The 55030-nt window shown below is 37.0% G+C and carries 75 protein-coding genes and 1 pseudogene; 17 read left to right on the top strand and 59 right to left on the bottom strand.

All coding sequences use genetic code 11. The features are described from left to right. Positions 1–154: 154 nt before the first annotated feature. From ACR65M_RS05650 to ACR65M_RS05630, 5 genes are all read right to left on the bottom strand, one after another. On the bottom strand, positions 155–421 hold the full coding sequence (locus tag ACR65M_RS05650) for a hypothetical protein (RefSeq protein WP_341330203.1): 267 nt from the start codon (positions 419–421) through the stop codon (positions 155–157). Between the two features lie 147 nt (positions 422–568). Beyond that, positions 569–853: a hypothetical protein gene (locus ACR65M_RS05645; RefSeq protein WP_440272794.1), complete on the bottom strand. Its 285-nt coding sequence runs from the start codon at positions 851–853 to the stop codon at positions 569–571. A gap of 99 nt (positions 854–952) precedes the next feature. Further along, the gene (locus ACR65M_RS05640; RefSeq protein WP_440272793.1) at positions 953–1408 is read right to left on the bottom strand and encodes a hypothetical protein; all 456 of its coding nucleotides are present in this window, start codon (positions 1406–1408) and stop codon (positions 953–955) included. A 272-nt stretch (positions 1409–1680) separates the two neighbouring features. Then, a complete protein-coding gene (locus ACR65M_RS05635; protein ID WP_440272792.1) occupies positions 1681–2037 on the bottom strand; it encodes a hypothetical protein in 357 nt (118 codons plus the stop codon). Between the two features lie 84 nt (positions 2038–2121). After that, entirely contained in the window at positions 2122–2622 is a 501-nt protein-coding gene (locus ACR65M_RS05630; protein WP_440272791.1) for a P-loop NTPase family protein, read from the bottom strand. Between the two features lie 89 nt (positions 2623–2711). Here ACR65M_RS05630 and ACR65M_RS05625 point away from each other — a divergent pair, with 89 nt between their 5' ends. Next, positions 2712–3311, top strand: coding sequence for a lysophospholipid acyltransferase family protein (locus ACR65M_RS05625; RefSeq protein WP_341330198.1), 600 nt, complete (start codon positions 2712–2714; stop codon positions 3309–3311). An 82-nt stretch (positions 3312–3393) separates the two neighbouring features. On the opposite strand, the gene ACR65M_RS05620 is transcribed toward ACR65M_RS05625, so the two are convergent. Further along, positions 3394–3954, bottom strand: a complete 561-nt coding sequence (locus ACR65M_RS05620; RefSeq protein ID WP_440272790.1) for an ATP-binding protein — start codon at positions 3952–3954, stop codon at positions 3394–3396. A gap of 117 nt (positions 3955–4071) precedes the next feature. Here ACR65M_RS05620 and ACR65M_RS05615 point away from each other — a divergent pair, with 117 nt between their 5' ends. After that, the gene (locus ACR65M_RS05615) at positions 4072–4428 is read left to right on the top strand and encodes a YobA family protein (RefSeq protein ID WP_440272789.1); all 357 of its coding nucleotides are present in this window, start codon (positions 4072–4074) and stop codon (positions 4426–4428) included. 57 nt (positions 4429–4485) lie between these two features. Here ACR65M_RS05615 and ACR65M_RS05610 read toward each other — a convergent pair whose 3' ends face one another. Continuing rightward, a complete protein-coding gene (locus ACR65M_RS05610; protein WP_440272788.1) occupies positions 4486–5712 on the bottom strand; it encodes an MFS transporter in 1227 nt (408 codons plus the stop codon). Between the two features lie 138 nt (positions 5713–5850). On the opposite strand from ACR65M_RS05610, the gene ACR65M_RS05605 reads away from it, so the two are divergent. Continuing rightward, positions 5851–6327 carry a glutathione peroxidase gene (locus ACR65M_RS05605; protein ID WP_440272787.1) on the top strand — a complete coding sequence of 159 codons (477 nt, stop codon included), beginning with the start codon at positions 5851–5853 and terminating at the stop codon, positions 6325–6327. Here ACR65M_RS05605 and ACR65M_RS05600 read toward each other — a convergent pair. Next, positions 6322–6822, bottom strand: a complete 501-nt coding sequence (locus ACR65M_RS05600; RefSeq protein ID WP_440272786.1) for a DNA-deoxyinosine glycosylase — start codon at positions 6820–6822, stop codon at positions 6322–6324. The genes ACR65M_RS05605 and ACR65M_RS05600 overlap by 6 nt on opposite strands. Positions 6823–6875: 53 nt before the next feature. On the opposite strand from ACR65M_RS05600, the gene ACR65M_RS05595 reads away from it, so the two are divergent. Beyond that, positions 6876–7319: an SRPBCC family protein gene (locus ACR65M_RS05595; RefSeq protein ID WP_440272785.1), complete on the top strand. Its 444-nt coding sequence runs from the start codon at positions 6876–6878 to the stop codon at positions 7317–7319. Positions 7320–7348: 29 nt separating this feature from the next. On the opposite strand, the gene ACR65M_RS05590 is transcribed toward ACR65M_RS05595, so the two are convergent. From ACR65M_RS05590 to ACR65M_RS05485, 22 genes are all read right to left on the bottom strand, one after another. After that, positions 7349–7954: a hypothetical protein gene (locus tag ACR65M_RS05590; protein WP_440272784.1), complete on the bottom strand. Its 606-nt coding sequence runs from the start codon at positions 7952–7954 to the stop codon at positions 7349–7351. Then, positions 7951–8226: an autorepressor SdpR family transcription factor gene (locus ACR65M_RS05585; protein ID WP_440272803.1), complete on the bottom strand. Its 276-nt coding sequence runs from the start codon at positions 8224–8226 to the stop codon at positions 7951–7953. The genes ACR65M_RS05590 and ACR65M_RS05585 overlap by 4 nt, the downstream gene beginning before the upstream one ends. A 132-nt stretch (positions 8227–8358) precedes the next feature. Further along, the gene (locus ACR65M_RS05580; protein ID WP_440272783.1) at positions 8359–9150 is read right to left on the bottom strand and encodes an MBL fold metallo-hydrolase; all 792 of its coding nucleotides are present in this window, start codon (positions 9148–9150) and stop codon (positions 8359–8361) included. Positions 9151–9194: 44 nt separating this feature from the next. Beyond that, complete coding sequence (locus ACR65M_RS05575; protein WP_440272782.1) at positions 9195–9383, bottom strand: PspC domain-containing protein; 189 nt, start codon at positions 9381–9383, stop codon at positions 9195–9197. Positions 9384–9436: 53 nt separating this feature from the next. Next, the gene (locus ACR65M_RS05570; protein WP_440272781.1) at positions 9437–9628 is read right to left on the bottom strand and encodes a hypothetical protein; all 192 of its coding nucleotides are present in this window, start codon (positions 9626–9628) and stop codon (positions 9437–9439) included. 33 nt (positions 9629–9661) lie between these two features. Next, positions 9662–10168 carry a hypothetical protein gene (locus ACR65M_RS05565; RefSeq protein ID WP_440272780.1) on the bottom strand — a complete coding sequence of 169 codons (507 nt, stop codon included), beginning with the start codon at positions 10166–10168 and terminating at the stop codon, positions 9662–9664. A gap of 21 nt (positions 10169–10189) precedes the next feature. Then, positions 10190–10630 (bottom strand): hypothetical protein, encoded by a 441-nt coding sequence (locus ACR65M_RS05560; RefSeq protein ID WP_440272779.1) that lies wholly within the window; start codon positions 10628–10630, stop codon positions 10190–10192. A 433-nt stretch (positions 10631–11063) separates the two neighbouring features. Then, entirely contained in the window at positions 11064–11291 is a 228-nt protein-coding gene (locus ACR65M_RS05555; protein WP_440272778.1) for a hypothetical protein, read from the bottom strand. A 54-nt stretch (positions 11292–11345) separates the two neighbouring features. Further along, a complete protein-coding gene (locus ACR65M_RS05550; RefSeq protein WP_440272777.1) occupies positions 11346–11882 on the bottom strand; it encodes a histidine phosphatase family protein in 537 nt (178 codons plus the stop codon). A 171-nt stretch (positions 11883–12053) separates the two neighbouring features. Continuing rightward, positions 12054–12551 carry a GNAT family N-acetyltransferase gene (locus tag ACR65M_RS05545; protein ID WP_440272776.1) on the bottom strand — a complete coding sequence of 166 codons (498 nt, stop codon included), beginning with the start codon at positions 12549–12551 and terminating at the stop codon, positions 12054–12056. Positions 12552–12590: 39 nt separating this feature from the next. After that, complete coding sequence (locus tag ACR65M_RS05540) at positions 12591–13001, bottom strand: GNAT family N-acetyltransferase (protein WP_440272775.1); 411 nt, start codon at positions 12999–13001, stop codon at positions 12591–12593. A gap of 29 nt (positions 13002–13030) precedes the next feature. Further along, the gene (locus ACR65M_RS05535; protein ID WP_440272774.1) at positions 13031–13456 is read right to left on the bottom strand and encodes a hypothetical protein; all 426 of its coding nucleotides are present in this window, start codon (positions 13454–13456) and stop codon (positions 13031–13033) included. After that, positions 13453–14262, bottom strand: coding sequence for a DUF817 domain-containing protein (locus ACR65M_RS05530; protein ID WP_440272773.1), 810 nt, complete (start codon positions 14260–14262; stop codon positions 13453–13455). Before ACR65M_RS05530 ends, ACR65M_RS05535 begins: the two co-directional genes overlap by 4 nt. 233 nt (positions 14263–14495) lie before the next feature. After that, complete coding sequence (locus ACR65M_RS05525) at positions 14496–15014, bottom strand: DUF4352 domain-containing protein (protein WP_440272772.1); 519 nt, start codon at positions 15012–15014, stop codon at positions 14496–14498. A gap of 176 nt (positions 15015–15190) precedes the next feature. Then, positions 15191–15406, bottom strand: coding sequence for a hypothetical protein (locus ACR65M_RS05520; RefSeq protein ID WP_440272771.1), 216 nt, complete (start codon positions 15404–15406; stop codon positions 15191–15193). A 2042-nt stretch (positions 15407–17448) separates the two neighbouring features. Next, positions 17449–17943, bottom strand: a complete 495-nt coding sequence (locus tag ACR65M_RS05515; RefSeq protein WP_440272770.1) for an NUDIX hydrolase — start codon at positions 17941–17943, stop codon at positions 17449–17451. A 574-nt stretch (positions 17944–18517) separates the two neighbouring features. Further along, positions 18518–19006, bottom strand: a complete 489-nt coding sequence (locus tag ACR65M_RS05510; RefSeq protein WP_440272769.1) for a hypothetical protein — start codon at positions 19004–19006, stop codon at positions 18518–18520. 2 nt (positions 19007–19008) lie between these two features. After that, on the bottom strand, positions 19009–19368 hold the full coding sequence (locus ACR65M_RS05505) for a hypothetical protein (protein ID WP_440272768.1): 360 nt from the start codon (positions 19366–19368) through the stop codon (positions 19009–19011). A gap of 165 nt (positions 19369–19533) precedes the next feature. Further along, positions 19534–19881: a rhodanese-like domain-containing protein gene (locus ACR65M_RS05500; RefSeq protein ID WP_440272767.1), complete on the bottom strand. Its 348-nt coding sequence runs from the start codon at positions 19879–19881 to the stop codon at positions 19534–19536. Positions 19882–19895: 14 nt separating this feature from the next. Beyond that, a complete protein-coding gene (locus ACR65M_RS05495; protein WP_440272766.1) occupies positions 19896–20162 on the bottom strand; it encodes an adhesin in 267 nt (88 codons plus the stop codon). A gap of 115 nt (positions 20163–20277) precedes the next feature. Then, the gene (locus ACR65M_RS05490) at positions 20278–20457 is read right to left on the bottom strand and encodes a hypothetical protein (RefSeq protein WP_440272765.1); all 180 of its coding nucleotides are present in this window, start codon (positions 20455–20457) and stop codon (positions 20278–20280) included. Positions 20458–20557: 100 nt separating this feature from the next. Then, positions 20558–21340, bottom strand: a complete 783-nt coding sequence (locus tag ACR65M_RS05485) for a class I SAM-dependent methyltransferase (protein ID WP_440272764.1) — start codon at positions 21338–21340, stop codon at positions 20558–20560. Positions 21341–21459: 119 nt separating this feature from the next. Here ACR65M_RS05485 and ACR65M_RS05480 point away from each other — a divergent pair, with 119 nt between their 5' ends. Beyond that, on the top strand, positions 21460–22191 hold the full coding sequence (locus tag ACR65M_RS05480; RefSeq protein WP_440272763.1) for a class I SAM-dependent methyltransferase: 732 nt from the start codon (positions 21460–21462) through the stop codon (positions 22189–22191). Between the two features lie 93 nt (positions 22192–22284). On the opposite strand, the gene ACR65M_RS05475 is transcribed toward ACR65M_RS05480, so the two are convergent. The 8 genes and pseudogenes from ACR65M_RS05475 to norA form a co-directional block, all read right to left on the bottom strand. Continuing rightward, on the bottom strand, positions 22285–22737 hold the full coding sequence (locus ACR65M_RS05475) for a GNAT family N-acetyltransferase (protein ID WP_440272762.1): 453 nt from the start codon (positions 22735–22737) through the stop codon (positions 22285–22287). A gap of 36 nt (positions 22738–22773) precedes the next feature. Continuing rightward, a pseudogene (locus tag ACR65M_RS05470) lies at positions 22774–23812 on the bottom strand (serine hydrolase domain-containing protein). Between the two features lie 21 nt (positions 23813–23833). Continuing rightward, entirely contained in the window at positions 23834–24010 is a 177-nt protein-coding gene (locus ACR65M_RS05465) for a hypothetical protein (RefSeq protein WP_341333604.1), read from the bottom strand. A 36-nt stretch (positions 24011–24046) separates the two neighbouring features. Beyond that, entirely contained in the window at positions 24047–24451 is a 405-nt protein-coding gene (locus ACR65M_RS05460; protein ID WP_440272761.1) for a group-specific protein, read from the bottom strand. A 111-nt stretch (positions 24452–24562) separates the two neighbouring features. Beyond that, positions 24563–25732 carry an MFS transporter gene (locus tag ACR65M_RS05455; protein WP_121446473.1) on the bottom strand — a complete coding sequence of 390 codons (1170 nt, stop codon included), beginning with the start codon at positions 25730–25732 and terminating at the stop codon, positions 24563–24565. Between the two features lie 1046 nt (positions 25733–26778). Next, entirely contained in the window at positions 26779–27264 is a 486-nt protein-coding gene (locus ACR65M_RS05450) for a nitroreductase family protein (protein WP_440272760.1), read from the bottom strand. Between the two features lie 30 nt (positions 27265–27294). Then, positions 27295–27699 carry a hypothetical protein gene (locus tag ACR65M_RS05445; RefSeq protein ID WP_440272759.1) on the bottom strand — a complete coding sequence of 135 codons (405 nt, stop codon included), beginning with the start codon at positions 27697–27699 and terminating at the stop codon, positions 27295–27297. Between the two features lie 281 nt (positions 27700–27980). Next, entirely contained in the window at positions 27981–29171 is a 1191-nt protein-coding gene (gene norA / locus ACR65M_RS05440; protein WP_440272758.1) for a multidrug efflux MFS transporter NorA, read from the bottom strand. 109 nt (positions 29172–29280) lie between these two features. Here norA and ACR65M_RS05435 point away from each other — a divergent pair, with 109 nt between their 5' ends. Together ACR65M_RS05435 and ACR65M_RS05430 are read left to right on the top strand one after the other, a co-directional pair. Continuing rightward, positions 29281–30114, top strand: a complete 834-nt coding sequence (locus ACR65M_RS05435) for a MerR family transcriptional regulator (protein ID WP_440272757.1) — start codon at positions 29281–29283, stop codon at positions 30112–30114. 41 nt (positions 30115–30155) lie between these two features. Beyond that, entirely contained in the window at positions 30156–30758 is a 603-nt protein-coding gene (locus ACR65M_RS05430) for a LysE/ArgO family amino acid transporter (RefSeq protein WP_440272756.1), read from the top strand. Positions 30759–30884: 126 nt separating this feature from the next. Here the strand turns inward: ACR65M_RS05430 and ACR65M_RS05425 are convergent, their stop codons facing one another. The 4 genes from ACR65M_RS05425 to ACR65M_RS05410 all read right to left on the bottom strand — a co-directional run bounded on the left by ACR65M_RS05425 (position 30885) and on the right by ACR65M_RS05410 (position 33514). Then, positions 30885–31682, bottom strand: a complete 798-nt coding sequence (locus tag ACR65M_RS05425; RefSeq protein WP_440272755.1) for an HAD family hydrolase — start codon at positions 31680–31682, stop codon at positions 30885–30887. Between the two features lie 126 nt (positions 31683–31808). Continuing rightward, positions 31809–32018, bottom strand: a complete 210-nt coding sequence (locus tag ACR65M_RS05420) for a hypothetical protein (RefSeq protein ID WP_133372307.1) — start codon at positions 32016–32018, stop codon at positions 31809–31811. 201 nt (positions 32019–32219) lie between these two features. Continuing rightward, positions 32220–32762 (bottom strand): signal peptidase I, encoded by a 543-nt coding sequence (gene lepB, locus ACR65M_RS05415; protein WP_121449013.1) that lies wholly within the window; start codon positions 32760–32762, stop codon positions 32220–32222. A 182-nt stretch (positions 32763–32944) separates the two neighbouring features. Then, positions 32945–33514: a hypothetical protein gene (locus tag ACR65M_RS05410; protein ID WP_341330160.1), complete on the bottom strand. Its 570-nt coding sequence runs from the start codon at positions 33512–33514 to the stop codon at positions 32945–32947. A 267-nt stretch (positions 33515–33781) separates the two neighbouring features. On the opposite strand from ACR65M_RS05410, the gene ACR65M_RS05405 reads away from it, so the two are divergent. After that, a complete protein-coding gene (locus tag ACR65M_RS05405) occupies positions 33782–35215 on the top strand; it encodes a PQQ-dependent sugar dehydrogenase (RefSeq protein ID WP_440272754.1) in 1434 nt (477 codons plus the stop codon). Between the two features lie 24 nt (positions 35216–35239). Beyond that, a complete protein-coding gene (locus ACR65M_RS05400) occupies positions 35240–35536 on the top strand; it encodes a 4a-hydroxytetrahydrobiopterin dehydratase (RefSeq protein ID WP_341330158.1) in 297 nt (98 codons plus the stop codon). 112 nt (positions 35537–35648) lie between these two features. Here the strand turns inward: ACR65M_RS05400 and ACR65M_RS05395 are convergent, their stop codons facing one another. The 12 genes from ACR65M_RS05395 to ACR65M_RS05340 form a co-directional block, all read right to left on the bottom strand. Next, positions 35649–36146 (bottom strand): DinB family protein, encoded by a 498-nt coding sequence (locus ACR65M_RS05395; RefSeq protein WP_341330157.1) that lies wholly within the window; start codon positions 36144–36146, stop codon positions 35649–35651. 395 nt (positions 36147–36541) lie between these two features. Continuing rightward, on the bottom strand, positions 36542–36892 hold the full coding sequence (locus tag ACR65M_RS05390) for a DUF2200 domain-containing protein (RefSeq protein ID WP_341330156.1): 351 nt from the start codon (positions 36890–36892) through the stop codon (positions 36542–36544). Between the two features lie 78 nt (positions 36893–36970). Next, complete coding sequence (locus tag ACR65M_RS05385; RefSeq protein ID WP_207900021.1) at positions 36971–37312, bottom strand: avidin-fold protein; 342 nt, start codon at positions 37310–37312, stop codon at positions 36971–36973. Continuing rightward, the gene (locus ACR65M_RS05380; protein ID WP_440272753.1) at positions 37309–37761 is read right to left on the bottom strand and encodes a GNAT family N-acetyltransferase; all 453 of its coding nucleotides are present in this window, start codon (positions 37759–37761) and stop codon (positions 37309–37311) included. The genes ACR65M_RS05385 and ACR65M_RS05380 overlap by 4 nt, the downstream gene beginning before the upstream one ends. A 664-nt stretch (positions 37762–38425) precedes the next feature. Then, entirely contained in the window at positions 38426–38881 is a 456-nt protein-coding gene (locus ACR65M_RS05375) for a hypothetical protein (RefSeq protein ID WP_440272752.1), read from the bottom strand. A 118-nt stretch (positions 38882–38999) separates the two neighbouring features. Then, positions 39000–39881: a PhzF family phenazine biosynthesis protein gene (locus ACR65M_RS05370; RefSeq protein ID WP_440272802.1), complete on the bottom strand. Its 882-nt coding sequence runs from the start codon at positions 39879–39881 to the stop codon at positions 39000–39002. Positions 39882–39920: 39 nt separating this feature from the next. After that, a complete protein-coding gene (locus tag ACR65M_RS05365) occupies positions 39921–40307 on the bottom strand; it encodes a hypothetical protein (RefSeq protein ID WP_121449022.1) in 387 nt (128 codons plus the stop codon). A 99-nt stretch (positions 40308–40406) separates the two neighbouring features. Continuing rightward, positions 40407–40799: a DUF2178 domain-containing protein gene (locus ACR65M_RS05360; RefSeq protein ID WP_341330153.1), complete on the bottom strand. Its 393-nt coding sequence runs from the start codon at positions 40797–40799 to the stop codon at positions 40407–40409. After that, positions 40792–41004: a helix-turn-helix domain-containing protein gene (locus tag ACR65M_RS05355; RefSeq protein ID WP_121449024.1), complete on the bottom strand. Its 213-nt coding sequence runs from the start codon at positions 41002–41004 to the stop codon at positions 40792–40794. The genes ACR65M_RS05360 and ACR65M_RS05355 overlap by 8 nt, the downstream gene beginning before the upstream one ends. A 126-nt stretch (positions 41005–41130) precedes the next feature. Then, the gene (locus ACR65M_RS05350; RefSeq protein ID WP_341330152.1) at positions 41131–41751 is read right to left on the bottom strand and encodes a glycerol-3-phosphate acyltransferase; all 621 of its coding nucleotides are present in this window, start codon (positions 41749–41751) and stop codon (positions 41131–41133) included. Positions 41752–41776: 25 nt separating this feature from the next. Then, positions 41777–43630 (bottom strand): LTA synthase family protein, encoded by a 1854-nt coding sequence (locus tag ACR65M_RS05345; RefSeq protein ID WP_341330151.1) that lies wholly within the window; start codon positions 43628–43630, stop codon positions 41777–41779. Between the two features lie 170 nt (positions 43631–43800). Next, positions 43801–44211, bottom strand: coding sequence for an Rrf2 family transcriptional regulator (locus ACR65M_RS05340; protein WP_121449027.1), 411 nt, complete (start codon positions 44209–44211; stop codon positions 43801–43803). Between the two features lie 177 nt (positions 44212–44388). On the opposite strand from ACR65M_RS05340, the gene ACR65M_RS05335 reads away from it, so the two are divergent. Then, entirely contained in the window at positions 44389–45276 is an 888-nt protein-coding gene (locus ACR65M_RS05335) for a TSUP family transporter (protein WP_121449028.1), read from the top strand. Between the two features lie 78 nt (positions 45277–45354). Here ACR65M_RS05335 and ACR65M_RS05330 read toward each other — a convergent pair whose 3' ends face one another. Both ACR65M_RS05330 and ACR65M_RS05325 read right to left on the bottom strand, forming a co-directional pair. Further along, a complete protein-coding gene (locus tag ACR65M_RS05330; protein WP_341330150.1) occupies positions 45355–45732 on the bottom strand; it encodes a VOC family protein in 378 nt (125 codons plus the stop codon). A gap of 118 nt (positions 45733–45850) precedes the next feature. Continuing rightward, complete coding sequence (locus tag ACR65M_RS05325) at positions 45851–46549, bottom strand: Type 1 glutamine amidotransferase-like domain-containing protein (RefSeq protein WP_341330149.1); 699 nt, start codon at positions 46547–46549, stop codon at positions 45851–45853. 211 nt (positions 46550–46760) lie between these two features. Between ACR65M_RS05325 and ACR65M_RS05320 the strand changes: the two genes are divergently transcribed. Continuing rightward, positions 46761–47426: a hypothetical protein gene (locus ACR65M_RS05320; RefSeq protein WP_440272801.1), complete on the top strand. Its 666-nt coding sequence runs from the start codon at positions 46761–46763 to the stop codon at positions 47424–47426. A 43-nt stretch (positions 47427–47469) separates the two neighbouring features. Here the strand turns inward: ACR65M_RS05320 and ACR65M_RS05315 are convergent, their stop codons facing one another. Next, positions 47470–47736, bottom strand: coding sequence for a DUF2277 family protein (locus ACR65M_RS05315; RefSeq protein WP_121449032.1), 267 nt, complete (start codon positions 47734–47736; stop codon positions 47470–47472). A gap of 184 nt (positions 47737–47920) precedes the next feature. Here ACR65M_RS05315 and ACR65M_RS05310 point away from each other — a divergent pair, with 184 nt between their 5' ends. The 6 genes from ACR65M_RS05310 (at position 47921) to ACR65M_RS05285 (ending at position 53109) form a co-directional block, all read left to right on the top strand. Further along, the gene (locus ACR65M_RS05310; RefSeq protein WP_121449033.1) at positions 47921–48112 is read left to right on the top strand and encodes a hypothetical protein; all 192 of its coding nucleotides are present in this window, start codon (positions 47921–47923) and stop codon (positions 48110–48112) included. 24 nt (positions 48113–48136) lie between these two features. Beyond that, positions 48137–48697 carry an SF0329 family protein gene (locus tag ACR65M_RS05305; protein ID WP_121449034.1) on the top strand — a complete coding sequence of 187 codons (561 nt, stop codon included), beginning with the start codon at positions 48137–48139 and terminating at the stop codon, positions 48695–48697. A gap of 407 nt (positions 48698–49104) precedes the next feature. Next, a complete protein-coding gene (locus tag ACR65M_RS05300; RefSeq protein WP_121449035.1) occupies positions 49105–50184 on the top strand; it encodes an endospore germination permease in 1080 nt (359 codons plus the stop codon). After that, positions 50184–51713: a spore germination protein gene (locus ACR65M_RS05295; protein WP_121449036.1), complete on the top strand. Its 1530-nt coding sequence runs from the start codon at positions 50184–50186 to the stop codon at positions 51711–51713. Before ACR65M_RS05300 ends, ACR65M_RS05295 begins: the two co-directional genes overlap by 1 nt. Beyond that, the gene (locus ACR65M_RS05290) at positions 51710–52861 is read left to right on the top strand and encodes a Ger(x)C family spore germination protein (RefSeq protein ID WP_207900023.1); all 1152 of its coding nucleotides are present in this window, start codon (positions 51710–51712) and stop codon (positions 52859–52861) included. The genes ACR65M_RS05295 and ACR65M_RS05290 overlap by 4 nt, the downstream gene beginning before the upstream one ends. Positions 52862–52971: 110 nt before the next feature. Then, a complete protein-coding gene (locus ACR65M_RS05285; protein WP_341330147.1) occupies positions 52972–53109 on the top strand; it encodes a hypothetical protein in 138 nt (45 codons plus the stop codon). 220 nt (positions 53110–53329) lie between these two features. Here the strand turns inward: ACR65M_RS05285 and ACR65M_RS05280 are convergent, their stop codons facing one another. Both ACR65M_RS05280 and ACR65M_RS05275 read right to left on the bottom strand, forming a co-directional pair. Continuing rightward, complete coding sequence (locus tag ACR65M_RS05280; protein WP_341330146.1) at positions 53330–53980, bottom strand: FusB/FusC family EF-G-binding protein; 651 nt, start codon at positions 53978–53980, stop codon at positions 53330–53332. Positions 53981–54124: 144 nt separating this feature from the next. Then, positions 54125–54394, bottom strand: coding sequence for a CD3324 family protein (locus tag ACR65M_RS05275; RefSeq protein ID WP_121449038.1), 270 nt, complete (start codon positions 54392–54394; stop codon positions 54125–54127). Positions 54395–55030: the final 636 nt, after the last annotated feature.

Raw genomic sequence — 55030 nt, 5'->3', positions numbered from 1 at the left:
TTGCAGTGTGTGCATCCAAAGTTTACCTTTTTCTATATTTTAGCATACACCCTATTAAAGCTTTCTCCCCTATAATAGGAGAGCAACTATCGTTAATTTACTTACTTTTAATTGAATACGAAAAGTGCACTCCTTTTTTAATAAACGCTACTCATTAGTACAGTAACTTTTTATATAAAAATATAAAAATTCCACAGATAACGGTTACACCGATAAATGTTAATAAGTAAATAAAAGGAGATATAGCCTTACCAAAAACAACATCATTTTGAAGTGTCTCACCTTTATCCCGAGCACTTACAATATCTAGTTTGTAGTTTCTTGTTTTTATATAACCGACTACCATTTGACCAACGATATAGACTAAGTGAATGATAACTGAACTCATAACTGCTTGAAGAACTGTTTTTATTTTGGTCATCCCTTCCACCATAATATCTAAAATCGTTATTCCATTAACCTATTCGTCAGCAAAGAAGGGCTGCTTATTACGCAATCGCTACCCGTTGCTCTACATAAAGACTTACAGATTAATTGCGTTTTATATAAATGATATGACAATCATTCTTTATTTCTTACCTTTTCGTTCTAAAAGTATAGGTGCTATATTTAGTATGATAGAAACAATTGTCAAAAACCATAATGCCCTTTCCATACTAGGTACTACATCCTCTAAAGCTGCCCAATCTTTCACTTCTACCCAATCCGAAACAAGACTGTATTCTGCACAAAGTGTTAATGCTGTAAATGATAAACCCATCGCCATAGCAAGCTTATAATCCTTTCCAGCTGTATACATATAAAGATTTATAAAAGTAACAATGATTGCAATAACCCCGAATATTATCCACATAACTATACCTCCATTGATTTCTTATTGAACAAATCTGCCTGTTAGTACTAAAAGAAAAAGCTGCCTACGAGACAGCTTTGATATTGACTCTTGCACCCTTTAGTTAAAAAACAGTAGACCAACTAATGTACCAAGTCCTGTTTCCCAAAAAAATAAAAATAGTAACATAATGAAAAACCAAGAAATTCGCCAAATCCGGTTGGGACGTGCAAATTGAACAAAATAAAAAATTCCCCAAAATACAAATGAAACTCCAGTTGCAAACAGCGTATAAGGTTCTGCTCCTCCGCTAAATTCAGCCCCAAATAAGGCTATCGTGTTAAAAGCCAGTAACATAAACAAAACGATAAAGTTATTTGTATGAAACGCCTTTTTACTCAAGTTTCTTAAAAACAAGATTGACGCCATTATTACTAATAAACCTATAAATATGAAAGGCATTGCAAGAGCAGTAAATGTTCCACCGTCATCTTTTATCATCAACACAATGCCAAATGCAATTACCCCGACACCAATAAAAGCCAGTAATTTTCCTATTTTAGACAATTTATTCATTTCAGACCACCTACCTTGTAATTATTACGTTCTAAAGGGTAAAGGTTTCTAAACTGAGTTGCTTTTAAGAATAGTGATTCTACATACAATGATTAAATCCTTCTTCACTAACCTGCCCTGGTAGTTAAAGATCCAACAAAGAAGGGCACTCTCCTTGAATCACCCACACCCGTTTAGGCACTGCTATTAAAAATGAGTTCGGTCACCAAGCAGTTGAAAAAATGCAAAATACGTACCACAAACACAAAAGCCAGGAAATTTGACCTGGCTTTTTATTTTGAACGTCCCATCAATTTCATTAGTAGTTTTTTAGGCAATTCATAATGAGCTATTAAGATAAGCAAATATAAATCGAATAACCAAATATTTGAGCTTATATCATAATCCTCGTTGTTTATTTTCTTTTCGAATTCATTCATCAAACCTATTAATAAAGCACAAACAAGAAAATATAGATATTGTGTTAACACATAAACCCAATCTTCTTGAGTTCCTCCTATTGCAGCAATCCCTGAAAATACAGTTACTACGAAGAACCATATACTTAATAAAATGGATATAATTAAAATAATAAATCGAACAAATCCAAAAATATATAAGGCGAGAGTTTTTATTTTTATCACCACCATTATGTAAATATCCTTTGGAAAAGGCCTACTGTTTCACCACTAAAACGAACTACTTACCTTTTTAGGGTGTTTTTTTATTACTCTCTACAATTTACGCATAAAATCATGAATTTCCTTTTCCCCTCGTAGGATGACCACAGTTTTATCCTTTGCTAATCGGTTAAGCCTTTCCTGCATTTTATGTATTCTTGGTTTATAGGTCGTCCAGATGAATTTGATAAACTTCCAATCTAACTTTTCAGTGCAGCCAAGGTCTGAGCGTTTTTTTCCAATGTGTGTTAAATAGCGTTTGAGGACACGGTATAAGCACATATATCTTGGTAGTTCGAGATAAATAATGGTATCGGCTTGCTCTGCACGAAGGTCGAAGGTTTTGCTATAATTGCCGTCGATAATCCAGGTATCTTTCGTTAGAATCTCCTCCTGAGATTGTCTGAATTCCTCAAGTGTAGCCTCCACCCATCCTGGTTTCCAAAAGTAGCTGTCTAAATGGAACACGTCAATTCCAGTTTTATTACCTAATTTTTGAGCAAATGTAGATTTTCCAACGCCAGCAGATATTCCGATTACCATGATTTTTTTCATGCAGATCCTCGCTTTTTTGGTATTTTCGACCCATTCTTTCATGCTATAATCTTACTAGTTTAGAAGTTTTTTATGAAGGGGTAAGTTACGTGTATCATTTTATTGCAAATTTAGTAAAAGGCATCCTTACAACTACAGGTGGAATTAAGGTTTTTAACAAGGAACAGTTGCCAAAGGACGGTGCTTATGTTGTTGCCTGTACGCATACAGGTTATATTGATATTTTGTGGCTTGGTGTTTCCCTACTCCCTCGACAAATACACTATATGGCAAAAAAGGAATTGTTCAAAAACAAATTTATTGGTGGCTTTTTAACAAAGTTAAACGCATTTCCAGTAGATCGTGATAACCCTGGTCCGAGTGTGTTAAAAATTCCATCTAGATTACTCTCAAAAGGGGAAATCGTGGGAATTTTTCCAAGTGGAACTCGTACGAATGAGCAGTCCGCGCTTAAACAAGGAGCGATTACGATTGCACAGCGCAGCAAGGTACCAGTCGTTCCCGCTGTGTATATTGGGCCAAATACGATTGGTGAATTAATCAAGTTTAAAAAGGCAAGGCTTATTTTTGGTGAACCCATGTATATTGCCTCTCCAGATATGGACGCAAAGCAAGCACGTGAGCATTTCACACATGAATTGGAAAGAAGATTGGAATTGCTTCGAGATGAATTAAATAAGAATAACTGATTTGGAAAACGCTTTGGCAAATGTGAACTGCACATTTTCCTATTGTAAGATCATACAGTTTCACACAAATGCCAAGCGTTTTTTATAATTGAAATCTTTCTTTGATCATTTTGGCTACTTCTACAGCGCTTAGGTGTGTATTGTCAATTTTGATGTAGTTATCGAATGTAATTTCACCATCAAATGAATTCAAGCGATGTTTTTCCATTGTCTTTTTAATGTCATTCTCAGACCATTCAATATCCCTTTTTTTAGGTTTATGTTCAAGACGATTTGGCGTTTTATTCCTTTTGAGTCTCTCTTCCAAGTCGGCTTCAAGTTCTACATAATAAACCGTTGCCCCTCTTGATTCAAAAAGCTCAGATAAATTTTTCACGTACTCCCAATCTGACTTCATATCAAACATCCAAACATACGTAAAAATCATGCCATCTAAATCGCTCTTTGATACTTCTTCAAAAATCTCCTGACGAAACAATTTAACTAATCGTTTCCCCTCTTTTGTACTATAATCAAAAAAATGACTGACTAAATCGATTGTCATGTGATTGTGAAACAGCTTTAAATCTGTTATTTTCGCTAGTTCCTGTCCTACCGTCATTTTCCCAACTGCTTGAGGTCCAAATAAATGAACAAATTTCATCTCCCTACCCCTTTGCTTTTCAAATATTTTAACATAATTTTACAAAAAATCACGTACTATTTTTCTAGTTCGTAACCTTTTCACATGAATTTTCGCCAAATAAGATGAGGTGAGAATATGAGACGAATTGTTTTACTTTTTAGCTTTTTCACTTTGTTGCTTGCAAGTTGTGGAACAGGCGGGCAATCGGGCAATAGTGCCGAAACAACCATTACTGGCTACATTCTTGGGATCGGGGAGCGAATCCTAGTCAATGAACACATTACTGGAGCCGAATTTGAGACAAAAACAGATCAAGAAATTTATGACGAGTACTATTATTCAAGTATTTTTTTCAACGTTAGTTCTATTGACAAGTCAGTTGTATCTAAGCTCGAGGTTGGGCAAAAAGTAAAAATTGTGGTGGATGGCGGGATTGCGGAGTCTGCCCCAGCTCAGGCAAAAGCTAGTAAAGTTGAGATTGTTGATGAGTGAATGCTGCGACTTTTAGGGTCGCAGCATTTTTCATGATTTGAGCTTATGTATACATATCTATCCTGCCTTATCCTCTGAAAAGTACACTTTTTTCGTCGGTTGAGAAACAAGGATGATCACAAAAACGGCAAGCACCACGCTAACAATAGACAATGTAACAATCGTGTAGCGTAACTGCAGGAGGTCGCCCATGATTCCAATAAATAATAGGAAAACAACAGAAACTGCACTTTGCAGCACACTTACAATACTTGTGACACGACCCATGATTTCCACTGGTACATTGTTTTGATAAAAGGTGGTAAAGCCTGTATTTGAAAAGGCAAAAAAGAAGCCTAATATAATAAAACCAGTGGCTGCCATCGTAAAGGATGTGGACAGGGAGTAGATGAAATAGCCTGCTGCAAGCATAAAGAGTCCTGTTCCGATCAGGGCGCGAATCGATAGAAATCGTGAAATAAAAATCACCAATAATCCTCCAGCCGCATAGCCAATCCCTGTTACACTCATTAGTAAGCTATACTCCACTTCAGTTAGACCAATTACCCGTTGTGTAAAAACAACTTCCTGCGAATCCATAGCCATCGTAAAAATATCAAATATAACAAAGCTGGAATAAATGATCATCACAAATAATGCCTCTTTTCCAAAGCGAATAACCACTTTCCAATCTTCTAGTAAGTTCTTCATTTGAAATTTTTCCGTTATGTCATTTTGATTCCTATCAATATTCGGTAAAAATGCGATGAGTATAGCAGAAATGACAAAGGAAATGGCATTACTATAGATGGCGATTTCAAGACTCCCCACGATGAGGAGCACACCTGCAATCGCAGGTCCTGTGATAAATGCACCTGAAGAAACCAAGCTTCTAATCGAATTAAACGTCTTCCGCTGTTCCTTCGGGATGAGGGCAGTCATATAAGTAGTTGATGTAGGATTAAAAAAAGATTTAGCAACACTGATTACAAATAATAAGGCATAAATCATCCAAATACTTGGAAGTAATGGGATGATGGCAACCGCAACAGCTCGGACGATATCTGTGATGATCATGATCTTCTTTTTATTGGAGCGGTCAATAATGCTTCCTGACCATCCATTTACGAGGATTGACGTAATTGGACCGACAACCCAAAGAGCAGCAACTGCTGCGGCTGATCCGGTCATTTTTAAAACAAGTAGATTAATAGCTACAAGATAAATAAAATCCCCCAAAGAGGATAATCCTAACCCAGTTAATAGCATCGCTGGGAACTTCCACTCTTTCAACGACTGGTTCATTCTACACCCTCATTTTTTCAAAAAATTCTCTCTCCACTGAATCTTACATGAAAATCTGTATGAAAAGAAGTCCAAACTTGAATCCAAATCTAACATCATTTACGATTGGGATAAGTCGTACTTTAGGGAGTGGTAATAATGGCAAGTGTGTATGATTTTGAAGTAACCATGCCAAATGGTGAAAGAAAAGCGCTGAAGGAATATGAAGGAAAACCACTAATTATCGTCAACACAGCAAGTAAATGTGGATTTACACCCCAGTTTAAGGGGTTGCAGGAGCTTTATGATAAATATCAAGAAGATGGTTTAGTTGTTCTCGGGTTCCCGTCTGCACAGTTTGGAAATCAAGAGTTTGAAAATGTTGATGAAACAACTTCATTTTGCGAAATAAATTATGGCGTAAAATTCCCGATGTTTGCAAAAATTGATGTAAATGGTGAGAAAGCCGACCCATTGTTTGAATACCTAAAAGAACAACAAAAAGGTGTTTTATCAAAAGCGATCAAATGGAATTTCACCAAGTTTTTAGTAGACCGTAATGGCCAAGTTGTGGGCCGCTATGCCCCACAAACTGAGCCTGAAAAAATGGAGGAAGACCTAAAAAAAGTGTTATAAATACTCTTTAATCTTTTTCCACTCTTGGAGCTTGCCTTCAAGAGTTTTATTGTATTTTCCGGGAACGGGGCTTGTGGAAGGTAGTTTAATCACCTCATGATTTGGAAAGCGATTAAGCCCAATGTATTTTTGATAGCTTTTATAGGCTTTTGTGCCATTACAAACGATTAGGCGAAGGGTTGGGTTACATTTAACAAAAGACTCAATTTCGTTCGGTTCTTCATTTTTAATATTTGAATCCAAACTTCCTTCACGTTGGCAGCTATATAGCACGTCCCAAAGGGCAATGTTTTTGTCTTTTATAAATGCAATCTTATCCTCGTATTCTTCCTGCTCGAGACTATCAAAAAGCTGGAACATGATTTTCCAAAAATGATTTCGTTTGTTCCCGTAATATTCTTGTTTCCGAAGTGACTCTACACTTGGCATCGAACCAAGGATTAATACTTTTGGGTCTTCTCCAACTACAGGATCTAGTCCAAAAATTCTCTCCACAAATATCACCTTTTCTGCTATGTTTAATCTAATAAAAATGACGAGGTATTCCTATGAAACAATCAATTGTTATCGAAGCACCCATTACAGACGTATTTGACTGTATTGCGAAGGCCCATTTGCGTGAAAAATGGTTTCCGAATGTGACGTCTATCCATTATTCTAACCTCAAGCACGAATCTCATCCTGGTGCGAGCTTTCAGCTTACAGCCGTGGAAGAAAAAGAACAGGTTACATTACAGGGGAGAAATAAGCAAGTTACCCGCCCATCGTTCTTCGCTTTTGAACTTGAATCACAAACCTATAAGATGACTTTTTCGTATCGTTTACAGCACCATGCCAATCATACCATTATCGAGCAAGAGTTTGAAACAACGTATTTCCGACCTGTTATGAATATGATTGATAAGCTATTTAAAAGTTCAGCCAAACAATCTGGTGAGTTTGTTCTTAACAGTTTAAAAGGTTTCTGTGAAGCTAGGGTAAGACCTGAATAGGTATTCCCTAGCTTTTATTCTTGCGAAGCTTAACATTTATTCAAATGAGTTTTATAGGCTCTAAATGAAAGTAAGATGGAAATCAATAATGTACAAAAAAGGACCGTTAGGAACCCACTTAGTATGAGGTGCTCTGGAAGTAATGCACAAAATAACATCACTAATCCTCCTATAATCAAAGGAATAGAAAAAGGACGTAAGACAATGTTCCAAACTTGGTGAGTTGATTTAGATAGCACTGAGGATGTTGGCATTTCTAGTTGAAATCTCGGAAGTGTATTTGCTGTGGTGATAAGGACAACCCCTACGCTTAAAGGGACTAATAGGATTAGATTAATGTCAAAACCGGATACAGATAATATTAAACCTATATGGAGAATGGTTAATAGTAGTGATAAGGCCAAAAATATATTTTCAAGTCCTTTTTTAAATCGTAGGTAGGAATCAGGTGATTTAATCAGTTTGGGAAGTATAAACAAGTTGCTGTTAACAATGACCATGGCTAATGGGATGCTAAACAATATGACTTCCTGAGGACCATATATTGTATTTTCTACGGAAGTGGTAGCCAATATAAAAATACTGATCCCAAATGAAAACAGGGTTAAAATACTTATAAAAACTTTATTGATCATATATTCTCCTCCTTTTTATTTGAATGGAACTGTATAATCCATTTCAATACTTCTTGAAAAACAGTTGAATTTAATGAATAGTAAACATACTGCCCCCTTTTTATCGCAAATACTAATTCAGCATTTTTCAATACAGATAAGTGCTGTGAAATACCTGCTTTACTCATTTCAAAATGTTCAGCAATCTCACCAGCCGTCAAATCTCCTTTTCTCAAAAGGTCTAAGATCTTTCTTCTATTCTCATCAGATAAAGCTTTAAATAAATCATTGATGGCCACTTATACGACCTCCATCATCGGTATTTAAGTAATTACTTAATTACTTAAATTATATCCAAAAGGAATTAATTGTCAATAGAAACAATACTCCCTTAACAATTAAATTTTTTTATGTAGAATATCTGCCTAAGATTTTTTATTACCACCGATAATTGAAGTAATAATATGCAAAGTATCCCACTCACCCTCTGATACAAACGTAATTGGGTATCTTCTTTGGAAAATCTTTTGATTAATTTCTTCTATGGAAAGCCCAATTTCATATAGATTTTTTACTTCGCCGCAAAGATTTTCAAGGTAGTCAAGCTTTTGTTGCATCCGTTTTTGTCCATCTTGTATGTAGCCGGCATGACAGCAAAACATTGGACCGAAGTCATGGGTAAGAACCTTCCGAATTGAGTCCAAGATTTGAGGGATAGATTCAGACCTCATTATTACCTTTGTTTTTGGTGATACAAACAAATCGCCTGTGAACAAAATTCCAGTTTCTTTATTCAATAAAGCAATATGGTCCTCAGCATGGCCTGGTGTATGTAATACTTTCCACTCTTTTTTCCGAGACTGTATTGTATCTGATATCGGAAGTGGTCTGAATGGCTTTCGTTTGCCCCAAATAATTTGGCGATATTGTGGATATGGGGCAAATTGCAAGCAAGTGTCGACACCGAGAGGCGATATATAAATCGGAACATTAAGGTTTTCCTGTATCCACGGAGCTGTACCTGTGTGATCTTCATGACTATGTGTTAATGCAACAAGATCAAATGATGCTTCTTTTAAAAAAGGAATAATTTGAGTTTCATAGCTTTTAGCTCCAGTATCAACTAACATTCCATCCGTTACGAATAAAAAGAGGTTTGGCATATTCGGAACCTCTAATTCAACACAAGTAACATTTTCTCTATCGTATACTTCCATTTGGTTCACACTCCCTATTTAATCACCTCTAACGTATTTCTTTATTAATAAAGAGACCGTGGACTATCAGACATCGTATTTGCAAGAATGATATAGATTAGTATGTTCGCAGGTGGTAAAAGAATAAAGATTAGTCTAACAGCAAAAGAGGATATGCCAAAAAATTCAGCAATACCTCCACAAACACCAGTTATAGACCTATCTTTTGCAGATTTTCTTAGTTTCTGGTTCAAGTAAACTCCCCCTATTAGAAGAATGGCACCTCATCTTACTTTAGATCCGCCAATTAGTGTAAATATTTGAAACTTAAACCTATGTAAATTAATATCGAGAAGACCGCAAATCCTAAAAAAAATAACCCTTTACTGAGTTTTGACCAATCTTTCATCCAACCCCATCTCTTCTTATCCGTATCAAACCAAAAGTAATCTGCCACAATGGCAAATAAAATAATAAAAAGTGCAATAAAAGGACTCATTATGAAACCTCCATTTACCCACATATTTTACTACTAATAAACGATGTGATCTCCACCATCCCTAATGAAATCCATAATCCATATGATTCCCATGAAAAGGATCCAGATTAGAAATGGAATGATTAGGCTTTTTAAACCATGGCTCCAAGTGTATCTGTTCTTCTTTTTGCCTAAAATACGGTCTGTTACAAAAAACAAGATGGCAGCAACTAGACTTATCCATTGGAGAACGAAACCAAATAAGAAATGAAATACTGCTGACAGATATGGTTCCATTCGTTTTAACCTATTTTTCGTAATGAGTCCTGAAAGGAAGTCGCTAATGACAGAAGTTACCGTTCCGTAAACGAGGATGACTGGAAAGCTGTACATGAGGTAGAATGGTACTGTTGCTGAAAAACTCCACATATATTCTTTTATCGAGTTGATTTCACTCCCAAATGAACCTGGAAAAAATAAGCCAAACAAGATTGCGAAAAGGGAACTTGAGATAGATGCGGTTAGTAGCTTTCTAGGTAATACAGTTTTGATATAAGTCAAAATTGGAACACTCCTAGTAAATCAGCTTTGTTTTGATTTTAACACATTAATCCCCACCAATAGAACCATCCCTATTCCTAAGATAACCCAAAAATAGGAGCTTGTGAGGAGATTCTTGATATGAGGTGCAGCATCGTGGACATAGACCGCTATTACATACAGCCCTTCTTCAGTTTCAACTGCAATTGCTTCGGTGATTGGGACACCTTGTATCTTATAATAGCGTGTACCGATTTCATAATAGTTTGATGCATTTCCATAATAGTCCCCACTATACCCATCAGCCTCGGTTTCCACTTTACCTATCGCTTTTCCAAGTTCAGTTTGTTTGAGTAGCAACTCTTCTTTTACCTCGTATACTTTTCCATCATGAACGACAAAGAAATACGCCCAGCTAAGAGCGTGAGCAGAGATTGAATGCATCAATAAAACTAGGATTGTTATACAAAGGGCTTTTTTCATTTATTTTCTCCTCATGTCAAAATCCCTAAATAATACAAAACAAAATACATTCCAAAACACAAGATCGAGCCAACTAGAAATGGACTAATTTTTAATGTCATTTTCTCGTGCTGTGGTTTGTAGCTTCCCAAAAACATATCGAAAATGGCCTTTTGACTATTTTTCGAAAAGATATCACCCGTGGAACTCATTAAAAATGCAAAAATGATGAAAATGCAGGAACCAATAAACATTGTGTTTACGAGGTTTATATCCAAAAACAGAGATATACCGAAAAGCAGGATTAATTCCAGCACCGATACCAATAACACAAAAATCATATATCTCTTCAAGAAACCCACTCCCTTCTCTATATCTTACGTTTTATATTTACAGAAGTTTCAGTTTATTTACACAAAAATAAACGCTGACCTGCCATTGGGTCAACGCTCAATTAGTGCTTAGCCTTTGCTTTTTTTAGTTCTTCTACAATATATCTTGTGCCAAGGAGGGTACAAAGAATAACCGTAAAAATCAGGGTTATTAATAATGCGTGTGTTTGTAGATGATAGGACGATTCAACAGATGAATAGCCAATATTGGACATGACCGGAGCTATAATAAACATGCTGATAAAGAACAGGGCAATCGTTACCGAAAGCGCGAGTCCAAGTGTTTTCATGGGAATTCCCCTTTCACTTTTACTCTATAACTTTTTGAGAAATAACGTTACAGTTTATTCCCAAAGTCGCTTGAAAGTGATTTGATTTTCTCCAGTTAAGAGATATACATCCGGATTGCTAAGTGCTGCCCATTGCTCGAATCCAAAGTTTTTATTGTAATGATTTAATAGCAGTGACAATAGACCACCATGTGTCACTATAATTGTATTCTCAGCATCACTTTTCAAAACTTCATCAACAACCTCAATGATTCGGCTTACTGCTTCTCGACTCGATTCGCCACCTTCATATTTCAGATCAAAGTTCACATATGTATCTCTTAATTTATCATACCAATCTGGCATATTCCTTGCGCTTAAAACACGTTCTGATAATTGATGATTCATTTCGATAACAAGATCACGTTCACCTGCCAGTGCTTGAATTGTTTGGATGGCACGTTTGAACGGACTCGAAATGATTCGATCTACTTTTCGTTTTTCAAAAAAAGCAGCTAAATTAATGGCTTGTTGTTTGCCCTTTTCTGTTAGAGGCGCTTCAGGTTCCTGGCCCTCAGCCTCACAATGCCTGATCATATATATGTTTTTCATATGGTCCTCCTTTTAGAAACCGGATCTTTTTCTCCCCTGAGCGCATTCACTTACCATCTGTATGTTGCCAAGTCTCAATCGTGAAAGATTTTATTAGCATTTTTCCTTTTTATGTTAAGTTCCACAAAAAAGATGTGATTCCTGCTTGGATTATCACACCTTCTCTTCCTTCTATAAAAGCTTAGACATATAGTATTCATCCACAAACTCACCATCAATAAAAAGGGAATGTCTCTTCGTTCCTTCGATTTCAAAACCCATTTTTTGATATAATGCTAATCCCGCTACATTTCGAGTCACAACGGTTAATTCCAAACGATGGATTTGGTGCGCTAATGCCCACTTTTCAAGTTCTTCAAACAGGTTTGTGCCTACACCTTTACCTCTAGAATCCTTCAAGATACCGACAACAATATACACGGAATGCTTGTTTCTCCTGGCATTACCACCAATCGCCATTAGAAAACCGATTAATTGGCTTTTTTCTTCGGCAACAAGAATTGTAGAATTACCATTGGCACCAATTCTCTCAATCATTTTTCGTTGCTGGTCGGGATTTGCCTTCCTTTCCCCCGCCTCCCAAAGCATAAATTCAGAAGTCATTTCAACTTGTTGTGTAAGATACCCAAAATTCTCTGCATCTGAAGGTATAATTTCTCTTACAAGCATCTGCTCTCCTCCCCCGTACTTCAACGTTTCTATATTGAATTACCAATATTTCTCCATAATCACATAGGCTTTGCCACCTTTTTCAAAGCTAACATTGTTTTCTTGCAAACCAAATTTTTTATAAAAATCCATTTTGTTTTTTCTGGCATTACACCATATTCTTTTCAGCTCATGATTCTTTGCTTCCTTTAACACGTAGTCCAACAACGTACTTCCGTAGCCCTTGCCTTGTTCCTTTTGAAGTGTAGCAAACTTTCGAAATTGGGCTTCCTCATTCTTTATAAAAAGAGAAACAACTGATTTCAGCGTGTTACCTTCAAAAAGTCCAAAATGAATTCCTGCATCATCATCTTCTAATTTTATATAGTCAAAGTCTTTATCTGGCCACATCACTTTGTGCCGTACTTCCCAAGCTTGTTCTTTATTGATCCTTGTAATAGTTGTTGCCATATCCTCACCCTCATCAATTATCCTTACACTTATTTTAACCTTTTTAGTTCAGCGTCGCTTATTGATCCACCTGTTAATTCAAATATGATTTCCTTATTACTCTCCAAGTCTAATGTTACTTTTTTGTTTATCGGTATTCTATCACCATTATCCTCTATGTGGTTGTCCGTTAAAATAAAAACGTCCATTTCACCTTCACCCTCTAAAGTAAAATCTTCTTCTAGGAATTCAAACAAAAGTTCATCTCCTTTTTTTATTTTGGATCCGTCCGCATACACCGCCCCTTGTGTATGGTTACGTATATCTATTTCCAGACCATACATTTCAAAATCTGCATTGTTTTTTACTTTAATAATCATATTACTTTCATTTGGCACAATTGGAGTACCAGAATTTTCTGCACAGGCTGATAATAAAATAAGAAGAAAAAACAGTATCGACACTCGCATTTTCATTTTACCATCTCCTTTTTATAAAAATGACTAGTAGTAATCCTAGTGGAATTTTTCCCTTTAACCTGCTTCAACGTTGCTACGATAAGAAAGCTCACTATGACTAATAGAACCCATGAACTCACCTTACCTAAGTGAACGAGACTCCAGGCTTTGGTTTGGTTGGGATATTCCCAAGCTCCAAAGAATGTTGCAATATTTTCAGCTATCCAAATAAAAAATCCGATTAACATAAAAGAAAGGGCAATTGGCATCCGGTAATGTGTTCCATTAATCTCATATGTGACCCAGGATTTCCAAAAAACAACCATAACAAGCACCGCTAAGTACCAACGGACGTCAATCCAAAAATGATGTGTGAAAAAGTTCAAATAAATCGCAGCTGCAAGGGCGACCACTAACCAAAATGGTGGCCACTTTACAAGGTCCACATTAAGCCTGCGCCATGCCTGACAAAGATAACTCGCCACACTTGCATACATGAATCCGCTATATAATGGCACACCGAAAATTTTGAAATACCCTTCCTCTGGATAGGACCATGAGCCCATATGTGTCTTGAAAAGTTCAAGAGCCAGCCCGATAAGGTGAAACAATGTGATCACCTTTAGTTCATCCCGTGTTTCTAGGCCTGAGCGTACCATCCACCACTGCATCACAACACAGATGATTAGCAGCCAATCATACCGTGGCAAAAAAGGAAGATGTATGATTTTTGTAAGAGCCAAAGAGGCAAAAATAACCACAGGAAACAAACAGGAAAGGGCCTGCTCCCAACCAAAATGAAAAAGCTGTTTCAACGCTCTCATGATCCTAACCTCCAATTTGGGACCAGGAGACTGCCCCTGTGTCCCACCCGACATTGAATTATTCCTTAGTTGATTATATGTTATTATTTATTGTTTTTCAATAAAATATTATTGAAATTTAGATTTAATTTATTGTTTAAGATGATAGTATTAAAAAGTTTTCCTAGTTCACAAAAGAAAAAAGTGGCACCGGAATCTTATTCCAGTACCACTTCAAAAATTTATTGATATTTTTACTGAAAATCCTCTGCTGCTAGGCTCCATTCAAGTTTATTTGGTTCTGCTTTTCCACCCAGCAGAATTTTATATGTTTCCGATTCCCGAGCATCAAATATAATTTCACCAGTTATGGAATCACCTCCAGCAATTTCCCCTGAAATTTGTTTTCCAAAACTGAACTCTTTGCCAGCTGTTACGCTGTTCCAGTTAACGATGTCGTCCACAAAGATTTTAAATGGCAATACTTTTTCTAAATTTGTAGACTCCGATGCTCTACTCGTTATCGTTACATTTGCAACGACATATGTACCCCTTAAAGCCGTCTCACCATCCCCACCTGCTTCTTTCTTGACACTATTTATCGTTACTTCAAAATCCCCACCTTTGGTTGAATAAAGACCAGTTTCACCAATTGTTAAGATACCATCCTCGCTTATCCCGTCCCCACCTGTTTCTGAACTTCCACCCCCACCACAAGCGCTGACAAACAATACCAATACCAGCAGTACCGACCAAAGACTAAATTTTTTCATTGTTATTAACCCCCTTTTTCTGTATTTTAAAATTTACCAATTTTCAGAATTATTATACCAAAAGTCTTGTATAAATTAAAGAGTTTACAGGACAATATTATAAAAATTACGATTGGGCTTGCATTCATATAAGCGAATAAGTATGTTACTAAACTTGTTTTTTTATTTTGGTTGCACTAAAATAATTTTCTCACAAATACGGCTATTAGTACGATGATCCCCGCTCCCAAGACAGGGACAGAAAACAAAAGGAATGTATGCCAAGGACTCTTTGGATATTTCCATTCCTTTTCAAATGAGGACCATCCACCTGTAAGAAAAAGGTCCCAAAATAAATCACTCTTTCTTTTTGAATGATTTGTGGTGGATTGAGAGTCATTGTCTTTATTCATATAATTAACCTCCTAGGCATTTTGGGGCATATTTTGTTGCTCAGGCGGCTACTTCCTACAACCCTATATTTCTTAGTTATTCTTTACTCTCAATCTCCTATTTGATAGATTTTGGGTTCGGGTTCGGGTTCGGACACTAACTTGCTTTTTTGCTCCACCCTTGTCCGAAGTTCACACAGCTTCAGACACCAACTTACTTTTTCCACTTGCCCTTGTCCGAAGTTCACACAACTTCGGACACAATCTTGCTATTTCGATCTACCCTTGTCCGAAGTTCACACAACTTCGGACACAATCTCGCCTATTCGACTCGACCTTGTCCGAAGTTCACGCAGCTTCAGACACAATCTTGCTATTTCGAATTGCCCTTGTCTGAAGTTCACACAGCTTCGTACACTAATTCGTTTTTTCGACCCACCCTTGTCCGAAGTTCACACAGCTTCAGACACTAGACCACTTTTTCAAGTCGGACTTGTACAAAGTTAGCAAAGCTTCGGACATTAACTTGCTTTTTCGACTTGACCTTGTCCGAAGTTCACACTACTACGGACACTAACTCGCCTATTCGATTGGACCTTGTCCGAAGTTCACACAGCTTCGGACACTACGTGGCTATTCCGGCTCGACCTTGTCCGAAGTTCACACAACTTCAGACACTATCTTGCTTTTTCGACTCGCCCTTGTCTGAAGTTCACACAGCTTCGTACACCAACTTACTTTTTCCACTTGCCCTTGTCCGAAGTTCACGTAGCTTCGGACAGGATCTCGCTTTTTCTACTTGCCCTTGTCCGAAGTTCACACAACTTCGGACACACACTCATTTTTTCGACTCGACCTTGCCCGAAGTTCACACAGCTTCAGACACCAACTTACTTTTTCCACTTGCCCTTGTCCGAAGTTCACACAACTTCGGACACAATCTTGCTATTTCGATCTACCCTTGTCCGAAGTTCACACAACTTCGGACACAATCTCGCCTATTCGACTCGACCTTGTCCGAAGTTCACGCAGCTTCAGACACAATCTTGCTATTTCGAATTGCCCTTGTCTGAAGTTCACACAGCTTCGTACACTAATTCGTTTTTTCGACCCACCCTTGTCCGAAGTTCACACAGCTTCAGACACTAGACCACTTTTTCAAGTCGGACTTGTACAAAGTTAGCAAAGCTTCGGACATTAACTTGCTTTTTCGACTTGACCTTGTCCGAAGTTCACACTACTACGGACACTAACTCGCCTATTCGATTGGACCTTGTCCGAAGTTCACACAGCTTCGGACACTACCTGGCTATTCCGGTTCGACCTTGTCCGAAGTTCACGCAGCTTCGGACACACACTCGCTTTTTCGACTCGCCCTTGTCCGAAGTTCACACATCTTCGGACACAAGCTTGCTTTTTCGATCCGACCTTGTCCGAAGTTTACACATCTTCGGACACAATCTTGCTTTTTCAATTCGACCTTGTCCGAAGTTCACGCAGCTTCGGACACAATCTTGCTATTTCGATCCACCCTTGTCCGAAGTTCATACAACTTCGGACACAACCTTGCTTTTTCGACTCGCCCTTGTCCGAAGTTCACACAGCTTCAGACACAAACTCGCCTATTCGATTCGACCTTGTCCGAAGATTACACATCTTCGGACACAATCTTGCTTTTTCGACCCACCCTTGTCCGAAGTTCACACATCTTCGGACACCAACTTGCTTTTTCGACTCGACCTTGTCCGAAGTTCACACCACTTCGGACACTAACTCGCCTATTCGATTCGACCTTGTCCGAAGTTAACACAGCTTCGGACACACACTCGCTTTTCCGACTCGACCTTGTCTGAAGTTCATACAACTTCGGACACTATCTTGCTTTTCCGCCCCGTCCTTGTCCGAAGTTCATACAACTTCGGACACTATCTTGCTTTTCCGCCCCGTCCCTGCCCGAAGTTCATACAGCTTCGGACACACTCTTGCTTTTTCGACTCGATCTTGTCCGAAGTTCACACAGCTTCAGACAAATGAGTTTGGAAAAAACAATGCACCTACCACTATTATTTTAGAACTGGCTCAACCATGGGCACTCTGTTGAAATCCACGACATCGTCCCCGTCATAGATGAATCGATGTTCATAGTTCGTCTCGTCTTGTAAAATTTCTCGTAAATAATATTTCAAATTTGCTAAGCCTACGTTCTTCGGATGCATGATCCAGGATAGGTCTTTCCAATCCAAAATACCTTCATCGGTTTTGAGTGGAGTAGGGTAATGATAGGATTCAGGCAGCTCAGCAACATAAACATACATTCCATCAAAATAAGAATGAGATGGGTTTGTCCATGTAATATTACCTTTATGCCGTACGTTTTGAGGTTCCATCTCAATCCCCGTTTCTTCTCGTATCTCTCGAATGATACATTCAAAGGGGTTTTCGCCTTCCTCTAATTTGCCGCCAACACCATTCCAAATTCCCATCCACTCAGGGGATTCTCGATTAAGAAGTAGTATATTATTTCCTTGCTTAATAAAACAAATTGTATATGAAAACATTTTAATTCCTCCGTTAAATAATACTTGTATTATAAATTCAACAAAAATTATCATTAATCCTTTTATAACTAGTTCATTAAACCAATCTTAAGGAATTTGTGGAAAAAACTTACTGTTTTTATGTTAAACTGTTAATAGTGAATTGGTTTGTGGAGGTAAAATAATGAAAGAAACAATCGGAATATTTCTTATTCTACAATCTATACTAACTTATTTAACTATCGATATACTTTATGACCCTTTCCCTTACCAGTTAGAAATAACAGAATGGAATTCGGGAACTACTACTACTACAACAACGTATAATCATCCTTTTTGGTATTACATAATCCATATCATTTTAATTATTACTTTTATACTGGGGCTATACTTAGTTTTAAAAAAAGTAATAGTAGAGTGTACATTTCATCTTAAACGGGTGCTTTGGTATTACAAAAATAGATAATACATACACAAAAACCACCTTACTAATGTCGGTGGTTTGTCGTGTGAAGTTTATGTACTTTCATTTAGTTCATCCTACACTAGCTTTCTTGATTCAGCACTCATTCCCGATATATCCTTTCCATCTTCCCTATAGCTTTGTGTATGTATGGCCATCATCTTTCACACATGAAAAGCCTGTCTCGTCCAATGCGTTGAAGATGCAAAAATAGCTTGCGCCTATTTGGAACCCAATTCCGTGTAAAATGCCTGGGGATGCCTCAATGATCTCGACTTTTTCAATCTTCTTTCCAATCATTGAAGTCACATTTTCAACCATGTTTTCTTGCCACCCAAGCTGTAAATTCTGACTTCCGTACCAGTCTAAACCTTCATTCACATCTATTTCATCCCAGGTAACAGAAACACAATTTTTAAAGGAACAAAACTCTACTTGTTTTCCTCCGTTAACTAAAATAACTGGACAGTCCGACCAAAACTCACCATCTTTTGCGTGATGTACAGTTATAATTGCTTCAAGTTGCGAACCTTTTAATCTCCTTAACCCTTCTCCATGTTCTTTCATAAACTCATAAGTATCCGAAAAGAAAATTGGTTCATACTCTTTAATCCCGAACATAATCAAACTTCACCCTTTTTAAGTGACGTACAAAAACTCCTTAATGTGTGAAGTCTGCCCGTTAAAATAAATAACTCGTCGTAGTTTCTCACGACGTATTCCTCAATCACATCCAAGCCCTTTTGAACATCATCAACTAATAAAATTGTGTACTTTTCGTTCCAAGAAAATCGGTTAATTCTCCTAAGTTCGGATGCGTTTAGATGAAACTTAAATTCTTCAATTAGTAGCTTCACTTGGTACCATTTATCCGGATTTTCTATGTAGGTTTTATGTTTACTTTCATAGTTTTCTTGAACGAGTTGAATAAAACCATCAATTTGATCAGCCAGCATCGTCGCGATTCTCATCTTGTAACTCATTTTGCCATCTCCCCTCAGATACCTGACTTAGAAACAGGAGGACTACACACCTAAATATATGTTTCTATTATACATTCATGAAGGGTAAACAATAAATCAAATCCAGACATTAAAATTAAGTAACAAAAAGCGATTGCCTACTTTCGCAATCGCTGTCGTTTTTGATTATTCTGCTCTGTTTTCTAAAAATTCCTTCCAAGCCGTAATTCCACCATCTAATACTGCAACATTGTATTCTTGATTTGAAAGGATGTTTGCACATTTTGTGGCGGAGTTTCCAGTTGTGCATGTTACGACTATTTCTTTATCTTTTGGAAAGGATGCAACTGCATTACTCTTGTTTTCTTCTGATTTAAAAATTTCATCTTTATGAATGTTTTGACTCTCAACATTTTGGCCTTCAATATGAAAATCATTGTATTTCTCTTCTGCTCTTACGTCTAAAAGGACAATCTTTTCCTGAGTATTCATTTTCTGAAATAACTCCTCAGGTGTAATCTTTTTAAGGGGCATTTTTATTCCTCCTTTTACGAATAGTTTCCTGGTCCTGTTAAAACCAATCCTACTCCATTTTCAGTTTCCTCTTTGTCTAATGTTAAGACTTCCGTTCCAGTTACACTTGGATCAAAGGCTACTTTAATTCCTTTAATCGTTTGAACACGGTCAAACTCATGTGGTTCATCTAGCGCTAAAGCAATTTGCGGACCATGTTCCTGACTAGGAACTGTGAAAAGACGAATTCCCACAGCACCTGACTTTTTCAATAATTGTTTCGCCTCGTCTGTTATGTACATCATTTTCTCCTCCTATCCATCAACACATTCATTATAAACCTTATCTTTAGTAGACCCAACCCTATTGGGACGATGGACCTGTCCCTGTGTCCCTTACTATTGCCAATCTTTTATATTACTTGAATAGAAGAATGGATCCAATGATGGCTGCGGCACCAATGATACCAAGTAAGATGTCATATATACTGTCTGAATTCATGAAATACCTTAGATTTCCTATTCCAGATACGATAGATACTAAGCCTAAAATCAAAAAATAGAGTGGATGCTTTTTTTCTTCTCTATTCTGTTTCATTAACTCACTCTCCCATAATAACTAAAAATATGTAAAACTTAATGCGTCATTATGTGAATTTTAACATGAACCTTCAAAAACAGGTTGTTTTAAATCCAAATCATCTTTTTCGAAACCGCAAAATAAGGACAGGTGGAATCTCGAGCCAATCAAATTTATCGGTCACATTTTGGAAACTCGGCTCTTCCATACCGTCCAATACAAAATTAGCCTCGAAAAATAGATTGTGATAGTACGATAACGGACGATGGAACATGAGATGTGGGCTGGACTGACCTTTTATGCCAATGGCTTGGTAGGGTTCTGGGTTGAGATATTTTAATAGTTGAATACTATTTGTAGTGATCACATTTCCATCCCTTTCTTCTGTCTCCGTAACTTTACGGACACCAGGGGGTTGAAAACATGGATGCGTGATAGAAAAGACGAAAACTCCATTTGGCTTTAACATCTTATGTAAGGATTGGACCAAGGGCGTAATATCCGCAATATCCATTAAAGCCATATTGGCTACTGCACTATCAAATTGTTCAGTTCCCAGTTCAGACAATTCCTCGTAACTGGTTGCGTCCACAACTTTATAATCGATTTGATTTATGTATTCCTTCGTTCTCATTTTTGCCCGCTCTATCATTTTTTCAGAGTAATCAAAGGCAATAACATCTGCTCCCAATTCTGCAAGTCTCCTTGAAAAGTTTCCGTTACCGCAAGCAATGTCTAATATGGTCTGGCCTTCTTTTATGTTTAATAATTTTTCAGTATAAGGGCGAATCAGTTCACGGTGATATCGATTACTCTCATACCCCATATAATCATCCCAAAGTTCCGCATTCTCTTCCCATCTTGCGTGTGAATCTTTGATTAGATCCTTCCATTCACTCAATCGGCATTCCCCTTTCGACCCTTTCTATAAAACGATGAGTTCACCCCATATTTTTACAATACATGTTAAAATAACCATTAGCAATGAGTAATTAATGTGGGGAAGGGGTTATGACGTGTATGGAATTTCGAGGAGCAAGTGCATACGATCACGAGGACTTTTTTTCAAATTATATGAAGCGGAGAGGCAGAAAGGATAGTCCAAATAATGCAATCGAAGCCCCGATTATTTATGAGCTAATCGGTGATTTTCAAAATAAAAGTATTCTAGATTTAGGTTGTGGTGATGCATCCTTTGGCAAAGACCTACTGAGTCAAGGTGCATCCTATTACACGGGTGTAGAAGGTTCCGAGCAGATGGTTTCAGCTGCAAAACTTAATCTTAACAGTGAGTCTGGAACCATTTATCATGAAAACTTAGAAACATACAGCTTTCCTTCAAATCACTTTGATATCGTCACCTCACGCTTCGCGATACACTATATTTCAGACATTCGGTCTCTTTTTCAAAACGCGTATCATGCATTAAAAACGAATGGAAAATTCGTGTTCAGTGTCCAGCATCCCCTCACAACTTCCTCTTTTATAAGCAAACAAGCAGGAGATAAGCGTGGGAACTGGGTAATTGATGATTATTTTCTTGAAGGTGAAAGAAAAGAACCTTGGATAGATCAAATCGTTGTAAAATATCACAGGACGATTGAGCAATACTTCCGGGGTCTTACTGAGACTGGTTTTAGAATCGATGATTTACGTGAAGGGTCTCCCCAGCGAGAACGTTTTTCAAGTGATGCTGAGTATAAAAGAAGACAACGAATTCCAGTCGTATTGATATTTTCTTGTAGGAAGTGACCGCCACTTTTACTAAGAAAACAAACTAAGGGACAGTGGCCCTGTCCCACTTTATTGGCAAACTCCTAATGGATTCGGTTACGTTTAGATCTCTTACAAAGCTACTGCGTAAATACGCGAACTCGTTCCCCACGGATGATAGCCTGTACCAATATGGTTGAACCCGTATTTTTCATATAAACCAATGTGATCTGTGCAAAGATATAAGTTTGAAAAACCTCCAGCTTTTGCATCATTTTTAGCTCGTTCTAACAGGAGTGACCCATAATTATTACCTCTGTACTCTTCTTCAATGTATATAGCACACACCCAAGGATACAGGTCCATCCGGCTTATAAAATCATTTGTAATCAGGCCAGCACAGCCAATTACTTTTTCTTCATCCATCAAAAGATACCATTGTGGCAATGGGTTCGTGTTCGAAATGCAATGTTCGATACAATCTTCATATACCTTCAAGCTTTGTTCACTAGCCCATTTGCTTTGAATATAGGTTATCGCACTTTTCATATGTTCTGGATTTTCTTTAATAGAGATTATTTTCATTTTCCGCATCCTCCGGTTATAGAATAACTAAATTTGTTATATTTCAAGGGAGTTGTATATTTCACCAATAATACCCTCCATTTGGTGAATACCTAATTCAGCGTTTGTCATGATCACCGCACCGGACTCCCTTTGCGGAAATGCCACCATCATACATTGAAACCCTATTCCCCAACCAAGTGAGGAAATTTCAAGCTCTGTTTCTTGCCCGTTTAAAAACACTCCCAATCCGCACCACTTCTTATCTCTTTGAGGGCTTATCATTTCCTTTGCTTTACTCGCAGAAATGCCAATTTTACTTTCACCTTTTAAAGCATTCATTAATTCCAGAGTTAAACGACTTAAATCTGCAGTGGTTGTCCATAAACCTGAAGCCGCGGGGTATGGATATATTGGATATTTTTCATGAACGATTTCGCCATTTTTATTATGTCCACTAGAAATGTTTGCTTTTCTTATATCCGTGGTTTGCATAACAAATAAGCTATTCTCCATTCTAAATGGTTTAAATAATAGTTCGTTCACAACCTGGTCAAATGGCAATTTAGTAATGTCTTCTGTTAGCTGCTGAATAATACAAAAACCTGCATCTGAATAATGAAATTCACGCTCAGGTTCATATTTCACTTCAATCGATTCGTTGCAATAAGGTGTTCTTCCCTCTAATAGGTCAACCATTGAAGGTAGACCTATGTCCACTGTTAACTCTGTGAAGCTATATTTAGGGTCGACAAGTCCCGATTGATGACTTAGTCAGTTTCGTAATGTAACCTTTTTATTTTTCGTATATTCATTTTCAGGTACATTCCATGATTCAAGTTTTATGTTAACATCCTTCATCTAAAACAAGGAGTCCCTGTTCGGTTAGAGTTATAACGAGCATTCCTGTTAGAAACTTACTAATCGAACAAGAATTAAAAATCGAGTTTTCGGCTACTTTTTTAGTAGTCCCTGCTTGTAAGACACCACAGTTCTCTATTTTACTGATTTGACCTTTTTCAATTATTGCAATGCTCAAACCAGGTACATGATATTGTTCCATAAGCTCTAGAATATCACGATTTTTTAATTTCATAAGATAGCTCCGTTTCTATTGCTAATCCTGTTTTTCACCATTATTTTGTTTGTATATTTTCTTAAGCGTGGAGTTTATATTATTCAAAGCTAGTAATATAAACCCTAACATGATAAAAGTTACGATTTCACCGGTAAAAAAGGATACCACCCCTAAAACTAAAAAGTAAAAGCCATACCACCAATTATTCATTTTCATACTCTCTCTCCTGTAAAAAAGCTTTTTAAAATATAATTAATTGATTACATTCGAATTCCCTTCAACAACTGTCTCTATTAATTCATCAATAGTCCCAATACACTTTTCAACTTCAGGTAAATGATAAAACGTACTTGTTGTTTCAAAATGATTTATTTCATCATCCGGGGAATAAAGATAGATTTTCTTACCTTGCCCAAGTGCTATTCCAAGTTCAATGTGACTGCCTTTTCCTGCAGGGAATAGGACTATTAGTAAATCCGATTCTAATACTGCATTTTTTTCTTCCGTCCCAATAACTTTTAAATCCTCGAATGTTGAAGCTCTTTCATTTTTTGTCCAGTCATATGTATATATAAAACCTTTTTTTACTAATTGTCGTGCAACATAACGAACTGATTCTAGGTTCTTAAAACTTGATGCAACATAAAACTTTTTCATATTTCCCCCTATTTTTTTGGTTTTATTACCTATTCTCCTATTCGATTAGAGAATCCTTCTGAGTCTTGCACTTTTTCCAAAGAATAAAAAAAAGCACAACTTGAAAGAAAATCAAATTGCGCTCCTGGTTTTATACGTATCCTTTTCCTTGCTCCTTACAGAAATAACTACTGTAATGAGTGATAAGATAATAAATATTCCACCTGCAAACGGGTTTACTGTAACCGAAAGTGTATCTACGATTCCAGCTCCAATCACGGACCCGACAGCCACACCTAAGTGAAGGGCTGAGTTATTCAGGCTTTGTTGAATTTCCGACGATTCAGGGGCTATTTCAATCAGATAAGATTGCATGGCTGGTGAAATCGCCCAACTGAGAATTCCCCAAACAATTAGGACAATGAAAAACACGAGATACAAATCTGCCGAGTATGGAAATACAAAGAATAATGCACTAAAAATTACTAGTGAAATAACCATTGTTTTTCTTGAGCCCAATAAATCTGCCAAGACACCGCCAAGACCCCCACCACTTACTGCTGCAAAACCAAAAATGAAATAGATAACACTAATCCACGTCGCGTTAAAATCAGTGGTAACTTCTAGATATGGCTTAAAATAGGCATACATGATCGTATGACCTGTCATATACAGAAAAGTCGTTGTTAGCCCTAGAGTAATTTTGTGATTTTTCAATGTCGCAAGCTGTTTCCTTAATGGAATTTGAGGCTTTGGTTGTACTCTACTCATTAATAGATGAACGCCAATGATAGATAATCCCGTCAAAACCGTAATAAGTACGAAAGGTGCTCTCCAGCCAAAACTATTACCCATAATAAGACCGATTGGTACCCCTAAAACTAAAGAAGCACTTACTCCCATGGACACAATCCCAATGGCTCTGCCTTTATACTTTTCCCCTACTAAGCTAGGCGCCATAACCAAACACAAGATAATCAATAAAGCTCCACTCAATGCCAAAATAATTCTACCTATAAACAAAATAGAAAAAGTCGGTGCGAGCACGGTTACGATACAACCGATGAAAAAGATGTATAAGCATATTAAGGTAAGCCGTTTTCTTTCTATTTTTGCAGTCATAACAAGTAAAATTGGTGATGCCACTGCAAAAATGACAGCAAATACAGTAATCAGCAAGCCAACTTGTCCGATGCTTACCTCTAAATCCTCTGCAATTAAATCTAAGATGCCGCTAATGATAAGTTCAACTAACCCAATGATAAAGGATATGATCATTAAAAAATAAATACGTTTATCCATGTTGTCTTCCTTCCTAATAATGTTCCAAACTCTATAGTATCTGTTGATGAAAACTTACTCAAGAAAAATAATCTCATCTTTATTATTTGATTTCGTCCAATTCACAATTAGCTTAAAATTTTCCTGAAAGTATGAGGTGTTGACCTGTAGGGATGTTTCGACTATAGGCATACTGATTTCAAGGAGGGATGTCGGAATGAAAGGGGAATTCTGACAAATTTCTGGATGAAAGGGGCTTACGTGCCCGAATATGTGATGGATTCGGACTGCTTCCAATATTCCAAGGGCGGGTGCGTCCGAATGCATGCTGGATTGGGACAGCTTTTATGGTCATATAGGCAGCTGGGTCCGAATGCACTCTGGATTCGGAGTGCTTTCTGGATCCAAGGAGCAGCCGTGTCCGAATACACTCTGGATTCGGACTGCTTTCATGAGCACAGGAGCAGCATTGTCCGAATGCACTCTGGATTCGGACAGTTTTCATGGGCACAGGAGCAGCCGTGTCCGAATACACTATGGATTTTGACAACATTCATGGGCATAAGAGCGACTGTGTCCAAATGCCCGCTAGATTTGGACAGTTTTCATGGGCACAGGAGCAGCCGTGTCCGAATACACTCTGGATTCGGACTGCTTTCATGAGCACAGGAGCAGCATTGTCCGAATGCACTATGGATTCGGACAGTTTTCATGGGCACAGTAGCAGCTGTGTCCCAATGCATGCTGAATTCAGACAACTTTCATGACCACTGGAGCAGCATTGTCCGAATGCCCGCTTGATTCGGACTACTTTCATGGGCATAGGAGCAGCTGGGTCCGAATGCATGCTGGTTTCGGAAAGTTTTCATGGAAACAGGAGCTTCCGTGTCCGAAATGAACGTATTTGAATGATAGCTCAAAGTGTTATGAACGACAACCAAGTTCATATCACCCCTGGCCATCAGTGTTGTACAAAGTATATACAAAGCTTACTAAATAAAACAAAAAAGTGTGTTAATCCCGCTAAGGATCAACACACCATGATAGCTGTAACAATATGAGGTTTTTTAAGAAAGGTACTTTATTTTTTCTTGAATAGATGTTCGTTCTTTTGCATCTTTAATTTCAGCAGGATATCCGACACCAAATACTCCAATGACATCATAACCGTCTGGAACTCCTAAGATATCACGAATTTTTTGGGCATTAGCGATTGATGACCAGAAAGCACCTACACCATCTGCCCAAGCAGCAAGGAGAAAGTTTTGCACAAAACAAGAGGTTGCAATTGCATTTTCGTACGTCTCTGCTTCTGATGCACCATGTCTCGATAATACAGCAAGTACTAATGGTGCATTACCGAAGTTCGTTTTATGATTTACTTTTTTCCTTGTCTCCGGACCGACAACATACACTTCCCAAGGTTCCGTCATTCGATGGTTCGGGGCCATCGAACCTGCTTGTAACCATTTATATATCTGCTCCATTTCAATTTGATCCTGTTTAAAACTCTTTATATTACGACGTGCCTTAATTACCTCTATTATACTCAAGTCAATACCTCCTTGTGTGATCATATACACTTATACTTCATAATGTATGCTCATGCTTCGAATAATCTTCTCCCTAAGTTCGTTCAAATCCATGAGTTCATTTGATAATAGGTGAAAAGCCTCTTCATTTCTTTCATCTAGAGATTCATTTAGCTTGTATTCTAGATAGTTTAATTTTAGATCTAAATCTATAAACGAACAGAACATATTTTCAAAATAATATTTTTCAAAGTCATGGATGTTTATGTATACTTGGAATTTATCATCAAAATCAATTAACACATACCAGCCAAGGTTATCAACATATTTCCTATCTGGAGTTATGGTTAATATAGTCCCTTTTTTTACTTCTATTTTTTTCATACCCTCGCATTTGGTGCAAGGACATTCTACTTCTATTACACTGGTTCTTAATAAAACAAAGCGATGCTTCATGACATTCACCTTCCCTAAGCCAATCTTTATCCCTTCATCAGCAGGGTGGAGGAACTAGCGCTTATTTATGGTTTAATTATGGAGACTATAATTAAAAGGGGATATCACTTATGTTCCTCCGATTTCAAATGAGAATACCTCTCAATTAATACTATAAATGAAAATGATTCTCATTGTCAAACGATGTTTAGAGATAAATGGATGATGATACTTTATTCCTGTAAAAAAGCACAAAGAGGTTCCCCCTTTGTGCTTGCTTACCTACATTATTTTTATCTACCTTAATTAGCTACACTGGGCTTCACTTGTTTTACCGTTTTTTCTTGTTTCCGCCAGAATAGGGTTAAAATAATCCCGAAAGCAAGTATCACTGTTGCAAAGTAGTAAGGATAATTGATGTCGATATCGAATAGCATACCGCCTAAAATTGGGCCACTAACGTTTGCTAAACTTGTGAACATTGAGTTCATTCCACCAGCCCATCCCTGTTCATTCCCTGCGTTATTCGAAAGATATGAAGTAACAGCTGGTCGGAATAAATCAAACCCGACAAACAGAATAAATGTAACGAGCAAAATTGCGAAATAGGAATGAACGGCGGTCATTAGGAAGACAAGTAAGGCTGACAAGATTAAACTATAACGAATGAGTTTAATTTCACCCCAAATCCGCGTTAACCGATCAAACAAAAGAACTTGAGACACTGCGCCAAAAATGGCACCACCGGTAATTACAATGGCTATATCAGCTGGTGTAAATTGAAATTTGTGGTCCACAAATAAACTAAAAAATGATTCAAAAGCTGCTAAACCAAACGAAGCAATAAAAATTAAGATAAACGCAATGAAATATTTTGGAGCAAACATCCGTTTAAACCCAACTTGGTCTTCCGATGGTTGTTCGTGATTTTCTGTCTGACGTTCGGGTTCAGATAATAAAATGATCGAAAGAATCGCTGCGATCGTACCAAGTCCCGCTGCAAAAAAGAATGGAATTCGCGTCCCCAATTCAGCAAGAAATCCACCTATACCTGGACCAATAATAAACCCTGTGCTTATGGCCGCAGACATATAACCGAGTGCTTTCGGACGAGTCTCCAAAGTCGTAATATCCGCAATAAAGGCTGTAACTGCTGGCATGATGAATGCGGCACTAATTCCGCCAAAAATACGCGAAATAAATAATATCTCAATTCCTTTCCCTATCCCAAATAAGAATTCTGAGAAGCCGAATATAAATAAGCCTATGACAATCATTATTTTTCTTCCATACTTATCTACAGCCTTACCTGCAAATGGTGAGGCAATCAATTGAGCAATCGCGAACACAGCAGTTAAATAGCCAACTGTTGTACCGGTTAAACCTAATTCATTCATTAACGTTGGTAATACAGGAATGACAAGGCCAATTCCCAAAAATGCAATGAATAAATTCATTAATAATAACCATAAAGTGACTTTATATGTCTTCATCAATTTCACACTCCTTAAACAAAACAAATACCATTAGACTTTTCATTTGTTTACAGATTTTATCGTAGTGTATATAGTTACTATATAGTCAAGAATGGAGTTGTAAAAAATGAATGAAAAAAATGTAAAGTATTTAACGACTGGTGAATTCGCAAAGCTTTGCAAGGTTAACAAACAAACTCTCTTTTACTATGATCAAATCGGACTTTTGTCTCCAGTATATAAAAATGAAAAAGGATACCGATTTTATTCCATTAATCAAATGGAGTTATTTTATGTAATTGATTTATTAAAAGATCTCGATATGTCACTACACGACATTCAACAATACACACAAAATAAATCCCCTGAAAGCTTTTTACGTTTAATGTATCAAAAACGGGAAGAAATCGTGAAAAAGCGCCAAGAAATTGAAATGAAGGAAAAGCTAATTGAGGCTAAAATAGGATTAATGGAAGAGGCCGCACAAATTAACTTTGACCAAATTACCCTTGAACACTTACCTGAAGCCACACTTTATTTAAGTAGAAATATCGAAAATATTTCGGATGAAGAATTTGTAGAAGTCATTTCTGAATTTATTGACGAATTAAATGAATCACAACTTGACACTGGCCACCCTATAGGTGGTATAACCAAACGGGAGCAAGTATTAAATGGAGAATTCTCTAAATATAGCTACTTATATATGGAACAACCTAATCCCAAAGAGGGTTATCCTTATTTCCAAGCTGTAAAAGGTGATTTCCTTATCGGATACCATGTCGGTGATGATAAAACAATACATAAAACATATAAACGACTTCTTTCGGAAATGGAACGATTAAATCTAACCTTAGGAAATTATGTGTTTGAAGAGTATGTTTACGATACGGTTGTAACGAATCAAAAAGAAGAATATATAACAAAGATTATGGTAGAAGTATTTAAACCTGATAAATAAGTTTGAACCAAACTATTTGTTTAAACAATGGAGTTGAGTATATGGAAGCCATTTTACATGGGATTATCTTAGCATTTGGTCTAATTTTACCTTTAGGTGTACAAAATGTATTTGTATTTTCGCAAGGGGCAACACAGCCAAAACTACTGCGGGCGTTTCCTGCAACTATTACAGCTGGTTTGTGCGATACACTGTTAATCCTTTTAGCTGTGTTTGGTTTGTCAGCAATCGTTCTACAATTTGAATGGTTGCGGATTAGTCTGATGAGTGCGGGGATTTTGTTTTTACTATATATGGGATACGCAATTTGGCGGTCTTCACCGACAACAAATGAAACGAACAAAGCTTTGCCTATCCGGCAACAAATCATCTTTGCTTTATCCGTTTCCTTGCTAAATCCGCATGCCATCCTAGATATTGTCGGGGTGATTGGAACAAGTGCATTAAAATATGTCGGAACAGAACAAATACTATATACCGTTTCTTGTATTTTTGTATCTTGGATATGGTTCTTTGGATTAATGCTGGCTGGTGCGGTTATGAAAAGATTAGATGGTACTGGAGTTTTAATGAAGGTATTCAATAAATGCTCTGCGATCTTTATATGGGGAACAGCTATTTATCTTTTGGTTGGGTTAATTTGAGTTTAATAGAGATGAAAAAGCCATATAATAATTTCACTTATATGGCCGAATGTATTGTGTATTTAGTTTTTCTTTAAATCTACGAAAAAAAGCAAAACATTTTAATCACTAACCATTCAGCTTACTTTACAGGGCATACGTCTCATATGGTTTACATAGATAGCGTTCAATGAACTCAGCTAATCCATCATTTTGGTGGTGCCCTGTAACAAAATCAGCTACTGCTTTTACATCATTATCTGCATTCCCCATAGCCACACCAGTACCTACATGACGAAGCATTTGGATATCATTTGGTCCGTCACCAATGGCGACAACTTCTTTTGGGTTAATGCGATAGGCATGAATTAAGCTTTTGATAGCAGACCATTTCGAAACTTTTGGTGCAACTAATTCAAACCCATCATTCCAGTCAATGACTTCTGCTTCCTTTTTAAATATAGAAGACAACTCTGGACTTGCTTTTCCTGTTCGAACACTATATTTAAGGACACCTTGGTATTGAGCCTGTCTTAAATCTCCAATATATGTTGGTGGAGTTTGCCCAACTTTTGTCCAATAATCGATTTCTTCATCTGTTTCCTTACAATAGAGCCCATCTGCTGTGTGAACGATAACATTACAAGGTCTATCAGCAGTCAGAAGGTGAAATCGCTCCTCATTTATGTTGACGGTTCTCTTTTGTAACGCTTTTCCCGTCCATGCATCATGAATAGAGGCGCCATTCAAACAAATCATGGGTGTTCGTAATCCGATTTCTTTATGGTAGGGCGCCGTTACTTCGTAGTGTCGGCCAGTTGCTAGAAAAACCTTTACTCCCTGATTAATCAGTCTATAAATGGCTTCTAAATTCCGTTGGGAAATATTGTTTGAAGCTGTTAGTAATGTACCATCCATATCAATAAATAGTGCACGTACATTCATTTATAATGCCTCCTCATTCGTTGATAAATCAATCATATCATCTGAATATTAAAGCCAAGTAAATGTTGTGTACAGATAATATAAAGTTTATCGGGAAACTTAAGGCAAATCTAAATCCTTTTCTACTTACTTCACTCGTGAATGCCTTTTATCAGCAGCACTTAAAACAAATAAGGTGGCAATACCCCAGACAATACCTTGGATAATCATTGTCATCCAATTATCTATAGGGAATAATAGCGAAAATAGAAATAATAATAATGGACTGATTATAATAATTGACATGCCGATCATGAATGCTTTTTTCTCGGGTAGTGCTTTAATCTTAGCTAACATTATTTCACCCCGTTCCTTTTTTACCTTTTTTCCTATTGTCCAAAACATGAGCAATGGCACCAAATATATTCTCAAGAATTGTATAAATCGCTTCCATCAAGACCATCCCTTTAGTTCGTCTTACATGTGTATACGAAAATAAAAAGAGAAAGTTTCTAATACATTAAAAAAAGGTGCTATTGGAGAGCACCTTTTATATACTTAATCAAGTATTTTGATCTCTTTGATTGGCCAGACTACAAGATTTGTCGTTCCAACCACACTATCTATTGGAATCGCCCCAATGTGACGACTGTCCATACTATTTCGACGGTTATCTCCCATTACAAACAAATGTCCTTCTGGAACTACATCACTACCCACAGGAGTTTCCCGTAATGTGAATGAATTTGTTAATGGGCCATTGATTAGCTCTTGTTTACTTTTGTCTAAATAAGGCTCATCGTATGGTTTTCCATTAATGTACAATGTATCATCTTTATACTCGATGCGATCTCCCGGCAAACCAATCACTCTTTTAATATAGTCTTTTTCCTTAGTTGCGTGAAAAACGACAACATCAAATCTTTTCGGTTCACCAACTTTTGTAACAATCATTCGATTTTGGTCTTGCAAAGTAGGCTGCATCGAGGCACCTTCAACAATAGCAGGTGTAAAGAAAAATACACGAATAATAAAAGCTATTAAGAGTGCAATAAAAAGGGCTTTAATCCATTCCCAAAACTCACTTCTAGTATCAACCACATTTTCACCTTCCTACATACTCTCCATCGTATATCGCCTTTATTCTCTGGAATTAAGAATACTTTGGAAATCTATTTTAATAAATATATTCCACAAAAACAGCTCAAATTCCTTCTTGGACCAACAAGCTATAACCAATCTTCACAAACATGGGACACAGGGACAGGTCCCATGTCCCACTCTCATCGTAAAACAATTTTTTGGAGAACTTTAAAAGCAGAAATACTTACTTTCATCCAAATCCAGCTATACAATAAGCAAAAAGCAAATATCCCTAATAGAACCACACTATCAAAACGTAGTGATACGGATGGCCCTAGTATAGGAAACTTAATTACATATAATAAAAGACTTATACCTAACGTCAAATTTAATGCTGCAAACGCAACTGTTAATACGCTCTTCTTTAAATACTTAAGCCCAATGCCTAAACTGAGCCCTAATAATCCTGTGGTAAAGAGAAATACCAATAGTTCACTTGGCTGGAGCATAACCAATAGAAATGCGGATACGAAATATGTCATCACACCAATTTTAAGTGACACTAGGCTTGCAAGTACAAGAGGGCCCGTACTCATCATACTTAGGATGAAACCGATCCCCGTAAAAACCCCTGCAGACTGAAAAATGACGGCCGCCGAACCTAATAATCCACCAACTACTAGCCTCATTGTCTTTGGATAACCGTCATTTGATAGGTTTGTCTTATCTACCCAAAAACTAGAAGTTACTTTCTTAATAAATGACCGCATGTGACACCCCCATAATAGGTAGATGCAGTAAGAAAGAAGTTTATGCTAGAAATTGTTGTTCAAGACCAGCAGTCATTTTTATTTGGTACTATTAGAAATCTTCGACTCATATTCTAAAGTGATACTTCAATAAGGTGGCCATCTTACCTCACAGATTGTTAGTTGAACAAATCGGGTTTTTATGGGGAATTGCCACCTCTGAAAGAGGGGCTTTAAGCCCGATAATGCGGGGCTAAAAGAAAGCAATGAAAAGGGGTGTAAAGTTTGTTGGGAAAAGTGAAGGTTCGTTTACGTCCCATTGTACAACGGATTAATTTACCCACTGTTTTGAAGACTGCTTTTTTACCAGGTGACTCAATTGAACGATTATTTATTGCAACCCAAGTTGGAGAAATCTTTTACATAGGAAACGGTGAGGTTCGTACTTTTTTAGATATTCGATCTCGAATCCTTAAACTAGGTACTAACGGTGGATATGATGAGAGAGGTTTGCTAGGACTAGCGTTTCATCCCAGATTTAATTATAACGGCTTATTTTATCTTCATTATTCAGTAGCTGGAACACAAGGTCCAGGTGCTCTTCCAGAACCTTATGCTCCGAACCCGTGTGATACCAACACATTAAACCTTAAATGGACAAATCGAGATACTCTCTTTGACCATATTGATACTGTAGAAGAATGGATATTTCAACCGAATGGCCAGCCCCAAAAGAGGCGAACTTTACTTAATCTAAGAAGGCCATTTTCAAATCATAATGGTGTTAACAGCTTAAACTTTTCACCCGAAACAGGAAAACTTGTTTTAACAACCGGGGATGGTGGATCAGGGTATGACCCGTTTAATTTAAGCCAAAATGATATGGAAATCGCGGGGAAAATCATTGAAATCGATGTTGGTAGAAATACGTCAATCCATAATCCGTCCGTCGTCACTCGTTTTAGTGAACTATCTGTACCTATTCAGGAAACGCTCACGGTTATAGCCAAAGGCGTTCGTAATATACCAGGCATTTCCTATCAACGGTATAATAATCAGTTTATCAAATACGTGGGAAATGTCGGTCAGGATTTAGTTGAGTCCATTTTTTCATTCGTTCAAATTAAACCAATTCCTGTTACGCAGCTTACGGGGCAGAGTTCCTCTTTCCAATTGGAGGCAGGAAATCCTCGTCCTCTCGAACAAGAAGGTTTTATTAATTTTGGTTGGCGTGGGTGGGAAGGTGATTTGCCTACTTCGATTATAAGAAACTGTACATCTAACCAAGATGTAAATGAGAAAATTTTTGCCTATTACAATGAGGTAATTGAAACATCAGTGAGTCGGATTCATCCTTTAACTAGTTATTATCATCAAGATCACCGACCTGATAAGTTTAGTGGGACGGCGCTCACAGGAGTTCAAGCCTATATGGGGAATGGCATTCCTGACTTAACAGGAAGTGTCGTTTTTATTGATTTCGCCCGAAAGGACGAATCACAAACTCCAGTTAGAGGGGCCTTAGCTTATACGAGGGCACGAATAGATGGTAAACCAAATGATTATAGCATTATTGAAACCAATTATAACTCTGGCACTCAATCAGCATATTACGTTAGCCTAGGAACAAATCTAAATCAAACCAGATTATACCTAGGAGCTTATGGCTCTACGAAAGTGACTGACTATAACCAAGGAACAGTCTTTGAAATTGTTCAATAAGTGGGACACGAAGGGGAAATGAACATGGATAAACTTAGCGAGGCAGTCATCCAAGAAAAACTAGCAGAACATCCAGACTGGAAGCTAGTCGATGGAAAATGGATTCAACGGAAATATCGATTTAAGGACTATCTAAACGGGATAGAATTTGTTCAGAATGTCGCCCAGCTGTCAGAAAAAATGAATCACCATCCCTTTATCTCCATTGACTATAAACTGATTTCGATTAAGATTACATCGTGGAGAGCAAGGGGACTAACAGCTTTGGATTTTAGATTAGCAGAAAAATATGATGAGTTGTATTTACAAATAAAAAAATAGGTGATCAATAAATAATCACCTTTTAATCTTGCCCTCTATCATTGTTTGAAGTTCAATCCTAATCACCTATTTTAATTCTTAACTCTAACACCATTTGTAAAACCAAGTTGATTTAGGACCAATCAACGCCATCCCAAGTGGATTGCAACTTCCGTAACAGAACAATTTGGCCAAGGTGATACGTATCGTGCATCATGATATGGCTTAGTAAACGCTCAATAGAGTATCTGTCAGCTGCATAAGGAGCTTTTAACTTTTCATCGTCAAGGTCAGCAATAACCGTTTTTAAATGATTCATGACTTCATTAAGGCGCTGCATTGTCTGAGCCCACCCATTTACGTCTTCTGGATCCCCTGGGTTTCCAAAGGTCTCTTCATTGTCTTCTGCCTTATGCGGATTTTCTGTCCCCTTAATTCGATGGATTACATCTTCATTCCAAAAGATCAAATGGTTAACAATCTGCCAAATTGAATTGCTGTTTCCCGAACTTGTCCATGCTGCCTCAGCCGCGGTGACTCCATGAAGCGCCTGATCCATGGATGCAAACCAATCATTCTCATGATAATTCATCTCAAGTTGTTCTAAAAACATGTTAGTTACAACTTTCATTCCACCAATCTCCTTACTGTTTAGAATATCTTTCAATGTTAAAGGCTCTTTTCAAAAAGATTGCTGCTTTTTGTTAAACCAAGTTGAGTGGAGCGTAAGGTGGCGACTCCTGACTTTGAAAATACAACAAAACCTTAAACACTATGATTTATTCGGCTCATCCAGCTTTTATTCCTTCTTCATGAAATATAAATTACCCTATCGGACCAGACATTTTTTTAATAACTACGAGGCTACCTACCTTACAAAGGAAAGAAGCACCTTTTAAACTACTGCATTTTTCATTAACGTGGCATGTGTTTCCCCGTCCGATGTAAAAGCGTGGGTGAACATCAAAAAAGAAACACTGTTCCTTTTACATTTACATGGAATCAGTGTTTCTTCGTGTATAATTATTATTTCCGCAAAATTTTCTCCATTGCTTTTCCTTTTGCTAACTCATCGATAAGCTTATCCATATAGCGAACTTCCTTCATCAACGGGTCTTCAATTTCTTCTATGCGGACTCCGCAGATCACACCTTTGATCAAAGCGCGTGAAGGGTTTAATTTTGGTGCTTCCGCAAAAAGATCTTCAAAGTTTGTCTTATTTTCTAAATGCGCTTCTAACTCTTCCTGACTATACCCTGTTAACCAACAAATGATTTCATCGACTTCTTGTTTCGTACGCCCTTTTTTCTCGGCCTTCGTAATATAGTGAGGATAGACACCTGCAAAACTCATTGTATAAATCCGATGTTTAGTCATAATACTTCCTTCCTTCTATGTTTTCTTTATTATAGTTGGAAAAAAAGTTGGGTTCAAACAAAGTAACCGACTAGTGTTCTAGTTTACCTCTTCAATGGTAGATTTCCCTTCAGTTTGTTCATTATCATGCCATTTCCAACTCTCGTGTAGTCTAATTCTACCGTCTGGAAGTAATTCGGGAGTTGAATAACATTGCCCTCCCCGTATCTCATTCCTTATATTCACATGGTTATATCTAAAATGTAAACTACCATTCTCTTCAACTATACCGATAAGTGTACCTTTAACGATTTCGCCACCACTATAAGAGGCTGAAAGGATATTTCCATCTTGTTCATAATCAAAAAAAGTCTTTGAAGAAACTTCTCCATTCTCAGTGTTAGCAATTGAAACAAATCTTTTCCCATTGTAATTAATCATAAAGCCCCCGCTAGTTCTAATTCATAATGATAAAATTGAGAATCCCTTTTGTAGCCATTCTTTTCATATAATCTTTGCGCTGAATCATTGTCTGGTGCCGTGCTGAGACTGATGCTTTTAGCACCTGTTTCAATGGCATATTCTTTTGCTTTCTGTAAAAGCATATCTCCTATGCCTTGTTTTCTTGCATTTGAATCAACATATAAGTCATTTAAGATCCAAGCTCTTTTCATAGATATAGATGAAAAAGTAGGATAAAGTTGTGTAAAGCCGACATAGTTTTCGTGGTCTTTCACGACAAATATGACGGACTCCTTGCACTCCATACGTTCTTCTATGTAAGCCTTAGCCCCTTCTATATCAGATTCTTGTTGATAAAACATTCGGTATGAATTAAATAATTTTGATACTCCATCAAGATCTTCCATTGTTGCCTGGACTATTTTCATAGTTTCCCACCCCATTAAAAATGACTTCATGAGTTAACTTTATACTAATATTGAGATTTTTTCTTTAGTCTCTTTTCTAAAAGACTGTTGCTTTTATATGTAGGGTGATTTCCGCTCCTGGCACTCGCTTTCCGCGGGCGATCCGCAAGCCTCCTCAACGAAATGTGAAGGCGGCTTGCACAGAAACGAGAAAATTGGCCGACTAAAGCGCCACGTCGTGTGCCTCGGAGACTCCGACAAAGAGGCGTATTTTGCCTCTGAAGGAGGAGTTGAAATTTCTCGAGTTTCTAGCCGCTGCAACTGGACAAGTCGTTATGTCACTGCGGGGTCTCGCTTGGCTCGCTATTCCCGCAGGACGTTGGATTGCTTCCTTGAAACTACACCGCACGAAGAAAATGCAAGCATTTTCGAGGATCTCGTACCATCCACTGAAATCACTGAATGGACAATAATCTATCCCTATCATACTCGGATCAAAAAGCAACAAAGTTTACGAAAATAGCCTTTCATTAAATTAATATAGTATGAAGACAATATTATGAAAAGTTGAATCTATCATATGATGGCTTATAAACCAAAATCATGAAAAAACAAGGTGAAAATTAAAACAAAAAGGAGTAGTAGCTACCCCTTAAGCCTTCATTTTTAAGTATTCCAACACATATTAAGTTAATAACCACGGGATATTTAGTTGCATCTCCATTTGAATTGTTGGCATTGGAAATCCATCTGGAACTAACGATAAATCTTCAGTAAAACTTATTTCAAAACCATGAACGTTAACAAATAAAAGTGGCGAATCTTCGCCATTCTTCTTAGTAGGCTGTGAATGCTCGGGGCGCTCAATGATTTTGCCAACAAGATGATAAAAGGCAATATATATATGTGTTCCATCCTCGTTCTTCATAAACTCAGAAACCTCTCCCTCTTTTCGAGGATCAATACCTAGTGTATGAAAAAGGTCTGTTACCTCTGGAGAGAACGTGTCACAAGCTAAAACAAAATTCGTACAATAATCACAACCGCAATCTTCGGTGATAAAATGATACGTTTCATAGAATTCCTTTGTTTGTGCAATATCAATCTCAATCAACCAAGAATCAATATTCATTTGTTTCATAGAGTCCACCTCTGTAACTGCCCTATTGATGCCATTCCCATAACAGGGTCATAAATAATGGCTGTTTTCATAAACTTTGTTGCTCTTTTGTCTGATTTTACAAAGGAGCACATCATGGTTATAGAAACCACTCACCTTGAGCTATTTTTATGACTCTCCCACCTACATAAACATTCATTTTCTCGTTGCGCTCATTCGCTTTTAGAAATAATAACGACTTCCGACCTATTTCATATCCTTGTTCTACACGAATGTTAATTTCACTCTTATTGAAGTACTTATATTTCACAAGGTATGCAGCTAAGCATCCATTCGAACTTCCCGTAGCCGCATCTTCTGGAATACCATAGTAATCTGCAAAGTCTCGAACATTAATATTATTTTCAGAGTGATAGGTTTCTGGTGAAAAAACTAGAATTCCTTTCGCTTCCAAGTGTTCAATTAATGTATAATACTTTTCTTTATTTATATTGACTTTCTTTACAGCCTCTAAAGACTTTAAAGGGACAATTATGGACGGAAGTCCTGTTGAAACCTCTTGAATTGGAAAATCATCTTCTATGTATTCATGACCAATGTTTAAAACATCAGAAACTATTTTTTTATCTAAAAGTGGACCAAAAGTTGGTTCATTTTGTTTCATCCAAATAACTTCATCTTGATTATTAAATGATACTGGGATTTTACCAGCCTTATAATTTAGAATCAGTTGTTCTACGGGTTCCTCTACTAATTCGTTTTGAATAATAAAAGCAGTTCCTAAAGTAGGGTGACCAGCAAAAGGAATCTCTTCATTCGGTGTAAAGATTCGAACATCATACCCACCGGTATTTTTTACATCAGACAAGATAAAAGTAGTTTCGGAGTAATTAATTTCTTTAGCTATTTGTTGCATTTCTTTATCAGGAAGATTTCCAGTGTTTTTAAATACCGCAAGTGGATTTCCTGTATATTTTCCTTGTGAAAACACATCAACAATGGAATATTTAATTTTCATTATTTTCTCCCCCAGAAAAAGGCGACATCCTCACTTAAAAAGTTAACCTATCTGTCTTTTCACTAGAATATATTGAACGACTGGATTAATGGTATACGCTAAGCACAAAGCAATAAAAAGTGGATAGTTATGTTCATTCCCAATAAATAAATAGTCTATGATCCAAATAATTAATAATGCTATAAAAAGAATGTTATAACTTATGTTATTGCTTTTTTTAATTATCTCTTTACCCATTTCATCTTTTTGAACCTCTCTGCGTGACCCCCAAGTTATGAACTCCGACCAGGCAATAACGAGTCCGATAACAACCAAATATTCAGGAATCCCAAATGTATCCCCAATATAAAAGTAGCTGACTAATGTGAATCCAATATATACCGTGATTCCCGTTAAAACAATTAACCAAATGATATCTTTCTTCTTCACGTTTTATCTCCCCTTCCCTACATAACAATATGAAACAAGAAGCGTCTCCCCTTGATTTACGTAAACCTCTTGATGTTATTTAGATAGAAATTGCTCGAATTACTTGTACTTTCTAGAGTAAATAAATTCTGTAATCGGAACGGTAACAAATGTAAGGCAAACCACTAGCAGCAAAGGATAATTATCAATATGATTAAAGTTTCCGGTCCCTTCAGATATAAAGAGTATTAAACCGGATAGTACCATTAGCACATAATAACCGATTTTGGCACTTTGGGTTTGAATATGTTTGTCTAATTCGTCTTTCTCGCCACCACCTTCATGATTCCCCCAATTGAGCCAGTTGAAAAAATAAGTTAAAGCAAGAAAACTAAAGAATATTGAACCAGCATCAATCGTTCCATATCTTATCCACTTGTATAAGGAGAATCCTGCAATTGTTAAAAATACAAGAAAGGCTATAACCCCAATTACTTTTTTTGTTTTATCCATTCCTTTTCCCCCCATTCTCTGGCATAAAGATTTCTTCCATGGTGACTCCTAATGTCCGTGCAATATCAAATGCTAGCTGCAAGCTGGGATCATATTTATTGTTCTCGATTGCATTAATCGTTTGCCTACTGACATTACACATTTCTGCTAATTTCCCTTGTGAGAACCCACTGCTTTCTCTGTATTCTTTAATTTTATTTTCCATTCGCGATGCCACCCTTGCTTTTGTAAGCTGTAAAGACTTTTTTACACCTTCATTATAAAAAAAAGCAAACAAGGTGTCAAACATATTTGACACCCTATTTACCTATTTAGTAACATTCCATATCCATCACTTCTTTTTAAACATGCTCGAAACCCTTGTTTCTGTTTGGTTTTGGATTCGTTTCCAGTTTTCCATATGTTTATAGATACATAGTAATGTTAAGGCGAATGTAATCAATATTGCAGACAAAGGATAACCAAATAAATAAGTCAGTACTACCCATGAAAGATACATAACGAGTACACCAATTGGAAGGTAATCGCTAATAAGAGTAATTAGAATGAGCAGGACAAAACCAATTAACCCCACCTTCCAATCAATCGCGAAAGCCACTCCTATCATTGAAGCTGTCCCTTTTCCACCACTAAATTTCATGGTTACAGGAAAATTATGACCAATAATAACGAAAGCTCCATTTAAAAAAAGTAGAATGTAAAAGGTTCTCTCATCAAGAGAATAGCCACTTAACCAATATCTCATTATTAAAACTGGCACGATGCCTTTTCCAATGTCAATTAAAGCTACTATAATGCCGTACTTCCAACCTAAAACAATAGTGGTGTTGGAAGCACCTGCATTTTTAACGCCACTTTCTTTAATATTAATCTTTTTAAGTTTACCAACGATGTTTGAACCATGGATGCAACCAAATATATATCCGATTATGATACTTACTAGTCCTAACATACTTCTCCTTCTTCATAAAAAAAACTTATTCTTCAACCATGAATCGTAATACATCACCGAAGATGATACTGTCCGATAGTGTTAGTTCTTCTCTTACCACGTCCAAATAAGGATCACATTTATGAAGGTCTACAGGTTCTCCATCTTGCTTCCTATAACAAACGTTATCCTTATATAAGTAATGTTCGCTTATAAAACCACCATCTCGAAAAATAACCGGATGGTCGCTATTTCTTGTGAACAGATTATGTCCAAATGAATAACGATTATCGATTTTGATACCAAGGAGGTGGAGTAAAGTAGGGCGTATGTCTATTTCACCGCCTTGAGTAGATATCGTTTCCCCTTCTTGGCCAGGCACATGAATAATCAGTGGTATTTGTTTATGCTTTATTTGATTAACAATCGAATCCTCTTCGCCTAGTAACTCATTAAGGCCATCTTCATATTTTTCAGAAATACCATAGTGGTCACCTACAAGTACAAACACGGTATCTTCGTACAATCCCTCTGCTTTTAACTTTTCGAAAAAAAGTTCAATTGATTTATCCAAGTAACGAACTGTTGTCACATAGCGATTCACTACTTCTTCCCCTGTATTTGCTGGTTCAATAAACAGATCTTCCTCGTCTAATAAATATGGAAAATGATTCGTCAAGGTAAGGAATTTGGCATAATACGGTTCACGTAAATCCTTCATATGTTCCACTGATTGAGTAAAAAATGGAATATCTTTTAATCCATAGTTAACAGAGTTTTCTTCTGTTACCTGGTAATCATCCATTGAGAAAAATCGATCATAGCCTAATGCTTTGTACATGACATCCCGATTCCAAAACGTATTTACATTACCATGAAGTGCTGCAATATAATAATCATTGTTCTCTTTTAGAATATGAGGAAGACTATAGTACGTATTCTCAGGTCTTCTTACAAAAACAGATCCGCTTGATAATGGATATAGACTTGTATCGATCATAAATTCCGCATCCGATGTTTTTCCCTGTGCTGTTTGATCATAGATTTGATTAAAATAAAAACTTTTCTTAATCAAGTCATTTAAGAATGGTGTCACTTCTTCACCATTTACTTTTTGATTAATGACAAAGTCTTGAGTCGATTCCAACGTGATTAGGACCACATTTTTACCTTTTGCCATTCCGAATAAGTCAGTTCGCTCAGAATCTTTACGCTGCAAGTGCTCCTCTAAGGCAACGGCATCTGCCTCTGTTACAAGTAATCGTTCTAGAGGAGCTTTGAGACCTAAAGCAATATCATACAAATGATAATTTAGTGGCCCTAATGATTTCACCATTTGTTCCCTGTCATAAGCTTCTGAGAAAAGATGAACTGATTTAACCAAGCCTAAACAAATCGTCAACGCAATGAGCCCTGAAGCAGCTGCTATATATTTCTTTTTAACATGTTTTTGAACGGTAATGACGGACTTTATTTTTAAAAGCCGCCATCCTACAATAAATAAATCAACAAACAAAAAGAGATCCCATGGACTCATTAATTCAACCGTACTTGCACTTAAACCGCCAACATTATTGAACTGAAAAAGGATTGGCACCGTTACAAAATCATTATAAAAACGGTAATAAAGTAGATCAGCATAAAGGATGGCAGTCCCCAAAACGAATAATGCAAACAATACGAATCTATTTACCTTTTCACGAAAATAAAAACTGAAACCCATCATTAATAATAAAGACCCGATGGAACTTGTAAGTACTAATAAAATATCAAAATAGGATTGGATGCTAAGGTTAAATCCGACAAAACAAACAATCACCGTCTTTAACCAGAGAATACCCGTTATGAGCAAAATATGTTTTAAACTTGTTGTGTTTGTTAATTGAATTTTGCGAAACATTAGACGAATCCCTCTCCACTCTAAGTTCTTTTCCTTTTCCAACCATTTTACACTAAAATTCGAGGTTTTTCGTTCTTTACCTTAATAAATTTACAATTATTTTACATTAATAGGATAGATAGTAGTCGATTGCATAGGAAAGATGGGATTAAAGCAGTCATCTCTTTTGTCTAGATACTACCCTTTAATAAGTCGGAAAGTGTCGTATGATCTAATAACTCTGCCACTTTATCTCTAACAAGTGCCCATAAAGGTTTTAATAAACAATTACCTTCTAATGGACAACTTTCATAGGATGTAATACTAACACACCCCATAGGTGCTAATGGCCCTTCTAAGTTTCGAATGACTTCTCCAATAATAATCTCATTTGGATTTCTACTTAATTTGTAACCTCCGTTTACCCCTCTTTTACTTTGGACATATCCATTTCTTTTTAGTTGCAACAGGATCTGTTCTAAGTAATTAACAGGCACAAGTGTTTTCTCCGATATTTCCTCTATATTTATTAGATTATTCGTTTCTCCACCAAGACAGATTAATGCCCGCAGTGCATATTCTCCCCTACTTGAAACCTTCAAAAGATGATCTCCCCTTCCGCCAAAAATCTAGATGAAGCCTATTTTTTTTAGACAAAGAACCCACCCAAAGAATATGACATATCTTAGGTTAGAATCTTGATTAGATTAGTCAACAATTCAAATTTTTTCTAATCATTTCTAGTCTATTCAGGATTGTTGGAAAAAGGAGAGATAAATATGAGAAGGTTGATAATTCTTGCCTTTATAGGTTTAGCTGCACAGTTAGTTGATGGTTCTCTAGGAATGGCATACGGGGTTACATCCACTTCGTTGTTACTTATGTTTGGAATTGCACCAGCAGTTGCCTCTGCATCCGTTCATATGGCAGAAGTAGTCACAACAGCTGCATCAGGTGTATCACATATTCGCTTTGGAAATGTTGATAAACAAGTCGTATATAAACTAATTTTACCTGGCTCGATTGGCGCTTTTCTTGGTGCTTGTTTCTTAAGTAGTATACCAGGCGATATGATAAAGCCCTACGTATCCACTTTTCTATTAATCCTAGGGGTTTTTGTTATTTATAAATTCCTTTTCAAAGGGAACTCCAACAGAACAACCTCAAATAAGAAATGGACAAAAAAACAATTTGTTCCACTTGGCTTTATTGCTGGTTTTTTCGATGCAACAGGAGGTGGAGGATGGGGTCCAATCGCGACTCCAGTTTTATTGACAGGTAATAAAATGGAGCCGCGAAAAGTGATAGGTTCAGTTGATACAAGCGAATTTGCAATAGCTGTTTCATCTACATTGGGCTTTCTTTTAACATTAGGTTGGACCAATATCAATTTCCAATGGGTGCTTGCCCTGATGATAGGTGGAATCATAGCAGCTCCAATCGCGGCGTGGATCGTCAAAATTATACCTACAAACCTCTTAGGCGTACTTGTAGGCGGCATAATTATTATTACAAATATCAGGACATTATTAGGGGCATTAGATATTTCTAAGACATTCTCACTCTACACGTATACTATACTTGGAGTTCTTTGGCTTATAGCTGTAAGTAACGTCATTGTAAAAATAAAAAAAGGGGCATATGCTCAAAAACAACTATTAGAATAAACGAAAACAGCACAAAGAGGGTCGCTCTTTGTGCTTGATATTATTTGCTAAGTTCATGCTTGCTTATCAGTTGGCCAATTACTTTTTCTCCATTACTGCAAAGTAATTTTCTTCGTTATCCGCAAAATTAAATACCTTGCCCGAAGGCATCGTGACTATTTCCCCGACGGTAATATTTTTGTTTGATAAGTCGGTATGTAATTGATCAAGATTTTCCGTAAAAAACATTAAAGATGGTGTGCCAAGATTTAAACCAGGTGACATTTTTGCAACGAATTCCTTATCATGCAGAATAATGCTTGTTTCTGCACCTTTTGTAGGAGCGATTTCAATCCATCTCATTTGACCATTATCTTCTTCATCAACTATTGTAAAGCCTAATTTTTCTGTCCAAAACTTCACTGCCTCATCCTGGTTATTGACATATAACATAACCTGACCCAATTGACTAAACATACGTTTTTCACTCCTTTAAATTATCCTCTATCAACTAAATGTACCCTAGTATAAATCGTTCTAAACTTTCGTTACGTGGTGACTTCTACGAATTACGTTTTTTAAAGTGCCTATTTGCTCATGAACCTAAGTATATGGTTTTTATTTCTTCTTCGACAATTTGATTATGTGTCCTTCTAACAAAATATGACTTTGCGCTTGGTCGGGAACTAATCGATTGAGTGAGGGTTTCATTTACAAAGTGTAGGGCCACACCATCATCTAGGCCATAACCTTCTTTTATTTTTCCTTCTAAGATTAATTGGTGATAGGATGGCCTTCTTTTATTCTCACCATCATAATGAGGGCAATTACTCCCTTCTAACAAGCCTAAACAATCCAGTTTATATAATGGTGCATTTAATGGATCGGTTAATCCTTCTTCAAACCAGCAGATTGCACCAGCACTTAGGCCAGCAAGAAGAATTCCATTCTCATATGCTTTTCTCAGAACGTGATCTAAACCCCACTCCCTCCATAAAAGAAGCATATTTCTGGTATTTCCCCCGCCCACATATATAACATCCTTCTCCAGAATATATTCTTCTAGATCCTCAAAATTAGGTTCAAATAGGGATAAGTGGGTTGGTTTGCAGGGAAGCGAATGAAACGCCTTATAAAACCGCTCAATATAGTTTGTTTGGTCTCCACTAGCAGTTGGAATAAAACATACCTTGGGGAAATCTTTGTTTACTTGAGCCAAAATATATTGATCTAACAAAAGATTATTTGGCTCCATCGAAAAGCCCCCGCCACCCATGGCAATAATCTGTCTCATTTCAAGATTTTCCTCCTAGAAACGTCTTTTTATATACATTCAACAAATTTAACCATTATCCTTTTTCTATCAAAATCTCTCTGATTAAATTTGGACATTCACCCAGCTAATTCAACATGAATATCTTAGTAAACATCTACATTTAAAAGGAGTGTTTTCATTGAGTCGTTTTTACACACATTCCGTTCAACCTGGTGATAATCTTTGGCAGTTGGCGAGAGCATACAAGACTACTGCCGAAGAGATTTTTCAAACAAACCCAGTAATTAATCCATATTATTTGAGAGTTGGGGAATATATTAAGATTCCAAATACACAACTTAAAAAAGATCGTTGCATCAGCCAAACCGAGCTTGATTACCGTAACGATATGCGTAGCCTGTGGGAGGAGCATGTTGCATGGACAAGAATGGCAATTATTAGCCTCACCTTCAATTTGCCCGATTTACAATTTGTACTTACTCGACTCTTACACAATGCAACAGACATGGGGAATATGGTTCGTCGGTTGTATGGTGACGCGGCTGCAACCACTTATGGAAATTTAATTAAGGAACATCTTCTGATTGCAGCTGACCTTGTAAAAGCAGCCATTGCCGGTGATCAACAAGCTGCAAGTACAGCAGAAAAAAAGTGGTATCAAAACGCAGATGAAATTGCAAAGTTCTTGAGTAGTGGAAATCCATATGTATCTGAAGAAACAGTAAGGAAGATGTTTTATCAGCACCTAGACTTAACAAAACAAGAAGCCGTCACTATGATTAATAAGGACTATCAGAAAGACATTGAAACTTATGATAAGATTGAAAAGCAAGCCCGCGAAATGGCAGACATGATTTCTGATGCCATGGTTCTTCTGTATCCGGATATGTTTTGACGTTTTCCCTCCTTTAAAGTAGGAGGTTTTTTTTGATTATATTTTATCCAAATCTTTTAGCTGACCGAATCCGAGCACGCTCTGCCTCTACCTCACGATTTTTGGGTTCGGCGCTAGTCTTTAATGAGTTTAATAAATTACTCGTAATCAAAGCTATTTCATTGATTGCTTGGTTAAATGCCTCTTCGTTAATCTTTGATGGCTTGTTAAACCCAGTTATTTTTTTAACGTACTGCACAGATGCAGCGTGAATCTCTTCATCCGTAGCTGGTGGTTCAAAATTAAATAAAGTTTTAATGTTTCTACACATAAGGTACCCCTCTTTTTCTTCATTTTTATTCTAGATTATAAACTCACTATACACGATTGGACCATGTTAAATAAACTCAGTGTCATTATTTTTATCCAAATCATTTAGTTTAAAGGCAGAATATCATCAATATCAATTATAATTGGATTATCTAAATGAAATAGAGATCAGGTAGGTAATTTTAATGAAGGTATATCGATTAAAAAAGCAGTTTAAAGGATACAAAAAAGGAACACATTTTTACCTTGTTGCCCAATCGGAATTTATTGGGGTTAAAGAGTTTGTTTTGAGAACGAAAGATTTAACGGATCATCTATCTCTTAGTGAAGCTGAATTTCTAACGTATTTTACTTTTTTGAAAGATTCTTATCAATAACGCCGTATAGTGAGGGTGATTTCTATGCAATGGAGTAAGACGAAATCCACAATTGAAAGTTTTCTATGTAAAAAACTAAAAGGACGCATCAAAGTACATGCAACGGTTTATCGCAAATTCCATGATCGTCCAAGCAGAGTCTGGATAACATTAGACAAAAAAGAAATAGTAAGTGCGTCCGATATCTCTTATGCAGTAACGTATGAAAAGTTATATCAAAAGATGCAAAAGGAAGCTGGTCTCAAAGGGATTCCCTATAACGAAAATTGGGAAGTCATGTTTAATTCAAAGGAATATCAGAAATTAGAAGAGCTATCCGATGATGCTGAAAAATTGATGATGAACCAAAATATGTTTGAGAGTTATCATATTTATCAAGCCTTTATGAGATATAGCACTTTATCAATTGAGGAAGCAATACACTCAGAAAATGTTCTTATTAGGGCATACGCCATGCTCGATAGAAGGCTGGGAAAAAGAAGATTAACAGAACTGGATTTAACGGAAGATACACATCCATTAATTGCAGACTTTTACAAAATAAGATGTGATGTAGAAGGAATACAATACAAGGAAGTGCAGTAGAGAAATAGAAGAAGATCGGTCACCTTTTATCATCCTCCAGTCTCCCTGCTCAACAGTATTGTTGCACTGTGTAGCAAATGACGGTGTTCTGCAGTTTATCAATATAAACATAAAAGTTACCTAAAACATTTATTGCGCATTATGATTCAACTAAACTCCCAGTCAGCTAAATAAAGTATTTTTTAATAATTCACTATGGTTGTATTTGCTGACAAAAAAATAATATGTGTCCATTAAAGGTTATGACTTTTTGCCATAACCTTTTAAACATTTTCAAGTTCTTTTAATCGTTCCTTCTATCAAATAAACCACTTAACAGGAAAGTTTCCATAATGAATAGAACCAAGTTAATGAGGGAATTCTACCCATGATATTTCCATTCCATTTGTTGGAAATGAGGTGAGATTTTGCCTAAGATATCTCCTATTCAGTCATACATGATTATTTTGCTCTCGATTGGATTGTTGAACCACGTTCTTATTGTCCCGTTACTGCTAGGAGTATCAGGGCGAGATGCTTGGCTTGTCGTCCTTCTTGTTTTTGTCTCTTCACCTGTGTTGATAGGTTGTTTGAGCTACATCCTTAAAAACATGAAGAATCAACACTTCAAGAAGTGGCTAGAGCAGTGCTTTGGGAAGTTTTTAGCAGCACTTTTACTTATTTTCTATAGTTTATTTATATGGCTCATGGGCCTTATTTCCTTAAAGGATACTCTAACATGGACGATCGCGGCGTACTTGCCTCAAACACCCATGCTTTTTCTCGCTGGAATCACACTTGTTGCTTGTTTCTTTGCTTCAAGGCAAGGACTCAGCACGATTGCGATTGTAAGCGGGATATTAGTTCCTTTTGTTATTATTTTTGGTTACTTTGTGTCGTTTGTGAATTTTCAGTTTAAAGATTATACCCTGCTATTCCCTGTGTTAGCAGACGGAGCTGCTCCATTATGGAAAGGTATTCCATATGTTGCCGGGGGATTGCTCGAGTTATTTATATTGATGATGCTCCTTCAGCATCAATTAACAAAGAAACCAGGATTCAGAAGTTTGATGTTAATGTCCCTCATCCTTGCAGGACTTACATTAGGACCTTTGATGGGCTCGATAGCAATATTCGGACCAGATGAAGCGGCTAACCAGCGATACCCTCCTTACGCTCAATGGAGAATAGTTAGAATGGGAGAATATGTAGAGCATGTCGATTTTCTTTCGATTTACCAATGGTTATCCGGAACATTCATTCGGGTGTCGCTTTCAATCTATCTCTTGGCAGAATTATGGAATATACAAAATCATAGATGGTTTCCCATGTTATTAGGAGCATTTTCCATGCTTATTGCCATTTTGTTACCAATTAGTGACATGACTTTTCTAGGACTGTTGGGCCGATTTTATTTTCCTTCATTCTGCATTTTTACAATAGGAACCTTGACCTTGTATGTCGTACGAATCATTTTTTCTAGACAGAGCAAAAGGAGAAACAGCTGATGATGAAACGATTCAGATCCAAGATGGCGACAGGAAAAAGGCCGTCAACTAATAATTCAGAGGCAACAGTTTCGCAACCTCTTAATGAACAATCACTGATCCAGCACTTTAAAATGTGTCAAGATGTAAAGCACCATGTTTACAAATTACAACCTAATGATGAACAATCGAGAATCCTTTTGGTCTTTTGTGAGGGTTTAAGTGACAACAAAACGTTCATTCATGAGACAGCGCTCCCCCATTTGACACGTTTTTATGAAAACTATGGTTTTCATCATCATGAGGAAATTGCAGAGTCGAGTCAATTAAAATTAGAATTCGTCACTCCTGAGGAGTGGGAGCAAACGGCCGAAACGGATATTTTTGAAGGCAAACTGCTGTTGTTTATCCCGACGCTACAAACTTTGTTTTCCCTCGATATTTCAAAAAAACCGTCACGAAATCCTGAAGAATCCAGTATTGAGGTCTCGGTAAAAGGTCCAAAAGATGGATTCGTAGAAGAACTGGGTGTCAATGTGGCGTTAATACGAAAACGCATTAAATCAACGAGCATGATATATGAAACAAAAAAAGTAGGCGTTCGCACTAAAACAACCGTTGCGATTCTTTACATGCGTGACATTGTTAACCTTAAGATCGTTCAAAATATAAAGAATAAATTGGATGAACTTCAAATTGACGGAGCATTCAGTGCTACTCAACTAGAAGAATTAATGAAACCGACAAAAGCATTGTTTCCTTTGATGGGCTATACAGGCAGACCAGACTTTACAGTGAACTGTATGTTAAATGGCCGTGTAGCGTTAATTGTGGATGGCACACCGGCTGCTTTAATCGCACCAGCTAATTTGTTCCTACTCGTGAAAACCCCCGAAGATATCCACCATACTGCACTAGCGGCTACGTTTGGTCAATTTCTTCGATTATTAGGGTTGTCTGTTTCCTTACTACTACCTGGTTTTTGGGTTGCCATACTTGCCTATCATCAAGATCAACTCCCCTATTATCTACTTGCAATGTTGGGGGTTAACCGATTGGGAATTCCATTTGATGTCATAGTGGAAATGTTTATTGCTCTTGTCTTTTTAGAAATCCTACGAGAAGCTGGTATCCGATTGCCTTCAGCTGTCGGCAGTACGGTAACGGTTGTAGGCGGACTTATACTGGGGGATGCGGCCATTCGAGCAGGTTTCTTATCCCCTGGTATCGTTGTCATTGGAGCGCTTACTCATGTGTTTGGTTCAACTTTATCTAGCCAGGCATTGGCTGGAACGATTAGCATTTTACGCTTCTTCCTTTTCACGCTTTCCGCTATGCTTGGCATCTACGGGTTCTTCCTTGGATTATTTATTGTACTCAGCCATCTAGCCTCATTGCGTTCATGCGACTTGCCTTACTTGGCACCGATCTCACCTCCATTTAAAGACTTTGCCAATGCACTACTTCGAGTGCCTTGGCGATGGAGAAAAACTCGGCCGGATATGTTGAATACGCAAGATCCTACAAGCCAAGGGGACAGGAAAAAATGAGGGGATATAAAAGTATTGTTGTCATTCTACTCCTCCTCACCCTTACTGGGTGCTGGAGTAGATACGAAGTGCAAAACATGAACTATGCAACGGCTGTTGGAATTGATTATCTCGATGGCCGATACATCATTTATGTGCAATTGCTCGATTTCACAACAGTGGCAAAGCTCGAGGTACAGCAAAAGGCGGAACAGCCCCCGGTTTGGGTGGGCAAAGGTGAGGGTTCCTCATTTACAGAAGCGGCAAATGATTTGTATAGTACATCACAACAGCGCTTAAACTTTGGACAAATTTCTGCCATTTTGTTTAGCGATAGACTACTAAAGGAAAACAAAGTCGGAGAAGTACTGGAATTAATCAACCGATATCGTGAAATAAGGTACTTATCATGGCTTTTCAGTACAAAAGAGTCTATTGAAGATATCCTTTTGGCAACACCGTTTTTTAGATTGTCACCAAAAGCATCGATTCTTCACAATCCCGAACAAAATTTCAGACAGCGTTCCATCCTTACTCCGATCCGCCTACAACAATTTATATTAGATTCAAACGAAAAGTCCAGAACTAGTTATATACCGGAAATATCGATACGTAAAGGTCAGTGGAAGGAAAGTAATAAACCAAAAGAGTTGCTTAAATATTCCGGTATACATGTTTATGATCAGGACAAATATTTTGGACGAATGGAACTCAAAGAATTATCAGGAATGCCCTGGCTAAGTAGCCACACGATTCGAGTGCCTATTGAACTGATTACCGAAGAGAAACTTGAAGCTGTCCTCGTTGCAGAAAAACCCGATTATAAAGTAACCCCGATTGTAAAAATGGACAAAGCGTTTTTTGATATTTCTGTGAGTGTGAAAGCCGGAATCAATGAATTACATACGGATCTTAGCGAACAGGAAATCTCACAAATGGCTCAAAATGAAATAGAGAAGCAAATTAGGAATACGTATCAAACTGCATTAAATAAGGGTATAGATATATACAACTTAGGTCAATCTTTATACCGCAAACATCCGCATCAATGGAAACGTATTGCTACAGGAAAACAGTATCTCGTTTTAAATCAAGATTCTCTGCACCACGTAAATGTCGAGGTGAACATCGTTTACTCTGGAAGATATAAATTAAATGACAATAGTTAATCACAAAGAGCACTTTGGCTTACTTATCAGCAAAAAACATTAATTATTAGAATGGTGGAAAAATTGATAAAAAATGCGGATGATGAGGAAGCAAGGGAAATTATGGGTGGGTGAAGCAACAGATGGGCTATTATGTTTTACAAATAGAAGGGATATTCCAGCAAGAAGGAATTGTTAAACCTGTCGGATTTACTCAAGAAGATGTAAATTTGGATGCCCCTAAATTATTAAGTAGACAAGCACAGTAATAGTGCTTGTCTATTTAGTAATGGTCTTTTTCCATTATTTGATTTGCGGAGTAAGCTCAATAAATGACTGGATACTTTTTAAATTCATTTTTACATTGCCTGCGTAATACGTTAATACGTTTATAACCTAGAATTCAATTACCCGTTTTACTGCTATTAAAAAAGAAAGCATCCTTATTCTTGAACCGCTCCAGTTAAGTAAAGAAATCACCATCAGTTTTCATTTTCCCAGTGAATCTTTTAAAAAAGCATTTAAGTATTCAACATTCGATATTTTTTTATTGCATTCAGTACTGTCAACACAAATAAGATTACCGATGGACTTGTAATAATCCGGATTATTAGATTTTTTCGCTTTTGTTACGGTGGAAAAATAGGCAACATCACCAAAACTATTACAGAAGGAACAAAGATTTTTCTTACTAGTTGGTGTAAATTCGCATTCAATGCCGACCATTTTTCCCTCTAGCTCATAAACTATAAATTTTTTATTATATCCTAGGTCATTCCAGCTTAAATAGGTCAACTGGTTAAGGTCTATATTTGATAAATCAGGTAGTTTAATTTTTTTATGTTTTGGAAACATCTTTTTCAATTGCTGCTGAGTGATTTCTGGAAAGGGTAACAAAAAGTCAGAAAGGTTTTGAATATACTGCTCGTATTCTTTATCAGTTTTCGGTCCTGCAAGAACAAGCATTTCTTTTTGTTCCAATGATGCATTTGGAAATAGATCCAAGATTTTGGCATTGGCCAAGTCAATCACAGCTGCCAAAACATTTTGAGGTACGTTCTTGTTGGTGCTATCTTTAATTAAAGCAATTTGTTTTTTTATAAAATTTAACTGTTCATTTTTAATAAATTTTCCATTCATCTCGTATAACTCCAATCATTTGCTGCAGAATCTCTACTTTTATGATAAACAATGCAGCAAACCACCAAAATGGAAAAGATGAGTTAGAAACGTTTTTTACATACGAACAAGCACTGCCAAAAGATTTTCAACAGTGCTGTTCTCCTACTTTTTATGTGAATAAACGATTTTTTTAATGGTTTCGGTTGAAAGGTAATATTCCTCAGCCAGTTGCTGGATACTGCTGCCACTTATAAAAGAACTTCTAATGGTGTCATTACGGCGATCAAGTAACCGTCTCCCACCACTTGAGGTTCCCCATTTCAGATGTTCCGTTTCCGGCTTGGGAATGTATAACGTTTCCCCTTGAACATATTTTTGGATTTCTAGAATTAGCTTTTCAGGTAAAACTTTGGTTGCATTAATATATTTCAATTTTGCTCGCTCCTTATTTTGATATTTAACAAATAAGGTGCAAAGCCAAAATATTAGAAAGCTTGTTTAGCGATAAAGATAAATGTTCGCCCCATGCAAAGTATCGCCTTTCCAATACTAGGCTTTGCATGAGTGTAAGAAGTACCAGATATTCTTAAGTGATTATCCAACTGTAAGCACCCCCTTTAAAATGAATTATAGAGAAATTTACTAATAGATGAAAGCGTCTTTTTATGATTTTTTTCATTCTTATTTTTTCAACACAAAATGGCCAGATTTACTCCAATGATTCATATCCCTTTAATAATTAATTAACGACAGTTTCTTTCTTAAGGAAATCGGCTGCCTAATTAACGTGATAGTTGTTTTTTATCAAGTTTCCCTAGAGGCGTGTATGGTAGATTCTCAACAATTTTGATCGTTTTGGGAAGTTGGAATCTAGCTACTCTTGGGCGCACTGAGAACCACTGGTTTCCTCTTCATCAGTTCATGAAGGGGATTCAATCGACTGGAACTCACTGGTTTCCTCTTCATCTCGGTTATGAAGGGGATTCAATCGACTGAGAACCACTGGTTTCCTCTTCATCAGTTCATGAAGGGGATTCAATCGACTGGAACTCACTGGTTTCCTCTTCA

It is taken from the genome of Ferdinandcohnia sp. SAFN-114, assembly GCF_059415045.1.
The sequence above is the reverse complement of the archived record's forward strand: the minus strand, read 5'-3'. Positions and strand labels throughout refer to the sequence as shown.

Excerpts from the sequence above, each read along its gene's own strand:
- ACR65M_RS05480 (WP_440272763.1), top strand. The coding sequence starts at position 21,460 with ATGGAATTTCGAGGAGCAAGTGCATACGATCACGAGGACTTTTTTTCA.
- ACR65M_RS05580 (WP_440272783.1), bottom strand. The coding sequence starts at position 9,150 with ATGGAAGTATACGATAGAGAAAATGTTACTTGTGTTGAATTAGAGGTT.
- ACR65M_RS05620 (WP_440272790.1), bottom strand. The coding sequence starts at position 3,954 with ATGAAATTTGTTCATTTATTTGGACCTCAAGCAGTTGGGAAAATGACG.
- ACR65M_RS05630 (WP_440272791.1), bottom strand. The coding sequence starts at position 2,622 with ATGAAAAAAATCATGGTAATCGGAATATCTGCTGGCGTTGGAAAATCT.
- ACR65M_RS05345 (WP_341330151.1), bottom strand. The coding sequence starts at position 43,630 with ATGTTTCGCAAAATTCAATTAACAAACACAACAAGTTTAAAACATATT.
- ACR65M_RS05640 (WP_440272793.1), bottom strand. The coding sequence starts at position 1,408 with ATGAATAAATTGTCTAAAATAGGAAAATTACTGGCTTTTATTGGTGTC.
- ACR65M_RS05615 (WP_440272789.1), top strand. The coding sequence starts at position 4,072 with ATGAGACGAATTGTTTTACTTTTTAGCTTTTTCACTTTGTTGCTTGCA.
- ACR65M_RS05445 (WP_440272759.1), bottom strand. The coding sequence starts at position 27,699 with ATGAAGCATCGCTTTGTTTTATTAAGAACCAGTGTAATAGAAGTAGAA.
- ACR65M_RS05645 (WP_440272794.1), bottom strand. The coding sequence starts at position 853 with ATGTGGATAATATTCGGGGTTATTGCAATCATTGTTACTTTTATAAAT.
- ACR65M_RS05570 (WP_440272781.1), bottom strand. The coding sequence starts at position 9,628 with ATGAGTCCTTTTATTGCACTTTTTATTATTTTATTTGCCATTGTGGCA.
- ACR65M_RS05595 (WP_440272785.1), top strand. The coding sequence starts at position 6,876 with ATGAAACAATCAATTGTTATCGAAGCACCCATTACAGACGTATTTGAC.
- ACR65M_RS05545 (WP_440272776.1), bottom strand. The coding sequence starts at position 12,551 with ATGCTTGTAAGAGAAATTATACCTTCAGATGCAGAGAATTTTGGGTAT.
- ACR65M_RS05390 (WP_341330156.1), bottom strand. The coding sequence starts at position 36,892 with ATGACTAAACATCGGATTTATACAATGAGTTTTGCAGGTGTCTATCCT.
- norA (WP_440272758.1), bottom strand. The coding sequence starts at position 29,171 with ATGAAGACATATAAAGTCACTTTATGGTTATTATTAATGAATTTATTC.
- ACR65M_RS05430 (WP_440272756.1), top strand. The coding sequence starts at position 30,156 with ATGGAAGCCATTTTACATGGGATTATCTTAGCATTTGGTCTAATTTTA.
- ACR65M_RS05650 (WP_341330203.1), bottom strand. The coding sequence starts at position 421 with ATGACCAAAATAAAAACAGTTCTTCAAGCAGTTATGAGTTCAGTTATC.
- ACR65M_RS05290 (WP_207900023.1), top strand. The coding sequence starts at position 51,710 with ATGAGGGGATATAAAAGTATTGTTGTCATTCTACTCCTCCTCACCCTT.
- ACR65M_RS05635 (WP_440272792.1), bottom strand. The coding sequence starts at position 2,037 with ATGGTGGTGATAAAAATAAAAACTCTCGCCTTATATATTTTTGGATTT.
- ACR65M_RS05455 (WP_121446473.1), bottom strand. The coding sequence starts at position 25,732 with ATGGATAAACGTATTTATTTTTTAATGATCATATCCTTTATCATTGGG.
- ACR65M_RS05560 (WP_440272779.1), bottom strand. The coding sequence starts at position 10,630 with ATGAAAAAAGCCCTTTGTATAACAATCCTAGTTTTATTGATGCATTCA.
- ACR65M_RS05400 (WP_341330158.1), top strand. The coding sequence starts at position 35,240 with ATGGATAAACTTAGCGAGGCAGTCATCCAAGAAAAACTAGCAGAACAT.
- ACR65M_RS05280 (WP_341330146.1), bottom strand. The coding sequence starts at position 53,980 with ATGAATGGAAAATTTATTAAAAATGAACAGTTAAATTTTATAAAAAAA.
- ACR65M_RS05335 (WP_121449028.1), top strand. The coding sequence starts at position 44,389 with ATGAGAAGGTTGATAATTCTTGCCTTTATAGGTTTAGCTGCACAGTTA.
- ACR65M_RS05310 (WP_121449033.1), top strand. The coding sequence starts at position 47,921 with ATGAAGGTATATCGATTAAAAAAGCAGTTTAAAGGATACAAAAAAGGA.
- ACR65M_RS05420 (WP_133372307.1), bottom strand. The coding sequence starts at position 32,018 with ATGTTAGCTAAGATTAAAGCACTACCCGAGAAAAAAGCATTCATGATC.
- ACR65M_RS05435 (WP_440272757.1), top strand. The coding sequence starts at position 29,281 with ATGAATGAAAAAAATGTAAAGTATTTAACGACTGGTGAATTCGCAAAG.
- ACR65M_RS05515 (WP_440272770.1), bottom strand. The coding sequence starts at position 17,943 with ATGTTTTCATATACAATTTGTTTTATTAAGCAAGGAAATAATATACTA.
- ACR65M_RS05325 (WP_341330149.1), bottom strand. The coding sequence starts at position 46,549 with ATGAGACAGATTATTGCCATGGGTGGCGGGGGCTTTTCGATGGAGCCA.
- ACR65M_RS05490 (WP_440272765.1), bottom strand. The coding sequence starts at position 20,457 with ATGAAACAGAATAGAGAAGAAAAAAAGCATCCACTCTATTTTTTGATT.
- ACR65M_RS05395 (WP_341330157.1), bottom strand. The coding sequence starts at position 36,146 with ATGAAAGTTGTAACTAACATGTTTTTAGAACAACTTGAGATGAATTAT.
- ACR65M_RS05550 (WP_440272777.1), bottom strand. The coding sequence starts at position 11,882 with ATGAAAAACATATATATGATCAGGCATTGTGAGGCTGAGGGCCAGGAA.
- ACR65M_RS05530 (WP_440272773.1), bottom strand. The coding sequence starts at position 14,262 with ATGAGAGCGTTGAAACAGCTTTTTCATTTTGGTTGGGAGCAGGCCCTT.
- ACR65M_RS05510 (WP_440272769.1), bottom strand. The coding sequence starts at position 19,006 with ATGTTCGGGATTAAAGAGTATGAACCAATTTTCTTTTCGGATACTTAT.
- ACR65M_RS05410 (WP_341330160.1), bottom strand. The coding sequence starts at position 33,514 with ATGCGGTCATTTATTAAGAAAGTAACTTCTAGTTTTTGGGTAGATAAG.
- ACR65M_RS05475 (WP_440272762.1), bottom strand. The coding sequence starts at position 22,737 with ATGAAAATAATCTCTATTAAAGAAAATCCAGAACATATGAAAAGTGCG.
- ACR65M_RS05555 (WP_440272778.1), bottom strand. The coding sequence starts at position 11,291 with ATGAAAACACTTGGACTCGCGCTTTCGGTAACGATTGCCCTGTTCTTT.
- ACR65M_RS05590 (WP_440272784.1), bottom strand. The coding sequence starts at position 7,954 with ATGATCAATAAAGTTTTTATAAGTATTTTAACCCTGTTTTCATTTGGG.
- ACR65M_RS05425 (WP_440272755.1), bottom strand. The coding sequence starts at position 31,682 with ATGAATGTACGTGCACTATTTATTGATATGGATGGTACATTACTAACA.
- ACR65M_RS05380 (WP_440272753.1), bottom strand. The coding sequence starts at position 37,761 with ATGAAAATAGTCCAGGCAACAATGGAAGATCTTGATGGAGTATCAAAA.
- ACR65M_RS05505 (WP_440272768.1), bottom strand. The coding sequence starts at position 19,368 with ATGAGTTACAAGATGAGAATCGCGACGATGCTGGCTGATCAAATTGAT.
- ACR65M_RS05535 (WP_440272774.1), bottom strand. The coding sequence starts at position 13,456 with ATGAAAATGCGAGTGTCGATACTGTTTTTTCTTCTTATTTTATTATCA.
- ACR65M_RS05610 (WP_440272788.1), bottom strand. The coding sequence starts at position 5,712 with ATGAACCAGTCGTTGAAAGAGTGGAAGTTCCCAGCGATGCTATTAACT.
- ACR65M_RS05375 (WP_440272752.1), bottom strand. The coding sequence starts at position 38,881 with ATGAAACAAATGAATATTGATTCTTGGTTGATTGAGATTGATATTGCA.
- ACR65M_RS05350 (WP_341330152.1), bottom strand. The coding sequence starts at position 41,751 with ATGTTAGGACTAGTAAGTATCATAATCGGATATATATTTGGTTGCATC.
- ACR65M_RS05460 (WP_440272761.1), bottom strand. The coding sequence starts at position 24,451 with ATGAAAAAGTTTTATGTTGCATCAAGTTTTAAGAACCTAGAATCAGTT.
- ACR65M_RS05385 (WP_207900021.1), bottom strand. The coding sequence starts at position 37,312 with ATGATTAATTACAATGGGAAAAGATTTGTTTCAATTGCTAACACTGAG.
- ACR65M_RS05605 (WP_440272787.1), top strand. The coding sequence starts at position 5,851 with ATGGCAAGTGTGTATGATTTTGAAGTAACCATGCCAAATGGTGAAAGA.
- ACR65M_RS05525 (WP_440272772.1), bottom strand. The coding sequence starts at position 15,014 with ATGAAAAAATTTAGTCTTTGGTCGGTACTGCTGGTATTGGTATTGTTT.
- ACR65M_RS05295 (WP_121449036.1), top strand. The coding sequence starts at position 50,184 with ATGATGAAACGATTCAGATCCAAGATGGCGACAGGAAAAAGGCCGTCA.
- ACR65M_RS05360 (WP_341330153.1), bottom strand. The coding sequence starts at position 40,799 with ATGGATAAAACAAAAAAAGTAATTGGGGTTATAGCCTTTCTTGTATTT.
- ACR65M_RS05540 (WP_440272775.1), bottom strand. The coding sequence starts at position 13,001 with ATGGCAACAACTATTACAAGGATCAATAAAGAACAAGCTTGGGAAGTA.
- ACR65M_RS05355 (WP_121449024.1), bottom strand. The coding sequence starts at position 41,004 with ATGGAAAATAAAATTAAAGAATACAGAGAAAGCAGTGGGTTCTCACAA.
- ACR65M_RS05305 (WP_121449034.1), top strand. The coding sequence starts at position 48,137 with ATGCAATGGAGTAAGACGAAATCCACAATTGAAAGTTTTCTATGTAAA.
- ACR65M_RS05465 (WP_341333604.1), bottom strand. The coding sequence starts at position 24,010 with ATGAAAATGAATAATTGGTGGTATGGCTTTTACTTTTTAGTTTTAGGG.
- ACR65M_RS05500 (WP_440272767.1), bottom strand. The coding sequence starts at position 19,881 with ATGCCCCTTAAAAAGATTACACCTGAGGAGTTATTTCAGAAAATGAAT.
- ACR65M_RS05315 (WP_121449032.1), bottom strand. The coding sequence starts at position 47,736 with ATGTGTAGAAACATTAAAACTTTATTTAATTTTGAACCACCAGCTACG.
- ACR65M_RS05495 (WP_440272766.1), bottom strand. The coding sequence starts at position 20,162 with ATGTACATAACAGACGAGGCGAAACAATTATTGAAAAAGTCAGGTGCT.
- ACR65M_RS05520 (WP_440272771.1), bottom strand. The coding sequence starts at position 15,406 with ATGAATAAAGACAATGACTCTCAATCCACCACAAATCATTCAAAAAGA.
- ACR65M_RS05330 (WP_341330150.1), bottom strand. The coding sequence starts at position 45,732 with ATGTTTAGTCAATTGGGTCAGGTTATGTTATATGTCAATAACCAGGAT.